At 51.9% G+C, this 57,671-nt stretch carries 49 protein-coding genes (2 of these 49 cut by a window edge); 28 read left to right on the top strand and 21 right to left on the bottom strand.

The annotated features are described in order from the left end of the window. Positions 1 to 739, top strand: the 3' portion of a protein-coding gene (locus tag DCW36_RS16255) for a DNA topoisomerase IB (protein ID WP_240676210.1). 350 nt of this gene lie to the left of the window's left edge; only the last 739 of its 1,089 coding nucleotides appear in the window; its start codon lies beyond the left edge, outside the window; its stop codon occupies positions 737 to 739. A gap of 217 nt (positions 740 to 956) precedes the next feature. Here DCW36_RS16255 and DCW36_RS16250 read toward each other — a convergent pair whose 3' ends face one another. After that, a complete protein-coding gene (locus DCW36_RS16250; protein WP_164891163.1) occupies positions 957 to 2,528 on the bottom strand; it encodes a hypothetical protein in 1,572 nt (523 codons plus the stop codon). A gap of 189 nt (positions 2,529 to 2,717) precedes the next feature. Then, positions 2,718 to 4,370, bottom strand: a complete 1,653-nt coding sequence (gene pgi, locus DCW36_RS16245; protein ID WP_114781322.1) for a glucose-6-phosphate isomerase — start codon at positions 4,368 to 4,370, stop codon at positions 2,718 to 2,720. A gap of 487 nt (positions 4,371 to 4,857) precedes the next feature. On the opposite strand from pgi, the gene DCW36_RS16240 reads away from it, so the two are divergent. The 6 genes from DCW36_RS16240 to DCW36_RS16225 all read left to right on the top strand — a co-directional run bounded on the left by DCW36_RS16240 (position 4,858) and on the right by DCW36_RS16225 (position 13,018). Next, complete coding sequence (locus DCW36_RS16240; RefSeq protein ID WP_128396985.1) at positions 4,858 to 5,040, top strand: hypothetical protein; 183 nt, start codon at positions 4,858 to 4,860, stop codon at positions 5,038 to 5,040. Between the two features lie 67 nt (positions 5,041 to 5,107). Next, a complete protein-coding gene (locus tag DCW36_RS16235) occupies positions 5,108 to 7,912 on the top strand; it encodes a cation-translocating P-type ATPase (RefSeq protein WP_164891162.1) in 2,805 nt (934 codons plus the stop codon). 35 nt (positions 7,913 to 7,947) lie between these two features. After that, positions 7,948 to 8,694, top strand: coding sequence for a beta-phosphoglucomutase family hydrolase (locus DCW36_RS22755; RefSeq protein ID WP_205702954.1), 747 nt, complete (start codon positions 7,948 to 7,950; stop codon positions 8,692 to 8,694). A gap of 3 nt (positions 8,695 to 8,697) precedes the next feature. Then, the gene (otsB, locus tag DCW36_RS22750; protein ID WP_205702953.1) at positions 8,698 to 9,519 is read left to right on the top strand and encodes a trehalose-phosphatase; all 822 of its coding nucleotides are present in this window, start codon (positions 8,698 to 8,700) and stop codon (positions 9,517 to 9,519) included. Between the two features lie 9 nt (positions 9,520 to 9,528). After that, positions 9,529 to 11,937: a glycoside hydrolase family 65 protein gene (locus DCW36_RS22745; RefSeq protein WP_205702952.1), complete on the top strand. Its 2,409-nt coding sequence runs from the start codon at positions 9,529 to 9,531 to the stop codon at positions 11,935 to 11,937. A 112-nt stretch (positions 11,938 to 12,049) separates the two neighbouring features. After that, a complete protein-coding gene (locus DCW36_RS16225; protein WP_114781320.1) occupies positions 12,050 to 13,018 on the top strand; it encodes a 1-phosphofructokinase family hexose kinase in 969 nt (322 codons plus the stop codon). Positions 13,019 to 13,185: 167 nt separating this feature from the next. Here DCW36_RS16225 and fbaA read toward each other — a convergent pair whose 3' ends face one another. The 3 genes from fbaA to DCW36_RS16210 form a co-directional block, all read right to left on the bottom strand. Beyond that, complete coding sequence (gene fbaA / locus DCW36_RS16220; protein WP_114781319.1) at positions 13,186 to 14,265, bottom strand: class II fructose-bisphosphate aldolase; 1,080 nt, start codon at positions 14,263 to 14,265, stop codon at positions 13,186 to 13,188. A 237-nt stretch (positions 14,266 to 14,502) separates the two neighbouring features. Further along, the gene (locus DCW36_RS16215; RefSeq protein ID WP_114781318.1) at positions 14,503 to 15,912 is read right to left on the bottom strand and encodes an exonuclease domain-containing protein; all 1,410 of its coding nucleotides are present in this window, start codon (positions 15,910 to 15,912) and stop codon (positions 14,503 to 14,505) included. 327 nt (positions 15,913 to 16,239) lie between these two features. Further along, complete coding sequence (locus tag DCW36_RS16210) at positions 16,240 to 17,382, bottom strand: AI-2E family transporter (protein ID WP_114781317.1); 1,143 nt, start codon at positions 17,380 to 17,382, stop codon at positions 16,240 to 16,242. A gap of 352 nt (positions 17,383 to 17,734) precedes the next feature. Here DCW36_RS16210 and DCW36_RS16205 point away from each other — a divergent pair, with 352 nt between their 5' ends. The 9 genes from DCW36_RS16205 to DCW36_RS16165 all read left to right on the top strand — a co-directional run bounded on the left by DCW36_RS16205 (position 17,735) and on the right by DCW36_RS16165 (position 28,191). Next, the gene (locus tag DCW36_RS16205; protein ID WP_114781316.1) at positions 17,735 to 19,597 is read left to right on the top strand and encodes a DNA topoisomerase IV subunit B; all 1,863 of its coding nucleotides are present in this window, start codon (positions 17,735 to 17,737) and stop codon (positions 19,595 to 19,597) included. Next, complete coding sequence (locus DCW36_RS16200; protein WP_114781315.1) at positions 19,590 to 22,343, top strand: DNA gyrase/topoisomerase IV subunit A; 2,754 nt, start codon at positions 19,590 to 19,592, stop codon at positions 22,341 to 22,343. The genes DCW36_RS16205 and DCW36_RS16200 overlap by 8 nt, the downstream gene beginning before the upstream one ends. 86 nt (positions 22,344 to 22,429) lie before the next feature. Next, a complete protein-coding gene (locus DCW36_RS16195; protein ID WP_240676209.1) occupies positions 22,430 to 23,185 on the top strand; it encodes a tetratricopeptide repeat protein in 756 nt (251 codons plus the stop codon). A gap of 202 nt (positions 23,186 to 23,387) precedes the next feature. Then, positions 23,388 to 24,491, top strand: a complete 1,104-nt coding sequence (locus tag DCW36_RS16190) for a tetratricopeptide repeat protein (RefSeq protein ID WP_114781313.1) — start codon at positions 23,388 to 23,390, stop codon at positions 24,489 to 24,491. 6 nt (positions 24,492 to 24,497) lie between these two features. Further along, entirely contained in the window at positions 24,498 to 26,435 is a 1,938-nt protein-coding gene (gene thrS / locus DCW36_RS16185) for a threonine--tRNA ligase (RefSeq protein ID WP_114781312.1), read from the top strand. Between the two features lie 121 nt (positions 26,436 to 26,556). After that, entirely contained in the window at positions 26,557 to 27,078 is a 522-nt protein-coding gene (infC, locus tag DCW36_RS16180) for a translation initiation factor IF-3 (RefSeq protein ID WP_114781311.1), read from the top strand. A gap of 23 nt (positions 27,079 to 27,101) precedes the next feature. Continuing rightward, a complete protein-coding gene (rpmI, locus tag DCW36_RS16175; RefSeq protein ID WP_114781310.1) occupies positions 27,102 to 27,296 on the top strand; it encodes a 50S ribosomal protein L35 in 195 nt (64 codons plus the stop codon). A gap of 95 nt (positions 27,297 to 27,391) precedes the next feature. Further along, a complete protein-coding gene (rplT, locus tag DCW36_RS16170) occupies positions 27,392 to 27,736 on the top strand; it encodes a 50S ribosomal protein L20 (protein WP_114781309.1) in 345 nt (114 codons plus the stop codon). 248 nt (positions 27,737 to 27,984) lie between these two features. Then, positions 27,985 to 28,191: a hypothetical protein gene (locus DCW36_RS16165; RefSeq protein ID WP_114781308.1), complete on the top strand. Its 207-nt coding sequence runs from the start codon at positions 27,985 to 27,987 to the stop codon at positions 28,189 to 28,191. 164 nt (positions 28,192 to 28,355) lie between these two features. Here DCW36_RS16165 and DCW36_RS16160 read toward each other — a convergent pair whose 3' ends face one another. After that, positions 28,356 to 29,012 carry a CoA transferase subunit B gene (locus DCW36_RS16160; RefSeq protein WP_114781307.1) on the bottom strand — a complete coding sequence of 219 codons (657 nt, stop codon included), beginning with the start codon at positions 29,010 to 29,012 and terminating at the stop codon, positions 28,356 to 28,358. 140 nt (positions 29,013 to 29,152) lie between these two features. After that, complete coding sequence (locus DCW36_RS16155) at positions 29,153 to 29,851, bottom strand: CoA transferase subunit A (protein WP_114781306.1); 699 nt, start codon at positions 29,849 to 29,851, stop codon at positions 29,153 to 29,155. A 345-nt stretch (positions 29,852 to 30,196) separates the two neighbouring features. On the opposite strand from DCW36_RS16155, the gene DCW36_RS16150 reads away from it, so the two are divergent. Next, complete coding sequence (locus DCW36_RS16150) at positions 30,197 to 31,477, top strand: hypothetical protein (protein WP_114781305.1); 1,281 nt, start codon at positions 30,197 to 30,199, stop codon at positions 31,475 to 31,477. Between the two features lie 6 nt (positions 31,478 to 31,483). On the opposite strand, the gene DCW36_RS16145 is transcribed toward DCW36_RS16150, so the two are convergent. From DCW36_RS16145 to DCW36_RS16115, 7 genes are all read right to left on the bottom strand, one after another. Next, the gene (locus DCW36_RS16145) at positions 31,484 to 31,861 is read right to left on the bottom strand and encodes a DUF423 domain-containing protein (RefSeq protein WP_114781304.1); all 378 of its coding nucleotides are present in this window, start codon (positions 31,859 to 31,861) and stop codon (positions 31,484 to 31,486) included. Between the two features lie 82 nt (positions 31,862 to 31,943). Beyond that, positions 31,944 to 32,765: a glycerophosphodiester phosphodiesterase family protein gene (locus DCW36_RS16140; RefSeq protein ID WP_240676208.1), complete on the bottom strand. Its 822-nt coding sequence runs from the start codon at positions 32,763 to 32,765 to the stop codon at positions 31,944 to 31,946. A 115-nt stretch (positions 32,766 to 32,880) separates the two neighbouring features. Continuing rightward, positions 32,881 to 33,330, bottom strand: a complete 450-nt coding sequence (locus DCW36_RS16135; RefSeq protein WP_114781302.1) for a DUF2750 domain-containing protein — start codon at positions 33,328 to 33,330, stop codon at positions 32,881 to 32,883. Positions 33,331 to 33,378: 48 nt separating this feature from the next. Next, complete coding sequence (locus tag DCW36_RS16130) at positions 33,379 to 34,065, bottom strand: YggS family pyridoxal phosphate-dependent enzyme (RefSeq protein WP_114781301.1); 687 nt, start codon at positions 34,063 to 34,065, stop codon at positions 33,379 to 33,381. Between the two features lie 112 nt (positions 34,066 to 34,177). Continuing rightward, entirely contained in the window at positions 34,178 to 35,230 is a 1,053-nt protein-coding gene (locus DCW36_RS16125) for a VWA domain-containing protein (protein WP_114781300.1), read from the bottom strand. Beyond that, positions 35,178 to 36,125 (bottom strand): hypothetical protein, encoded by a 948-nt coding sequence (locus DCW36_RS16120; RefSeq protein WP_125185323.1) that lies wholly within the window; start codon positions 36,123 to 36,125, stop codon positions 35,178 to 35,180. Before DCW36_RS16120 ends, DCW36_RS16125 begins: the two co-directional genes overlap by 53 nt. Then, positions 36,118 to 37,002: a DUF58 domain-containing protein gene (locus DCW36_RS16115; protein ID WP_114781298.1), complete on the bottom strand. Its 885-nt coding sequence runs from the start codon at positions 37,000 to 37,002 to the stop codon at positions 36,118 to 36,120. The genes DCW36_RS16120 and DCW36_RS16115 overlap by 8 nt, the downstream gene beginning before the upstream one ends. Positions 37,003 to 37,058: 56 nt before the next feature. Here DCW36_RS16115 and DCW36_RS16110 point away from each other — a divergent pair, with 56 nt between their 5' ends. Then, entirely contained in the window at positions 37,059 to 37,532 is a 474-nt protein-coding gene (locus DCW36_RS16110; protein ID WP_240676207.1) for a DUF4296 domain-containing protein, read from the top strand. Between the two features lie 193 nt (positions 37,533 to 37,725). On the opposite strand, the gene DCW36_RS16105 is transcribed toward DCW36_RS16110, so the two are convergent. After that, positions 37,726 to 38,082 (bottom strand): tRNA-binding protein, encoded by a 357-nt coding sequence (locus tag DCW36_RS16105; RefSeq protein WP_114781297.1) that lies wholly within the window; start codon positions 38,080 to 38,082, stop codon positions 37,726 to 37,728. A 223-nt stretch (positions 38,083 to 38,305) separates the two neighbouring features. On the opposite strand from DCW36_RS16105, the gene DCW36_RS16100 reads away from it, so the two are divergent. Continuing rightward, a complete protein-coding gene (locus DCW36_RS16100) occupies positions 38,306 to 39,841 on the top strand; it encodes an FAD-dependent oxidoreductase (RefSeq protein WP_114781296.1) in 1,536 nt (511 codons plus the stop codon). 128 nt (positions 39,842 to 39,969) lie between these two features. On the opposite strand, the gene DCW36_RS16095 is transcribed toward DCW36_RS16100, so the two are convergent. The 3 genes from DCW36_RS16095 to DCW36_RS16085 all read right to left on the bottom strand — a co-directional run bounded on the left by DCW36_RS16095 (position 39,970) and on the right by DCW36_RS16085 (position 43,128). Beyond that, positions 39,970 to 40,455: a DUF922 domain-containing protein gene (locus tag DCW36_RS16095; protein WP_240676206.1), complete on the bottom strand. Its 486-nt coding sequence runs from the start codon at positions 40,453 to 40,455 to the stop codon at positions 39,970 to 39,972. Positions 40,456 to 40,627: 172 nt separating this feature from the next. Beyond that, positions 40,628 to 41,974: an MATE family efflux transporter gene (locus DCW36_RS16090; RefSeq protein WP_114781294.1), complete on the bottom strand. Its 1,347-nt coding sequence runs from the start codon at positions 41,972 to 41,974 to the stop codon at positions 40,628 to 40,630. 44 nt (positions 41,975 to 42,018) lie between these two features. After that, entirely contained in the window at positions 42,019 to 43,128 is a 1,110-nt protein-coding gene (locus DCW36_RS16085; RefSeq protein ID WP_114781293.1) for a pyridoxal phosphate-dependent aminotransferase, read from the bottom strand. Between the two features lie 80 nt (positions 43,129 to 43,208). Here DCW36_RS16085 and DCW36_RS16080 point away from each other — a divergent pair, with 80 nt between their 5' ends. Beyond that, positions 43,209 to 43,868, top strand: a complete 660-nt coding sequence (locus tag DCW36_RS16080; protein ID WP_114781292.1) for a transposase — start codon at positions 43,209 to 43,211, stop codon at positions 43,866 to 43,868. Positions 43,869 to 43,876: 8 nt separating this feature from the next. Here DCW36_RS16080 and egtD read toward each other — a convergent pair whose 3' ends face one another. Both egtD and egtB read right to left on the bottom strand, forming a co-directional pair. Further along, positions 43,877 to 44,878, bottom strand: coding sequence for an L-histidine N(alpha)-methyltransferase (egtD, locus tag DCW36_RS16075; protein ID WP_240676205.1), 1,002 nt, complete (start codon positions 44,876 to 44,878; stop codon positions 43,877 to 43,879). Positions 44,879 to 44,893: 15 nt separating this feature from the next. After that, positions 44,894 to 46,165 (bottom strand): ergothioneine biosynthesis protein EgtB, encoded by a 1,272-nt coding sequence (gene egtB / locus DCW36_RS16070; RefSeq protein ID WP_114781290.1) that lies wholly within the window; start codon positions 46,163 to 46,165, stop codon positions 44,894 to 44,896. Positions 46,166 to 46,383: 218 nt separating this feature from the next. Between egtB and DCW36_RS16065 the strand changes: the two genes are divergently transcribed. The 6 genes from DCW36_RS16065 to ureG all read left to right on the top strand — a co-directional run bounded on the left by DCW36_RS16065 (position 46,384) and on the right by ureG (position 52,779). Beyond that, positions 46,384 to 47,475 (top strand): o-succinylbenzoate synthase, encoded by a 1,092-nt coding sequence (locus tag DCW36_RS16065; protein WP_114781289.1) that lies wholly within the window; start codon positions 46,384 to 46,386, stop codon positions 47,473 to 47,475. A gap of 180 nt (positions 47,476 to 47,655) precedes the next feature. Beyond that, the gene (locus DCW36_RS16060) at positions 47,656 to 48,261 is read left to right on the top strand and encodes an urease accessory protein (RefSeq protein ID WP_125185322.1); all 606 of its coding nucleotides are present in this window, start codon (positions 47,656 to 47,658) and stop codon (positions 48,259 to 48,261) included. A gap of 17 nt (positions 48,262 to 48,278) precedes the next feature. Next, positions 48,279 to 49,034, top strand: coding sequence for an urease subunit beta (locus DCW36_RS16055; protein ID WP_114781287.1), 756 nt, complete (start codon positions 48,279 to 48,281; stop codon positions 49,032 to 49,034). A gap of 179 nt (positions 49,035 to 49,213) precedes the next feature. Beyond that, positions 49,214 to 50,935, top strand: a complete 1,722-nt coding sequence (gene ureC, locus DCW36_RS16050) for an urease subunit alpha (protein ID WP_114781286.1) — start codon at positions 49,214 to 49,216, stop codon at positions 50,933 to 50,935. Between the two features lie 285 nt (positions 50,936 to 51,220). Then, positions 51,221 to 51,898 (top strand): urease accessory protein UreF, encoded by a 678-nt coding sequence (locus tag DCW36_RS16045; RefSeq protein ID WP_114781285.1) that lies wholly within the window; start codon positions 51,221 to 51,223, stop codon positions 51,896 to 51,898. Between the two features lie 128 nt (positions 51,899 to 52,026). Then, positions 52,027 to 52,779: an urease accessory protein UreG gene (gene ureG / locus DCW36_RS16040; RefSeq protein WP_114781284.1), complete on the top strand. Its 753-nt coding sequence runs from the start codon at positions 52,027 to 52,029 to the stop codon at positions 52,777 to 52,779. Between the two features lie 264 nt (positions 52,780 to 53,043). Here ureG and DCW36_RS16035 read toward each other — a convergent pair whose 3' ends face one another. Next, positions 53,044 to 53,901: an urease accessory protein UreD gene (locus DCW36_RS16035; protein WP_164891161.1), complete on the bottom strand. Its 858-nt coding sequence runs from the start codon at positions 53,899 to 53,901 to the stop codon at positions 53,044 to 53,046. A 269-nt stretch (positions 53,902 to 54,170) separates the two neighbouring features. Between DCW36_RS16035 and thrA the strand changes: the two genes are divergently transcribed. Both thrA and DCW36_RS16025 read left to right on the top strand, forming a co-directional pair. Then, entirely contained in the window at positions 54,171 to 56,624 is a 2,454-nt protein-coding gene (thrA, locus tag DCW36_RS16030) for a bifunctional aspartate kinase/homoserine dehydrogenase I (protein WP_114781282.1), read from the top strand. Between the two features lie 305 nt (positions 56,625 to 56,929). Next, positions 56,930 to 57,671 carry the 5' portion of a prephenate dehydrogenase gene (locus DCW36_RS16025; protein ID WP_114781281.1) on the top strand. Its footprint extends 113 nt past the window's final position, so only the first 742 of its 855 coding nucleotides appear in the window; its start codon is at positions 56,930 to 56,932; the stop codon falls past the right edge of the window.

Raw genomic sequence — 57,671 nt, 5'->3', positions numbered from 1 at the left:
CCTGTTTGGCAAGTCGCTGCCCAGGCTGCGCGAGCACATTGAGGCGGACCTGCGCGCGGGGCAACTGAGCAAAAAGAAAGTCACCGCGCTCGTCCTGAAGCTGCTCGACAACGCCCTGATCCGCATCGGGAACCGCCACTATGCCAAATCAAACCAGTCCTACGGCCTCACCACCCTGCGCGACCGCCATGTGCAGATTGAGGGTAGCCAGCTGCAATTTTCGTTCAGGGGCAAGAAAGGAGTGGAGCACGTGATCGGGCTAAAAGACCGGCGGCTGGCAAGGCTGGTGAAGAAGTGCCGCGACATTCCGGGCTACGACCTTTTCCAGTATTTCGATGAAAGCGGCCACAGGCACACGCTGGAGTCGGGCGATGTGAACGATTATCTGCGGGAGGCCACCGAGTACGATTTCACGGCAAAAGACTTCCGCACCTGGGGCGGCAGCGTACGCATGGTGGAATGCCTGGAGCAGGTAATCGACGAGCATCCCGAATTGGAAAAAGAGAAAAGCATAAAGGAAGCAGTTAAACTGGTCGCCAAAGGCTTGGGCAACACCCCCAGCGTCTGCAGCAAATATTACATCCACCCCGAAGTGGTAAACCTGTTCCGCGAAGACAAGCTGTTGCGGTACCTGAAAACCCACGATGCCACAGCACCTAAAACAGAGCACTTATCCGGAACCGAAGAACTGGTGCTGAAAATGCTGCAGCGGGTTGCGAAGGAGAAGCAGGCGGCTTAATTTTTTCATTTATAAAGAGGAGCAGAAGGAGTGGAGGCAGGAGCAGAGAAGTTTTTGTATCCTTCATTACCTTAATTCCTTTTCTAGGTGTAGTTTGTAACTACACCTAACTATTATTCATCCGCCGCAACCCTTAGCAGAGCAGGAGTTGTGACTTAAATAGGCAAAGTTTCTTTTCTGCACCTGCCACCACTCCCACTGCACAGCTAAAACTATCTCAATTCCCCTCCTGGTCGTAAGCGTGCACCCGAACATCGCGGGTGGTGCGGTCACGGGCTTCGGTGCCGAAATCGATCTTATTGCCGCGTTCGGTGTCGAAGATGTGCGTCATTTTTTTCCAGTTACTCACTGCTGAACGGTCCGTGATTTTGTCTTCGCCCATGCCGCCGTACAGCTCCACCAGGATGCCTTTGTCAGTTTTGCCTTCCACCACAAATGCATCGTTGCCCCGCAGGCCGCGCAGGGTGAGGCGTTCTGTTTCGTTGTGGTTAAAAGTCCGGTTGTAAAGCAACTGGTTGGTTCCAATTCTTCGCATTTGTACCTGAGTCTGCTTGTCGTTCAGTCGCTTTACCAGGAATAGCTCGTCTGCATCCGTACCCGGAATGGTGACTTCTTTGGCAAGGATTTCATACATTTTGGCTGCAGCTGCGGGCAACTGGCTCCGCCTGTTCTTCAGCTGCTGGATCATCTTGTCGCCCTGAATTTTGTATATTGCTTCTGGCAGCTGCTTTACCGCCTGTTCCAGAACGTCGTCGGTCAGTTTGTGCTGCATATCACGGGCTATCGCCTGCCAGTCTTCTGCTTCTAGTTCGTTTAGTAGCCGTGCATCCAGGAAACGGGCATTTAGCATCAGGGCTTTCACGTCGTCAATGTCTTCTCCAAAGGAGTGGAGTTTCCGGGCCATAATTTTGCTCGTAGCAATTGCAGGAATAAGGCCGTCTTGTATCCGGATAAAAACCTGGTCGCGGTCTTTGGGGATGGGTTGAAAAACAGTGTCCCTGTTTTGTGGTACCACCGCCCAGTCCCACTGCCCTTTGTGGCGGTCCCAGTCACCTATGAGCAGGTCCAGCAGGCGTGCGCGGGCAAACGCTTTCTGGTCGAAGCGGTACCTGTTGGAAGCAAAGCGCAGGCGGAGCGCTTCGTCGGAATCTAAAAATCCCGTGGCTTTTTCAAAAGCGGGCGTAAGATCATGTACACTTTTAAAACGCTCCTCCAGCATGAACAGCCGCCCCTGCACCCTGTCTGAATAAACGCCGAAGGAGGTGTCGTTTTCGCTGACATAATACAACTTCGGATTCGTGTGGTGCACCCCGACAGCCTCTGCTAAAACTGGCACTACCAGCATGCCGTAGGGGTGGGAGGCGGAGGTCTGGTCGCGCACAATGTTGGTAACAAATGTTTTCTGCCAGAAATCCGACAGCACGTGCACCGGGTTTTTGTCGATTGACCGGAAGGCGTATTCTTTGCCGGTACTGTCTACGAGCTGGAAACTTGTGGTCTGGTAGCCGCCGCCGATTTCATCCAACTTCAGGCCGCCGGCTATTTTTTCCATGTCAAACACTTTTGCTTTTACCGGTGTGGTCCAGAGTTCCCGGTGATGATCGCCCCAGAAAAAGCGGAAAAAGCCGCTCCGGTCGTAATGCCTGCCTGCCACCACCCAAACACTGTCAGGCGCCACGCCAGCCGCAGCAGGTTGTTGGTACAGCGCATTCTGCTGATAAAAATCATCATCAGCACAGCTTGTGATAAAAAGAAATATAAACAATAATCGCGTTAAGTTCCGGTGCATCCGCCTGTGGTTTGGAAACAGTACTTAAACGCAAATGATGCAGAAGGTTTGTTTATTGTTGGCTGTTGTGAGCCTTCTATCCAATATTTTTCCAAAAAAAATCTGCCTTCAGCTCCTTCCGGGAAAACCCTGAAAAAGTCTGAAGGCAGAAATTCGTGTGAGCAGACTGCAGCTCAGATTTGCAGAATGTTAGCTTTTGTTCTGGTTATAATAGCTGATCAGTCCAGCCGTAGAGCTGTCGTGTTCCGCTTGCTTGCCGCTCAGCAGTTCGTCTTCGATGGTGCCGGCCAGTTGCTTGCCCAGTTCCACACCCCACTGGTCGAAACTGTACACGTTCCAGATAACGCCCTGCGCAAACACTTTGTGCTCGTACATGGCAATCAGGCTGCCGAGCACGCGTGGCGTGAGCAGCTTGAACATAATGGACGTAGACGGCTTGTTGCCTTCAAATACCTTATGCGGTACCAGTTCTTCCACCTCTTCGGCGCTCATGTTGCCTTTTTTCTGCAGTTCGGCACGCACTTCCTCTGCCGTTTTGCCTTTCATAAGCGCTTCGGTCTGGGCAAAGAAGTTCGACAGCAGCATGGGGTGGTGGTTGCCTACCTTGTTGTGGCTGTTTACTGGCGCAATAAAATCAGACGGAATCAGGAAGGTGCCCTGGTGGATGAGCTGGTAGAACGAGTGCTGCCCGTTGGTACCGGCTGCACCCCAGATAACGGGCTGCGTTTCGTAGTTTACATACTCGCCGTTGCGGGTAGCTGTTTTGCCGTTGCTTTCCATCTGCAGCTGCTGCAGGTAGTCGGGCAGCAGGCGCAGGTACTGGTCGTACGGCAGCACGGCGTGGGTCTGGGCCTCGAAGAAGTTGGTGTACCAGATGCTCAGCAGCGCCATCAGCGCCGGGATATTTTGCCGGATTGGCGTTTCACGGAAATGCTTGTCCATGTCTTCGGCGCCACGCAGCAGCTCCTCAAACTTGTCGTAGCCCAGGGCGCAGGCAATGGAGAGGCCAATGGCCGACCACAGCGAGAAGCGTCCGCCTACCCAGTCCCAGAAGCGGAAGGTGTTTTCGGGCGCGATGCCAAATTCTTCTACGGCAGCGGTGTTGGTGGATAGTGCAACAAAGTGTTTTTTGATGTTTTCTTTGTCCGCAGCCGCTTTCAGGAACCAATCGCGGGCGGTGTGGGCGTTGGCGATGGTTTCTTTGGTAGTGAAGGTTTTGGAGGCAATGATAAAGAGCGTCGTTTCCGGGTCGAGTCTGCGCAGTACTTCGGCGGCATCGGTGCCGTCTACGTTGGAGATGAAGTACATTTCGATGTCCGGCTTCTGGTACTTCTTCAGCGCCTCGCACACCATCTTCGGACCCAGGTCTGAGCCACCAATACCGATGTTGACAACGTTGCTGATTTTTTTACCGGTATAACCGAGCCATTGGCCGGAGTGGAGCTTTTCGCAGAAAGCTTTCATCTGCTGCTGCACATCGCGCACCTCTGCCAGCACGTCTTCGCCGTCTACTTCCAGCCTGGCGTCGGTGAAGTTGCGCAGGGCCGTGTGCAGCACTGCTCTGCCTTCGGTGGCATTTATTTTTTCGCCGCTGAACATGCTTTCGATGCCCTGCGTCAGCTTCATCTCTTCTGCCAGTGCAGCCAGCAGGTCCAACGTTTCTTCCGTTACACGGTTTTTGGAAAGGTCGTACAGCGTGTCGCCAAGGGTGAATGAAAGTTTATCGAAGCGTTTCGGATCTTCTTTAAACAGCTCACGCAGGTGCTTTGGCCGGATGGCAGCAGCATGTGTTTCCAGGTTTTTCCAGGCTTGCGTAGTGGCCGGGTTGTGGTTGTTCAGCATAAGTAAAGTATTGATAAGGTTCTAAAATTACGATGTAGTGATATGGTTGTCAGACTTGTCAGACGTTGAGTAAAAATGATGGTGTTAAATTACTGGAAAAAATGATATAGTGTTTTTAATATTCTAAAATTTACCTGTTTATTAACCGTGTGGTGCACTGCACAGAAAGCAGCCTGGCAGGAGTTACTTTCCGTTTAGCGGCCATAAAACTGCACTGCTCCAGCCACCATTCCTTCTGCTGCTGCATAGCGGGGTTTCGGGCACCAACATCTAAGCTAAAAAAGCATCATTTAAGCCCTGTCTGCGTAACAAAGCTAGTCAGGCGTTTAGGTTTCTTTTAGCGTCTAAAAGTAGCTTTGCCGCTGGTTGCAGCCCGTTTTTGTTGGATGAACTGCCGTTAAAAAAGAGCAGGCCCCTGACCTGATTACGCGGCTCGTGCCGGTGCATACGCTGCGAAAGTAACAACTCATTTATTAATAGCTACAGTATGGGCATCAAAAAATCGGAACCGGAAGAAAAGCCATCGCTACATCGTGACCAGGAAGAGGCCGGAAAAGCACCGGTACAGGCAGTGCCGGAACAGCAGCCGCCTTTCCCGGAAGCCCCGCCCGAAAGACCGGAACAGGAGCCGCATGTTCCGCCGGAGGAGCGGACGAAGGGGATTCCTTAAAGGTCCGGACAAACGGGCTTGTGCCTGCAGCAGCAGGTTTAGCATGCAACATGTAAAAGAGCGATCTATGGCAATAGACCAGAAACACCCTTACTACCACCTGCCGGTTGAGGAAACCCTGAAAAAACTGGAAACCAGCCGGGAAGGGTTGTCCGATGAAGAAGCCGGAAAAAGACTGCAGGAGTACGGGCCTAATGAACTCACCGGAACGGAAGGCACCAATCCCTTCCTGCTTTTCCTCAAGCAGTTCAAGGATTTCCTCATCTTTATCCTCTTTATCGCGGCAGGGGTGGCCTGGTATGCCGACCAGATGGTGGATGTGTACGTGATCCTGGGGGTGATCATGTTCAATGCCGTGCTCGGTTTTATGCAGGAGTACCGGGCCGAAAAAGCCATCCTGGCCCTCAAAAGCATGGTGAAACAGAAAGCCAATGTAAAGCGGCAGGGCAAGGTAAAAACAGTGGATTCGGGCGAACTGGTACCCGGCGATGTGATTGTGCTGGAAGAAGGAGATGGCGTTCCTGCAGATGCCCGTGTCATCAACCAGAAAAACCTGCAGGCGGAAGAGGCTGCCCTGACGGGGGAATCGCTACCTGTCGAGAAACAGGAAGCGGAGCTGGAAGGCGACGTAAACCTGGGCGACCGTGTCAACATGCTCTGGAAAGGCACGCACGTAGCACGCGGCTCTGCAAAGGCAGTGGTGACAGCTACAGGACAGCACACCGAAATCGGAAAAATTTCCGAATCGCTGGGCAGCATCAAAACCGAAGCCACCAACTTTAAAAAGAAAACGGCCCGCCTCGGAAAACAGATGGCGATCATTTCCATTGCAACCTCCGTTACGGTGTTCGTGCTGGGCTACTTTATCCGCGACTACCGGTTCAACGAAATCCTGCTGCTCACGGTGGCCACCCTGGTTTCGTCCATTCCCGAAGGCCTGCCTGTTGTCATTTCCATCGTGCTGGCCATCGGGGCAAAGCGCATGGCCAAACAAAATGCCATCATACGCGAGTTTACGGCAACCGAAATGCTGGGCTCCGTTACCGTGATCATGACCGATAAAACCGGCACCATCACCCAGAATATTCTCACGGTTAAAAAAGTGTTCCTGGGCGATGGCACCGAGATGGCAGTGGAAGGCAACGGCTACGCCGTAAAAGGCGGCTTTAAACAGGATGAACAGGAAATCAACCCGACCGGTAACAGTGTGCTGCGGCAACTGGTGCTGATCGCCAGCGAGTGCAACAACGCGCAGCTGGGGAAGGAGGCTGCACCACAGGACAATGATAAAGACAAGCCGCAGGAGAAGGAGAAGCAGGAAAAGGAACAGGAAAATGCAGGGGATGAAAATGGTGAAACAGAAACAGGGGCGGAAGCCGGCGTAATTGGTGACCCGACAGAAGTTGCTTTGCTGGTGCTTTCGGAAAAAGCGCGGCTGGCTGCCAAAGACCAGCCGCAGGAGGTAAAACGCCTCGATGACCTGCCTTTCAACTCTGAACAGAAGTTCAGGGCTACGCTGGTAGAGCGGGAGGAGGGAAAGAAGGAGCTGCTGGTAGTGGGGGCACCGGAAAAGATCCTGAAGCTCAGTACACAAATCCTGACGCCGGAGGGGCCCCGGGAACTGACGGAAGAAAAGCGCAGGGAGATTGAAGACAAAATGGAAGAGTGGGCGGGGGAGGCCATGCGGGTGCTGGCACTCGCCTACAAGGAAGCTGCACCTGCCACCACAACCACTGCTACTGACGATGTGCAGGAACTTACCTGGACAGGCATGACGGGCATCGTTGACCCGCCGCGCCAGGAGGTGCAGGAAGCCATCGAGTCGTGCAAATCGGCAGGCATCCGGGTGATCATGGTAACCGGCGACCACAAAAAAACAGGGGCAGCCATTGCACGGGAAGTGGGCATCATCAGCAGCGACGGGCAGCAGGGCAAGTACCCGGACGCTATGCAGGAAGACGAACTGGACGTAGACGAAGCTGAATTTGACAAGCTCGTGCAGGAGGTTTCGGTCTTTACCCGCGTTAGTCCCAACACCAAACTGCGCATAGCAGAACATCTCCAGGACAAAGGCCACCTGATCGCCATGACAGGCGACGGCGTAAACGATGCACCTGCCCTCAAACGGGCCGATGTGGGCATCGCCATGGGCCAGCGCGGCACCGACGTGGCCAAAGATGCCTCGCAGATCGTACTGTCCGATGACAACTTCTCGACCATTGTAAAGGCGGTACGGGAGGGGCGCATCGTGTTTCAGAATGTGCGGCAAACGAGCTTCTTCCTGCTTACCACCAATTTCGCCTTTGTGCTGGTGTTCATCACGGCGATGGTGCTGGGCCTGCCGTTCCCGCTTACCGCCACCCAGATTCTGTGGGTGAACCTGGTAACGGACGGCATCATGGAACTGGGGCTGGCCGCAGAGCGGGGCCACGGCGACATCATGAAAGAAAAACCGGTTGCGCGCGATGTAAACATCCTCGATCGGAGCGTAATTCCGTACTTAGTTATAATGTCGGTTACCATGCTGGCCGTAACGCTGGCGGTTTTTAACTATTTTTTACCACAGGACGAGGAACTGGCACGTACAGCAGTATTCCTGGTTATCTCGATGTTGCAGGTTTTTAATACGTTTAATATGCGGTCGCTGAAAAAGTCAGTTTTCAGTATTGGGATTTTCGGTAATAAATACATTAACATTACCTTCCTTGTGTCGCTTTTACTGCAGCTGCTGGTTATTTACACGCCTTTCCTGAGTGGCTTATTCAGGTTCGAACCGCTGGCGGTTACCGATGTTTTAATTTTAATCTCGCTCTCAACAAGTGTAATTTGGGTTGCAGAAGCCTATAAATTTCTTAGATTTGGTCGTAAATAGAAAAACACAGATATTAAAGCAAACAAACACAGTATATGAGCAACCTGAACCAACTCATTGAAGAGAAAAATATCAAGGCACTTATTTTTGACATGGACGGTGTGATTACCAAAACCGCTGTAGTACATGCCGAAGCCTGGAAAAGAATGTGCGATGCTTACCTGAAACAACGTGGCGAACGGGATGGCAAAAAGTACGAATTATTCGACGTGCAGGAAGATTACCGCAAATTTGTTGACGGCATGCCGCGTCTGGATGGTGTGCGCAATTTTCTGAAGTCACGGGACATTACCATTCCGGAAGGCAATCCGGGCGATGAACCGGGAACCGAAACGGTCGTAGGACTGGGCGAACTTAAAAACCTGTATTTCCAGGAAATGCTGCGGCAGAACGGAGTAGTGGTTTTTGAAGATACCATGGACTTCCTGCAGGAGTACAAGCGAAAAGGTTTTCCGGTAGCCGTTATTTCGTCCAGCAAAAACAGCTACGATATCCTGCGCTCTGCCAGAATAGACAAAATATTCGATACCCGCGTAGACGGAGTAGTGTCGGCGGAGTTAAAGCTCGAAGGTAAACCCGCACCGGACATTTTCCTGGAGGCTGCCAAACGTTTAAATGTATCGCCGCAGGAAACCGCCATTTTTGAAGATGCACAGGCCGGTATAGAAGCCGGAAAGGCTGCAGGTTTTGCCCTGGTAGTAGGCGTAGACCGTGGCACTAACAAAGAGTCGCTGGAAGCCAGCGGGGCTGATGTCGTAATTAATCGTTTCCCAAACCCCTAACTGATGAATCAAACAGAAAATAAAAACATCACGAAACAAAATGCGCACGATTTGCCGTCAGCGCTGGCAAAAAAAGACGAGCTGCTGGAAAAGCTGAAAGGCAAAGAACCAGCCGTTTTCCTGGATTACGACGGTTGCCTGAGCCCGATTGTGAAAGACCCGGACAAGGCCCTGCTTTCCGATGAGATGCGTAAGGCGCTGCAGAACCTGGCCAAAGTGCATCCTGTGGCCGTAGTCAGTGGCCGCGACCGTGCCAATGTGGCCAGGCTGGTGCAGATGGATGAGCTCTATTTTGCCGGTTCGCACGGCTTCGATATTACGGGGCCGGGTGGCATGGCTTCGGAGCCGGGAGGCGCCAGGGAGGCCGTTCCGGCCCTGGACAAAGCCGAGCTAAGCCTGAAAGAGCGCCTGAAAGATGTACCGGGCTCCCAGGTGGAGCGAAAGCGCTATGCCATTGCCGTGCATTACCGCAATGTGGCCGATGAGCAGGTAGACCTGGTGAAGAAGGCGGTTGATGAAGAACTGGAAGGACATCCTGAATTAAAAAAAGGGCTGGGTAAAAAGGTGCTCGAACTTAAGCCTAACCTGGACTGGCACAAAGGCAAAGCCGTACTGTGGCTGATGGAGGAACTGGGGCTGGACCAGGAGAAGACGATGCCCATCTACATTGGCGACGACATAACCGACGAAGATGCATTTGCTACCTTGCAGGGCAGGGGAATCAGCATTCTGGTTGGCGAGCACGACGAGCAGACAGCAGCAGCATACAGGCTGGAAGATGTAGACGAAGTGCGCCGGTTTCTGGAAGATCTCAGCAGGCTCTAAGTAATTCTGATGGCCGAATGGAAGATAACATACGACACCTGGAAGCCTGAAGAGCAGCCGCTGCGCGAAGCGCTCTGTACCCTGGGCAACGGCTACTTCGCAACCCGCGGGGCAGCCGAGGAAGCCGTTGCCGACGCTGCCATACATTACCCGGGCACCTACCTGGCAGGCGGCTACAACCGCCTTACCTCCACGGTAGCCGGAAAAGAAATCGAGAACGAAGACCTCGTCAACTGGCCCAACTGGCTGCCTCTTACTTTCCGGCATCCCGGCGAAGACTGGTTCAGCCTGGACAAGGTGCAGGTTATTAATTTCCGGCAGGAGCTGGACATGCAGCAGGGGCTGCTGGTCCGGCACCTGCATGTAAAGGATGCTAGTGGCCGTGAGACCTCCCTGGTCAGCCGCCGTTTTGCAAGCATGGCCAATGCGCATGTGGCGGCGCTGGTGTGGGAGCTTATCCCCCTTAACTGGTCCGGCGAAATAGAAATCTGTTCGGCCCTGGATGGCCGTGTGGCCAACTGTGGCGTGGCCCGCTACAGGCAGCTGGAAAGCCGGCATTTGCACCCCCTGGAAGCCGGCCGCCACAACGACGAAACCATCTACCTGCTGGTAGAAACAAAGCAGTCCAACATCAGGATGGCGCAGGTGGCGCGCACGCAGGTGTTTGTGCAACCGGAACAGCAGGCTTTTCACCGCGAAATCAAAACAGAAGGCAGCGCTTTTGTGGCGCAGCACCTGGTGCTGCAAGTCGTGCAGCAACAAGCTGTACGCATCGAAAAAGTAGTCATGCTTTACACCTCCCGCGATTTTGCCATATCGGAGGTATTGCTGGAGGCACGAACCAACATCGGGCGCCAGCGCAGTTTTGCCCAACTGCTGGAAGAGCATAGCAGCGCCTGGCGCCACCTCTGGGACAGATGCGACCTGGAACTGGCGAGCAGCAACAAAGCACAGGGAGTGCTCCGTCTGCACATCTTCCACCTGCTGCAAACCGTTTCCGGCAATTCCGTTGACCTGGATGTGGGCGTTCCGGCCCGGGGGCTGCATGGCGAAGCTTACCGGGGCCATATTTTCTGGGACGAACTGTTTATTTTTCCATTCCTGAACCTGCGCCTGCCCGAAATTACCCGCGAACTGCTCATGTACCGTTACCGCCGCCTGCCCGAAGCCAGGCAGATGGCCCAGGTTGCCGGCTATCGGGGAGCCATGTTCCCCTGGCAAAGCGGAAGCAACGGGCGCGAAGAAAGCCAGGTCATTCACCTGAACCCCAAATCCGGCAACTGGCTGCCGGACAACACCTACCTGCAGCGCCACATCAATGCGGCCATTGGTTACAACGTGTGGCAGTATTACCAGGCAACAGCCGACAAGGAGTTCCTGAATTTTTATGGCGCTGAACTCATCTTCGATATTGCCCAGTTCTGGTCTACCATCGCCACGTTTAACCCGGAACGGAACCGGTACGAGATCTGCCATATTGTGGGGCCGGACGAATACCATACCGGCTATCCCGATTCAGCAGACATCGGGCTCAACAACAATGCCTACACCAACGTAATGGCGGTTTGGGTAATTCAGTGCGCCCTGAATATTTTTCAGGTACTGGATGCCGACCGTTTAAATGAACTGTACGAGAAACTGCACATCACCCAGGAGGACCTGGAACGCTGGCACGACATCAGCAGGCGCATGTACGTTCCCTTTATCGGCGAGAGCTGCATTATCGCGCAGTTCGACCGCTACGAGGAGCTGCAGGAGTTTGCCTGGGAAAAATACAGGCAGCAACACGGCGAATCGATGCGCCTGGACCGCATCCTGGAAAGCGAAGGCGATAACGTAAACAAGTACAAAGCCAGCAAGCAGGCCGATGTGATTATGCTCTTCTACTTGTTTTCTTCGGAAGAACTGCTGGCTTTGTTCGAGCGGCTGGGCTATGCGTTTAAAGCAGCCGACATACCCGCTAACATCGACTACTACGAAAGCCGCACCTCGAACGGCTCTACCCTGAGCAAGATTGTGCACTCCTGGGTGCTGGCCCGTTCGGACCGGAAACGTTCCTGGTCTAACTTTAAAGTTGCGTTGCTGAGCGATATAGAAGATGTACAGGGCGGCACCACGCAGGAAGGTATTCACCTGGGTGCCATGGCCGGTACGATAGACCTGGTGCAGCGCGGTTACATTGGCCTGGAAATCCGTGACGACGTATTATGGCTAAACCCGGTGCTGCCCGAAGAAATTAGCTTTATCAAGCTGAACCTCCGCTACCGGGGCCACTGGCTGTCGCTGCGGCTTACGCACCATAACCTTATCCTCAGCCTCGACAGAGGCTTTTCGACGGAGGTCCAGATTGGTGTGAAAGGCGAAGTGTACACCTTCCGGACGGGAGATCAGCGCGAATTTGATATCACAAAAAAATAATACCTGCCGGTACGGCCGTTTTTAAATTTACTTTTTGAGCGGCAGGCAAAGAGCAAATAACCTTGTTTACACCGGTAGTTTCTGAACATAAACCTTGTAACCCTGCGAACAGATGCAAAAAATTGTAACCATCACCTTGAACCCCGCCCTGGATAAAAGCACAAGCATATTTCAGGTGCAGCCCGAAAAAAAGCTGCGTTGTGATGTGCCGAAATTCGAACCCGGCGGCGGCGGCATTAACGTATCAAGAGCCATTCATAAGTTAGGCGGACACTCCTGTGCCTGGTTTTTATCCGGCGGGCCATCCGGGGAGCGGCTGGAAGAGCTGCTGCGGGATGAAGGCGTTGAATTCTGGGCTGCAAAAGCAAAAAACTGGACACGCGAAAACCTGATGATCTTCGAAACATCCACCACCAACCAGTACCGCTTTGGAATGCCCGGTCCCCAGACTTCAGAAGCTGAATGGAAGCAGTTTCTGACCAAACTCGAGCAGGCCGAGGAACTGCCGGAGTATGTGGTGGCCAGTGGCAGCTTACCGCCCGGCGTACCCGACGATTTTTATTACCAGCTGGCCGTAATTGCGCATAAGCGTGGCTTTAAGCTGGTGGTAGATACCTCGGGCGATGCCCTGATGAAAGCAGCCGGTGAAGGCGTTTACCTGCTCAAGCCCAACCTGGGCGAACTTGCCGCGCTTGCCGGGAAGGAGGAGATTACGGCGATGGAGCAGGAGAAGATTGCCCGAAAGGTATTGGACGAAGGCAAATGCGAAGTACTGGTCGTGTCGCTGGGGCCGCGTGGCGCCATGCTGGCCACCAAAGAAGGAATTCACTACGTGGTATCGCCAACCGTAAAAATGCAAAGTGCAGTTGGCGCTGGCGACAGTATGGTAGCCGGTATGGTGCTTAGCCTGATCAAAGGCTGCAGCCTGTTGGATGTGGTGCGCTATGGCGTGGCGGCAGGTACCGCCTGCACCATGACACCCGGTTCGGAGCTCTGTACCAAAGAAGATACCGAAGATATCTTTAAGTGGCTCAAGGAGCACAACGGTTTTGCCCAGACAACTTACGCAAAACAAAGTTAAGGAACCTGGTGTAGCAGGAAAGGCAATGGTGGCAGCAGCAGTAACGTGTAGTAAAGTCCAAAAAAGTCTGCTGCACCAGCCACCACAGCCGCTGCTCCGGAAGAGGACCAACAACAAAAAAGGTGAAGCGCAAACTTCACCTTTTTTGTTGTTTATCTGAAACGGAATTAAGCATTTCTATTGATCGCATTCAGATCTTTGAAAGCTTCCTTCAGACGCTCGATGAACGTTTTTTCACCTTCACGCAGCCACACCCGCGGATCGTAATGTTTCTTGTTCGGAACATCTTCGCCTTCGGGGTTGCCAATCTGTGCCTGCAGGTAATCTTTTTTATTTGTCATGTAATCCCGGATGCCCTCGGTAAAGGCCCACTGCATATCGGTATCGATGTTCATTTTGATGGCGCCATACTCGATCGCCTCCGTGATCTGGTGCTTCTCAGAACCGGATCCGCCATGGAACACGAAATGAACAGGGTTAGGGCCTGTGCCATATTTCTGCTGAATGAAGTCCTGCGAGTTTTTCAGGATGTCGGGGCGAAGCTCTACGTTACCTGGCTTATACACGCCGTGCACGTTGCCAAAGGCAGCAGCAATGGTGAAGCGGCTGCTCACTTTGTTCAGTTCTTCGTAAGCAAAAGCAACTTCTTCAGGTTGGGTATACAAACGGGAGCTGTCGACACCGGTGTTATCCACGCCATCTTCTTCGCCGCCTGTTACGCCAAGCTCGATCTCCACGGTCATGCCCAGCTTATCCATACGCTTGAGGTAGCTGGCGCAGGTTTCCACGTTCTCATGAATCTGCTCTTCCGATAAATCGAGCATGTGCGAGCTGAAAAGCGGCTTGCCGTTTTGCTCAAAATACTTCTCACCGGCATCCAGTAAACCGTCGATCCATGGGAGCAGTTTTTTAGCGGCATGGTCGGTATGCAGGATAACCGGTACGCCATAGGCCTCTGCCATAATGTGTACGTGGTGTGCACCGGCAATAGCACCGGCAATGGCAGACTTCTGCGCATCGTTTGCTAAGCCTTTACCGGCATAAAACTGGGCGCCGCTGTGCGAGAACTGGATGATAACCGGGGAATTAACAGCTTTGGCTGTTTCTAAAACTGCATTCACAGAGTTGGTTCCGATAACATTTACAGCCGGAAGCGCAAAGTTATTTTCGTTTGCGTACTTGAATAGCTCTGTTACTTCATCGCCGAAAAGTACACCAGGTCTGAATTTGGTTGTTGTTTCGCTCACTGTTTTTAAATAATTAAAGTTTAAATTAAGTAGTCAGGTTGGTATATTATTCAATACTACCCCGAATTAACGTAATTTAAAAGTACTTACCGGAAAATTTATCTCATTTTTTATGTTGTGATTTTTACAGTTAAACGGGAAATCGATTGCACAATTTCAATTTTTACTGCCTGTCAACAGGCAATTTTTCAGGGGAAATCAGCAGTGGCTATGGTGGCAGGGGCAGAAGGCTGTTCCCTACTCAAAAACCAGCACCTTATCCTTGTGCTTGCCGCGCATGTAGCCCCGGATGATCTGCTGAATGTCTTTGTTGTCGTTGTAGCGCTTAACGGCTCCAATAAAATCGCCGATACCCTGTGCTGCGAAGGTTTCGTCTACAAAACCAAACCCCTGGTACATGCCATTCTGCACCACCACCACCGATCGCTCGTTCTGATGTCGTCCTTCGCCCACAATCACGAAGCTGTCGTGCTCGTAAGCAAACGATTCGAGGGCTTCGTTTACACGGGCATTATAGGTTTCGGGGTCTTCTTTGCCAATGCAGGCGCCGTTGCACTGGTGAACCTGGTAATCGAAGCAGGCCCCGTTGGTTTTGTACAGGTCGCAGAGCTTCTGGCAGAGGTTGTATTTGGCCACTTTATGAAACAGGAAACCCTTGGCTTTGTAGTGATTGGTAAGTGCTATGACCGGTGTTAAGTTGGCATTATCGGCTTTGTTGATGCTGCCAAACGTCAGCCGCTTGTAGCCGTTGCCGTCTTCGTACACATAAATGCCGGTATTGAACACGCTGCGGCGCTGCTGCCGGTTGTAGTGGGGCTTCAGGCGTTTGATTTCCGCCGATTCGAACAGCAGCGCCACCAGCTCGTTGCCCATCAGCTCATAGGTAATATCGGCAATGCTGTTTTTAAACTCCAGCGATTTGCGGCTCTTGTAGTCGATGTTGAAGTGCTGCACAATGCGCTTGCGGATGTTGATGCTCTTGCCCACATAAATAACCTCGCCCGCCTCGTTATGAAAGTAGTACACCCCCGGCTGCGTAGGCAGCGACTCAACCAGCTCTTTGCTGATGCTGGGCGGCAGCAGCGACGTTTTAATTTCCTTCTTCAGCTCCGGCGTTGGCTCTGCCGCGTGCAGGGCGCCATCTATCACAGGCCGGTTTATTTTGATCAGCTTGTCGAAGAGTTTTGCGGTTGCTTCGGCATCGCCAATGGCGCGGTGGCGTTGTTGCAGGTCGATGTTGATGCTTTTACAGAGCTTGCCCAGGCTGTAGGAGGGAAGGCCCGGAATAAGGGAACGGCTCAGGCGCACGGTGCAGAGGGTCTTGCGCTGGTAGGTAAAACCGAGGTCGGCAAATTCTTTTTTCAGGAAGGAATAGTCGAAACGTACGTTATGGGCTACAAATATTTTCCCTTCGGTAAACTGCACAATCTCTTTGGCCACCTCGTAAAATTTGGGCGCATCCTGCACCATTTCGTCGGAGATGCCGGTGAGTTGCGTGATAAAATAAGGGATAGGCCGCTGCGGGTTGATGAGCGTGGAATACTGGTCCACGATCTGCTGCCCGTCATGGATAAATATAGCGATCTCTGTTATTCTATCCTGGGCTGGCTGGCTGCCGGTGGTCTCGATATCTACTATAGCGTACAAAGCTTCTTTTGTTATTGGTTACTCGTTTTTAGTTATTGGGGAGGTCAATTAAGTTTAGGAGTTTGGGAGTTTTGGAGTTAGAGAGTTATAGAGTTTAGGGGTTTAACCGTTTCACTACACCTGTCACCAAAGCCACTGCTCTTGCCTGAACTGTCATTTTTGTGGTTTTTGATACCTATGATTTTTACTTAATAACTCTCAAACTCCTAAACTCTCAAACTCCTAAACTTCCTGTGCCAATAACTAAACTATAAACCAAAAATTTTAGTAATATGTTTCAAATGTGTAACTCCAGCAGCTTGTTTTGCAAACAAAATTAGCAGACAATCACTTTTCCTCCCGTTCCTCCTTTCCTTTCCGGATAGCCTTTTCTCTTATCTTATCGAACATACGGTTAAAACGGCCACTCTTTTTGGGTTTGGTATCTTCTATATCGCTGATCAGGAAACCGAAGGGGTTCAGGGGCGGATAGGCATCAAACAATACTTTAAGTGTGGCGATGATGGGAATGGAAAGAATCATGCCGGCCGGTCCCCACACTTCTCCGCCAATTAACAGGGCTACGATGGCAGCAAAAGGATTGATACTTACTTTTGAACCTACTACAAAAGGAGTAATAAAATTTCCTTCCAGGAACTGCACCACCATCAGGGCCACCACCACCAGTGCCGCATCGAGCAGACTGCCGGTTGTTGCCAGCGTAAACAGGGCGGGCAGCGTGGCGCCGATCAGAATACCGATGTAAGGAATAATGGTCAGGATAGAAGCGAAGACACCAAAAAAGATAGCGTACTTTACATCCAGCAGGAGCAAGCCCGCCGAGTTCAGCAGGGCCACAATCATGATCACGATCATCAGCCCGGAAATATAACTCTGTATCACGCCCTGGATGTTGGTGATGGTCTGATTCATGTTGCCGCGCCTGTCACGGGTTACGAACTTGAACATGAACTGCTCCAGGTGGTCGCGGTAGTAGAGCAGGCAGAAAACGAAGATGGGCACCAGCGTCAGGGCGGCAATGGCACCTGTTGTCATGGAGATGGTGCTGCCCAGGAAGGTGGTGGAAATGTCCTGCAGGCTGCCAATGATATTCCGGATCAGGTCGGTGTTATTGACCGGCTGTATTCCTGTTTTCTGGTACAGGTATTCCTGGAACCGCATGATCAGGGCATTAATGTTTTCGCCGATCTTGTCCAGTTCCGAGGTGAGGCTCATCAGCTGCACCGACAGAAACCAGACCACCAGTCCCAGGATCACCACCACAAAGATGATGCTGATAAAGATGGCAATAGCCCGCGGCAGCCTCCTGTTTTCCAGGTCGCGGGTAAGGGGGAGCAGCAGCATGGCAAACAGCAACCCGAAAGCCATCGGCATCAGCGTTGACTTGAACGTCTGCAGTATCCACAGTAACAAGATGAGCCCCAGCAGTATGATGGTATACTTTAAGTACTTGGGCAGTTTGATTTCCATTGAGAGTTGTTTGATAAATTGTTGAAACCGCAAATTCAGCAATTTCAGGTACATTCAGTAAAAAAAAATCAGCAGCAAATATATTTGTTTTTGAATATAAAAATGCTAAATAATTTAGCTTTCTTTCCTGCAGAATTCTCCTGCTCCTGTGAACCAGTAGCGCTGTATTATTGTTATTTAGGACGCAGAAATGGTAAAGGCTGAAATATGGCAGCAGGAGACTAAAATATTTAGCAAAAAAATATTTACCTTGCAATTTAGTACAGGCACCTGGAGCTTTCATTATGGCAGATGCCTTTTATTTTTTAATTTTCCGGTTGATTTTACCTAAACACAACAATACGCTTAAAGAATGGCAGAGTTAGAGCATTTTTACGACGAAGACAGTATCCGGTCGCTGGAGCCGCGCGAGCACATCAGGTTGCGCCCCGGCATGTACATTGGTAAACTGGGTGACGGGTCTTCGCCGGACGACGGGATTTACATTCTGGTAAAAGAGGTGATTGACAACTCCATCGATGAGCACGTGATGGGGAACGGCAAAACCATCGAGATTAAAATATCGGACCACAAGGTGCAGGTGCGCGACTATGGCCGCGGCATTCCGCTGGGCAAAGTAATCGACTGCGTGAGCAAGATCAACACCGGTGGTAAGTACGACAGCAAAGCCTTCCAGAAATCGGTTGGTCTGAACGGGGTGGGTACCAAAGCGGTAAATGCCCTGTCGAGCTACTTTAAAGTGCAGTCGGTGCGTGAAGGGCAGATGAAGACCGCCGAGTTTGAGCGCGGGGTGCTGACGACCGACCATAAGCTGGAGGAGACCAGCCAGCGCAACGGTACGCTCACCATCTTCACGCCGGACGATACCATCTTCAAAAACTTCCGGTTTAACCCCGATTACCTCGAAAACCAGATATGGAACTACGCTTACCTGAATGCCGGTTTGACGATTAACTTCAACGGCAAGAAGTTCTATTCCGAAAAAGGTTTGCTCGACCTGCTCTCGCACAAGACCGACGCCGAAAGCCTGCGCTACCCGATCATCCACCTGAAAGGCGAGGATATCGAGCTGGCCCTGACACACGGCAATGAGTACGGAGAAGAATACTATAGCTTCGTGAACGGCCAGTACACCACCATGGGCGGTACCCACCTGGCGGCTTTCCGCGAGGCAGTGGTGAAGACGGTGCGTGATTTTTATAAGAAAGACTATGACGCCGCCGATATCCGTGGCTCCATTATTGGCGCCATTTCGCTGCGCGTACAGGAGCCGGTGTTCGAGTCGCAGACCAAAACCAAGCTGGGTTCTATCGAAATGGGACCGGACGGGCCTGCCGTGCGTGCTTACATCAACGACTTTGTAAAAGAGCACCTCGACAACTACCTGCACAAGCATCCCGACACCGCTAACGAACTGAAGCGCCGCATCGAGCAAAGCGAGCGCGAGCGGAAGGATATGGCAGGCGTGAAGAAGCTGGCCAACCAGCGCGCCAAAAAAGCCAACCTGCACAACCGCAAGCTCCGTGACTGCCGCCTGCACTTCAACGAAGACAAAGACGAGCGCAACCTGCTCTCCACGCTGTTCATCACCGAGGGTGACTCCGCTAGTGGCTCCATCACCAAATCGCGCAACGTGGATATCGAGGCGGTATTCTCCTTAAGAGGTAAGCCACTCAACTGCTTTGGCATGAAGAAAAAGGTGGTGTACGAAAACGAAGAGCTGAACCTGCTGCAGCACGCCCTAAACATAGAGGAAGGGCTGGAAGGCCTGCGCTACAACCGCGTGGTCATCGCCACCGATGCCGACGTGGACGGCATGCACATCCGCTTGCTGCTGCTTACGTTCTTCCTGCAGTTCTTCCCCGACCTGGTGCGCAACGGGCACGTGTACATCCTGGAGACGCCGCTCTTTAGGGTGCGCAACAAAAAGGAAACCATCTACTGCTACAACGAAACCGAAAAGCAGGAAGCTATCAACAAACTGGGCAAGAAGCCGGAGATCACCCGCTTTAAAGGATTGGGAGAAATCTCGCCGGATGAGTTCGGCAAGTTTATCGGCGATAACATCAAGCTCAAGCCGGTGATCCTGCAGAAGGACACCACCATCCAGAAACTGCTGACTTACTACATGGGCAAAAACACCCCGGACCGGCAGCAGTTTATTATCGAGAACCTAAGAATAGAGAAAGACATAGTAGAGGAAGTATATGCATAACGACGAGTTGAACAACGAAGAATTACACCAACACGAAGAAATGGAGCAGGAAGTGCACTTTACGGATGGCGAAGACGAAGTCATTCATAACGTAACCCCGGTCTCCGGCTTGTACGAAAACTGGTTCCTCGACTATGCTTCTTATGTAATCCTGGAACGCGCGGTGCCAGCTATCGAAGACGGCCTCAAGCCGGTGCAGCGCCGTATCCTGCACGCCATGAAAGAGATGGACGATGGTCGCTTTAACAAGGTAGCCAACGTGATCGGGCAAACCATGCAGTACCATCCGCACGGCGATGCTTCGATTGGCGATGCCATGGTGGGCCTGGGGCAGAAAGACCTGCTGATCGAGACGCAGGGTAACTGGGGCGACGTGCGCACCGGCGACAGTGCAGCTGCATCGCGTTACATCGAGGCGCGCCTTTCCAAGTTTGCGCTCGATGTGGTGTTTAACCCGCAGACCACGCTGTGGCAGCTGTCCTACGACGGCCGTAAAAACGAGCCGGTTACGCTGCCGGTAAAATTCCCGCTGCTGCTGGCGCAGGGCGTGGAAGGTATTGCCGTAGGTCTGTCTACGAAGATTATGCCGCACAACTTCAAGGAGCTGATTAAGGCTTCAATCGATGTGCTCAAAGGCAAAAAGACGCAGCTGCTGCCCGACTTCCTGACGGGCGGACAAGTTGACGTGACCAACTACAACGGCGGTATGCGCGGCGGCAAGATCCGGGTGAGGGCCACGATCGAGAAGATCGACAAAACGCTGCTCATCATCCGCGATGTGCCTTATGGCATTACCACTACCGGTCTGATGGAATCGATCGTGAAGGCGAGCGAGAACAACAAGATCAAGATCAAAAAGGTAGTGGACAACACGGCAGCCGAAGTGGAAATACATGTGCAGCTGCCGCCGGGAGTGTCACCGGACCTGACCATCGATGCCCTCTATGCCTTCACCGACTGCGAGGTTTCTATTTCGCCCAACACCTGCGTGATTATCGAAGACAAGCCGCACTTTATGAGTGTGGACGAGCTGCTGCGCATTTCTACTTTCAAAACGGTAGACCTGCTCAAACGCGAGCTCGAGATTCGCAAAGGAGAACTGGAAGACAAGTGGCACCATTCGTCGCTGGAGAAAATCTTTATCGAAAACCGCATTTACCGCGACATCGAAGAGTGCGAAACCTGGGAAGCTGTAATCGAGGCGATCGACAAAGGCCTGGAGCCGTTCAAGCCCCTGCTGCGCCGCGAGGTGACGGAAGAGGACATCGTGCGCCTGACCGAAATCAGGATCAAGCGCATCTCCAAATACGACTCCTTCAAAGCCGACGAATATATCAGGAAGCTGGAGGAAGAGATGGCCGAGGTGGACGATAACCTGGCACATCTTATCCGTTACGCCATTTCTTACTTCGAAGGCCTCCTCAAGAAATACGGCCAGGGTAAAGACCGCCGCACCCAGGTGAAGACCTTCGATGTGATTACGGCACAGAAAGTGGCTATTGCCAACCAGAAGCTGTACATGAATGCCAAAGACGGCTTTATCGGAACCAGCCTTCGCAAAGACGAATTTGTGTGCGAGTGCTCCGATATGGACGACATCATTGTGTTCCGTAAAGACGGCAAGTTTACAGTGACGAAGGTGGCCGATAAAACCTTTGTGGGCAAAGACATCATCATGGCGCACGTCTACAACAAAAACGACGAGCACATGGTCTACAACATGATTTATGTAGATGGCAAGTCGGGTGTTTCGTATGCCAAGCGATTCGCCGTGAAGTCGATTACCCGCGACAAAGAATACGACCTGACCAAAGGTGAGAAAAATTCCAAAGTGCATTACCTCACCGCCAACCCGAACTCCGAATCGGAAGTGGTTACGGTAACGCTGGCGCCTGCTGCCTCAGCACGCAACAAAGTCTTTGAATTCGACTTTGCCGAACTTCTTATCAAAGGAAAAGGTTCTAACGGTAACATCGTTACCAAGTACCCGATCAAGAAAGTGGTGCAGAAAAGCCTGGGCGAGTCGACACTGGGCGGACGCGAGATTTATTACGACGAAGTGATCGGGCGTTTGAATACCGAAGGCCGCGGCCGCTACCTGGGCTCCTTCAACACCGACGATACCATCCTGGTGGTGTACGACGATGGCAGCTACGAACTGACTTCGTTTGACCTGGCCAACCATTACGCGGTGGAGCGCATTAAGGTGCTGCAGAAGTATTACCCGGAGCTGGTTATTTCGGCGATCTACTACGAAGGCGAAAGCAAGACCTATTATGTGAAGCGTTTCAAAATCGAAACTTCCACCATTGCCAAGCGCTTTACTTTTATCCCGGAAACCAAAGGTTCCAGGCTCGAAGCCGTGTCTACACATCCGGAACCGCTGGCCGATATCAAGTTCAAGCGCGACCGAAGGAGCGACAAAGAAGGGGAGAAGCTGCTGCTGAGCGAGTTCATCGACGTGAAAGGTTGGAAAGCATTGGGTAATAAATTAAATTATTACAAGATTCTGGATGTGGATGTGCCGAAGCAGGAACTGGTGCAGCAGGAAGAAAAGGCAAAACCAAAGAAACCTGTTGCTAAAAGAGAGGCCGCAGCCGTGCCATCCGAACTGCTTGAACTGGCAGAAGAAGCAGCGCGCGCAAGCGGAAGCCAACCAGAATCCGGTGCCGACGTAGAACCTAGTATAGATGATAATAGTGCAAAAGAAGCAGTCAAGAAAAAGAAGCAGCTAAACTTGTTCTAAATAAAATCCTTTTATAGGTAATGTTGTCATCTGTCTTATGAGTGGGAAAATGAGTTATGAAAAGATATTTGATACATGTACTATATATGCTGATTTTAATGGGGGGCGTGCTGCCTGTGCAGCAGGCCTTTGCCGTTTCTTCAGACCATAAGCAACTGCTGCAACGGGCAGACTCTTTGCTGAGTCATTATAAAGATACCGAGGCACTGCGTGTTTACGAGGAGGTGTTGTCGCTCTCCTCCGACAATTACGAAGCCTTGTGCAAAGCCAGTCTGCTGCACAACCGCATCGGGGACCGGTATGCAGACGATACCCGCAAACTGCAGCACTTTAACAAAGCAAAGGACTATGCGCTTCGGGCCTATGTGCTGAATGCAGCCGATGCCGAATCGAATTACATGATGGCACTTACCTTAGCACACATCGCGCTTATGTCCGGTCCGAAGCAACGGCTGACCCTGACCCGGGAGATAAAGAGTTACCTGGATGCTGCTTTAGCCTGCGATGCCTTTCATGCCGGCGCCTGGCATTTACTGGGACGCTGGCAGTATAAAATGGCCAACCTCAATTTTGCCGAGGTGGCGGCCTCCAAGTTATTCCTGGGCGATGCACCCGCAGATGTAAGCACCAAAGAGGCTGTTACATCCATGCAGAAAGCAATCGAATATAACCCGCAGAATATCCGGTATTACTTTGACCTGGCTTCTATTTACCGCGAAATAAAAGACCGCGATAACTGCATTTCTGTACTGGAGCGCGCCTTAACGCTTAACCTGGAAACAAAAGAGGAGCTGGAACTAAGCAGGCGCTGCAAGATTATGTTGGATGAGCAGTTACGGTAGTTTTTCCTGATAAAAAAATGCCTGCTCCGTTTCCGGATGCAGGCATTTTTCTTATCTGCACCTGCCACCACAGCCTCTGCACCTATAAAATGAATGGCGAACGGTAAAAAGGAGATAGCAGAAGAATCTCGTTATTTAAGTAAAATATATATAATTTAGCGCAGGCAAAAACTGCCGTTGCGTAGAACGTGTTAACCGGGGAATGAGAATACAGGCGTTTTCTTTGCTGTTAGGTTTGTGGCTGCTTGGCCTGGGGACCTCCTGTACCTCCAGCGAAGTGGAGGGGGAGCAGATGGTAAACCTGGAAGAGATGGCCGACAGGCCGGAGGCGCAGCTCTCCAATCTGACCAATGCCATTGCGCGCACTGGCGGCGACGGAAGTTTGTATGCCCGGCGGGCCATTGTGCTGTTGCGGCAGGGAGAATTAACCAAAGCGCTGGCAGATGCCAACGAAGCCGTACGCTTGTCTAAACGCGACCCGGCTACCTGGTTTGTGAAAGCGCAGGTACTGCGGGCACTGGGCAGGCAGGACGAGGCGCTGGCGCTGGCGCTGCAGGCCGAACGGAACTCCTACCAGAGTTCCTCGCTCTTTGTGCTCCTCGGCGACCTGTACCTGCAGCGCCACGATTACCGGCAGGCCAGAGCCTACATTAACCAGGCATTGGACATATCGCCGGCCGACGAATACGCTTTCTACTACCGCGGGCGCATTCAGGCGGAGACGGGAGATACAGCAAGAGCTGTCCGCAGCTATAAAAAGGCGCTGGAACAGGCGCCTGATTTTATGGAGCCGCAACGCGAACTGGCAGGAATTTATCTTGCCCGGAAAGAATTTGAAACGGCAGGCGGACTCGTGCAGTCTGCCATGGCGTTAGCCAGCGACAACGGCCAGTTGTGGCTCTACAAAGGGCTGCTCCACCAGGTCCGGCAGCAACCCGACAGTGCGCTGGTAAGCTTTGAAAAAGCCCTCGCCCTGAACGATACCCTGCAGGGGGCGCATTTCTGGCTGGGGCTGGAGTTGCACCAGCAGGGAGACAACGTTGGCGCCATCGAGCACCTGGAGAAAGCCGCCAGTACGTACGGCAACAACCTGAAGTTCATGGCGACGCTTGCCAACTGCTATGAGCGGATAGGGCAGTACCAGAAGTCACTGGAACAGTACCAGCGATTGCTGGCAGCCGAACCCCGGTATACCTATGTACACCAGAGCATCAGCCGCCTGAAAAGTAAAATACAGGGTCCCCGGGTAATCACGGCCGATACCTCGCGTATCGAATTAAAGTCTATAGACATTAAAAGTAATTAAACATACATGATCAATATTACACTGCCGGATGGCTCCGTGCGCCAGTATCAGGAAGGCGTAACAAGCTTTGAGATTGCACAGAGTATCAGCGAAGGCCTGGCCCGTAATGTGCTGGCTGCCAAAGTTAACGATACTGTTTGGGACATTAACCGCCCGATTAACGAAGATGCCGCCGTGCAGCTGCTCACCTGGAACGACGACCTGGGCAAAAATACGTTCTGGCACTCGTCCGCACACTTGCTGGCAGAAGCCCTGGAAGAGCTTTATCCGGGCATTAAATTCGGTATCGGTCCGCCGATCGAAAACGGGTTCTATTATGATGTGGACCTGGGCGACCGCCAGTTTTCGCAGGATGATTTTGCAGCGGTAGAAAAGAAGATGCTGGAACTGGCCCGTAACAAAAGCGAGTTCACGCGCCGCGAAGTTTCCAAGGCAGAAGCAACAGATTTTTTCACCGAGAAAGGCGATGAATACAAGCTCGACCTGATCAAGGACCTGGCTGACGGTACCATCACCTTTTATACCCAAGGCAACTTTGTAGACCTGTGTCGCGGGCCGCACCTGCCCAATACCAGCTTCATCAAAGCGGCCAAGCTCATGAACGTGGCCGGCGCCTACTGGCGCGGAGATGAAAAGCGTAAGCAGCTTACCCGCATCTACGGCATCACCTTCCCCAAGCAAAAGGAGCTGACAGAGTACCTGGAGCGCCTGGAAGAAGCCAAAAAACGCGACCACCGCAAACTGGGAAAAGAACTGGAGCTATTCACCTTCTCCGAAAAAGTGGGCATGGGCCTGCCGTTGTGGCTGCCGAAAGGCACGCTGCTGCGCGAGCGCCTGGAGCAGTTCCTGCGCAAGGCGCAGACACGGGCAGGATACCAGCCGGTGGTAACGCCGCACATCGCCAGCAAAGAGCTGTATGTAACGTCCGGTCACTACGAAAAATACGGCGCCGATTCGTTCCAGCCCATCAAAACGCCGAACGAGGGCGAAGAGTTCTTCCTCAAGCCCATGAACTGCCCGCACCACTGCGAAATTTACAAAACCCGTCCGCGTTCTTACAAAGAGCTGCCGGTGCGCCTGGCGGAGTTTGGCACCGTTTACCGTTACGAGCAAAGCGGTGAGTTACACGGCCTGACCAGGGTGCGTGGCTTTACCCAGGACGATGCCCACATCTTCTGCCGCCCCGACCAGGTAAAGGAAGAATTCACCAAAGTTATCGACCTGGTGCTGTACGTGTTCAAAGCCTTGGGCTTCAATGATTATACAGCCCAGATCTCATTGCGCGATCCGGAGAACAAGCAGAAATATATAGGAGCCGACGAGGCCTGGGAAAAGGCAGAAGCTGCTATTATCGAAGCGGCGCAGGAAAAAGAGCTGCGTACTGTAACCGAGTTGGGAGAGGCTGCGTTTTACGGACCAAAGCTCGACTTTATGGTGAAGGATGCGCTGGGAAGAAAGTGGCAGCTGGGAACTATTCAGGTCGATTATAACTTACCAGAAAGGTTCCAGTTGGAGTACATCGGCGCTGACAACCAGAAACATCGGCCTGTGATGCTGCACCGGGCGCCGTTTGGTTCGCTGGAGCGCTTCGTGGCGGTACTGATAGAGCACTGCGGCGGTAATTTCCCGATCTGGCTGAGCCCGGACCAGTTTGCCATTTTGCCGATTTCTGAAAAGTACCAGGAGTATGCGCAGCAGGTAAAGGAAAGCCTGGAGCAGGAAGACATCCGCGGGTACATCGACAGCCGCGACGAGAAAATTGGCCGTAAAATACGCGATGCCGAAGTAAGCAAAGTGCCTTACATGCTGATTGTGGGAGAGAAAGAGCAGGAAAACAATGCGATCTCGGTCCGCAAGCACGGCGAAGGCGACCTGGGCAGCATCTCGGTTGGTGAATTTATCGGTATGTTTAAGTCTAAAATAGCCGAGCTTTTAAACAATTAAGCGATTTGCTTTTTTATTGATACATTATTTGCGATATTCGCAGCCTTATTGTCAAAACTAAATTTAAGGAGGTACAACTATAGCTACTCAGCAAAATAAACGCTACATCCCACGAGGTAAGGTGGAAGAGCCGTACAAAGTCAATGATAAAATAACTGCCAGAGAAGTAAGGGTAGTCGGAGACAATGTAGAGCAGGGTGTCTATCCAACGCGCACGGCCCAGCAAATGGCCAACGAGCAAAATCTGGACTTAGTGGAAATTTCGCCAACGGCCAACCCGCCGGTTTGCCGCATCATCGACTACTCGAAATTTAAGTACGAGCAGAAGAAGAAAACGCGCGAAATGAAAGCGAAAGCGCAGAAAGTGGTTATCAAGGAGATCCGTTTCGGTCCGAATACCGATGACCACGATTTCGAGTTCAAGCTTAAACATGCCAAGGGCTTCCTGGAAAGTGGCTTTAAGATTAAAGCCTATGTACACTTTGTGGGCAGAACCATCGTGTTTAAAGAGCGCGGCGAAATCCTGTTGCTTAAATTTGCTCAGGCGCTGGAAGAAATAGCAAAAGTTGAGCAGCTGCCAAAACTGGAAGGAAAAAGAATGTTTTTGATTCTTTCGCCGAAAGTGGTCGCACCTAAAAAGTAATTTGTTTCATTAATTATATACACATGCCAAAAGTTAAAACAAAATCTGGTGCAAAGAAGCGTTTTTCTTTGACAGGTACTGGCAAAATCAAGCGTAAGCACGCTTACAAAAGCCACATCCTGACCAAGAAAACCACAAAGCAAAAGCGTAATTTAACGCACATCGGCTTGGTTAGCTCTGCTGACGAGGCGAACGTTAAGTTCATGCTGAAAATCTGATTTTCGGAATCAGAAGGTTAATTATTTAGTACGAACCCGGTGCCTGGTTTAAAAAGATTCCCAAATGGATCACCAGTCGCTAAAACTTTTTAGAAATGCCTAGATCGGTAAACGTCGTAGCAGCACGACACAGAAGAAAAAAAATGATGAAAATGGCCAAAGGTTACTTTGGCCGTCGCAAGAATGTCTGGACAGTTGCGAAAAACGCAATTGAAAAAGGTTTGGTTTATGCTTACCGCGACAGAAAAGCGAAAAAGAGAGACTTCAGAGCGCTGTGGATTCAGCGTATCAATGCCGGTGCCCGCGAGCACGGTATGTCTTACTCTGCCCTGATGGGTGCCCTTAAAAAGGCCAACATCGACCTGAACCGCAAAGTACTTGCCGACCTGGCGATGAACCATCCGGAAGCTTTCAAAAGCATCGTTGATAAAGTAAAGTAATTTACTTCAGTAATATAAGAAAAAGGCCTGGCGTTCGTCAGGCCTTTTTTGGTTTATCAGCCTCCGGAACTCAAAAATGTTCTGCTGCAGCTGTCACCACAGCCACTGCTCCTCCAGATTTTGACTAGTTGCCTTCCCGTTCTGCCAGCCATCCGATAACCCACCTACCCCTGTAGGCGTATCATTAAGAGAAGATACCAGCAACAAGTGTCGGTATACATTTCAATCATATATTAAATTTTAAAGCTATGGCAGAAGAGAAAGATAAAAATAAAAACCAGAAAGGGAAACCAGCCTCAAATGCAAATGCAACGCCTGTTCCTGGCAATGCATCCAATAAAGCGAATTTTAAAGGGGCAACAGACTTGGGAACAAAAGGAACCAAAGCAACCGCAAGCCAGCAGCAGGGACAGGGTGCCTGGAATGCCAAAGACAAAGAAGGTAAATCCTGCTGATGCGTACAACCTGACCTGGCTGTACAACGGTAGTAAAATTTTGATAGGCACTAACGCCACAAGTAACAAAACAGGAGTTCCAATACAAGGGCTCCTGTTTTGTTTTAAAGCAATTACCTAGTTCTGAAATAGTGCCCCGTGAAGCTCCCGCTTCGAAACAAAAACTACTCTTCAATTTCTGGGATTTCGCCTTCAATCACCAAAGCGCCCGCGGTTGCCTGCTTTATTTCCTCCACCGTTACCCCCGGTGCCCGTTCCAGGAGCTTAAATCCCTGGCCGGTAACCTCCAGCACCGCCAGGTCGGTAACAATGCGTTTGATGCACCTGACGCCGGTAATCGGGAGGCTACACTCTTTGAGCAATTTAGAAGTGCCGTCGCGGGAAGTGTGCTGCATGGCCACGATGATGTTTTTGGCAGAAGCGACCAGGTCCATGGCGCCGCCCATGCCTTTCACCATTTTACCCGGAATCTTCCAGTTGGCAATGTCGCCATTTTCTGATACTTCCATAGCCCCCAGGATGGTCAGGTCTACGTGCCCGCCTCGTATCATAGCAAAGCTTTCGGATGAGTTGAAGAGGGCAGAGCCGGGGAGGGTGGTAATCGTCTGCTTGCCGGCATTAATCAGGTCGGCATCCACTTCGGCTTCGGTAGGGAAAGGGCCCATGCCCAACAGCCCGTTCTCCGACTGCAGGATCACCTCAATCCCGGCTGGAATGTAGTTGGCTACCAGCGTCGGAATGCCAATGCCCAGGTTCACATACATCCCGTTCTTAATTTCTTTCGCAATGCGTTTTGCTATTCCGTGTTTATCTAAGGCCATGTTTTTTAGTTTAGGAGTTAGAAAGTTTAGGAGTTTAAGAGTTTAAGAGTTATAGAAAATAATGTGTATTGTAGAGACGCGATGCTCGCGTCTCCTGCACGGACCACACTAACTCATTAGCACATTAACTCATAAGCACATTAATCCGGACGTACCGTCCGTTGCTCAATCCGTTTTTCATAGTTTACTCCCTGGAAAATGCGCTGCACGTAAATGCCGGGGGTGTGAATCATGTTTGGGTCCAGTTCGCCTGCGGGTACAAGTTCTTCTACTTCGGCTATTGTAATGTTGCCTGCCGCCGCCATCATAGGGTTGAAGTTGCGGGCGGTCCCTTTGTAAATGAGATTACCGGCTGTGTCGCCTTTCCAGGCTTTTACGAAGGCATAATCAGCTTTCAGCCACGTTTCCAGCAGGTACATTTTACCGTGAAATTCGCGGCTTTCTTTGCCTTCGCCTATTTCGGTGCCGTAGCCGGCCGGGGTAAAAAAGGCGGGTATTCCTGCGCCTCCTGCACGAATGCGCTCTGCCAGCGTACCCTGCGGAATCAGTTCTACTTCCAGCTCCCCGGTCAGCAGCTGCCGCTCGAACTCGGCATTCTCGCCCACGTAACTCGAAATCATTTTCTTTACCTGCCGGTTCTGCAGCAGCAGGCCAATGCCAAAATCGTCTACGCCGGCATTGTTCGAGATACAGGTCAGGTTGCTGACGCCTTTGTGCAGCAGCTCCTGTATGCAGTTTTCAGGGATACCGCAAAGACCGAAACCACCCAGCATCAGCACAGCCCCGTCTTCTACATCGTACAGGGCTTCTTCGGCATTTCTACGGGTCTTGTTTATCATGGTGCTTGTTCAGGTTAGGAGAAGAAATGTACCAGGAAAAGGTTAAATAGTGATATAGCTATTTAAACGTGAATGTTTACAAAAGGTGATGCTGCTGTTTCAAAAACCGGTTTTTAGGGCAGCAAAGCGCATTGGAAACAAAAATTTTCGGGCTCTACAGCAGCAGCGGGAGTGGTGGCTGTGGGTGCAGATTTTTTTACGGCCTGTGAGGCTGTTTTATTCTGCTGCTCCTGCCACCATTGCCTCTGCTGCTGCGTGTGAAGGAAATATTTTGTGAGATTTTTAACTATAGAAATAAAAAATAGTATAACACACTAAGTTTTCCCTCACTTTACCTGTACAGCTATGAACGAAAAGCAGGGGCCGGAGGGCCTGAAAGATGTGCTGGAATTTCCGCTGCTGGCGGCGCTCCTGGGCCGCAGAGCCCGCCGGTTCTCATGCGGCGCTTCTATTCCCGACGGACCACTTGCCTACTCGTCCAGGCAGGAGCCATTGCCGCTGTCGGAACTGGAAAAGATGCTGGTGCTAACAGCAACCGCAGGCAATACCGGCTGGAACTACCTGATAACCCGCAACGCCCGCTACGCACCTCATTTTCCGAATTATTCGGGAGCAGCAGGCGGACGGACCTTTCCTTCTGCCGCCGGGTTTCACACCAGCCAGCTCTTCTTTACCGACGACACCGGCACCTACTTTTTTGATACCCGCGATGCGCCTGCTTTGCGCGGACCAGACCAAACCGGGAAAGAAGACCTGGAGAAGTTGCTGGACATGCACCGCCCCCGCATTCGCAAACTGGCCGATACCCGCCTGCACATTCCGACTGAAGAACCGTATATGGAAGGCCACAACACCTGGTGCGCCAACAGGCCCGGCAGCCTGTTACTCATGCCGGTGGCCGACCTGGCGCAGCACATGCTCCTGATCATCTGTTTCCTGGTGCAGAATGGCTACTGCCTCTACGATGATGTAAACAAAAAAGAAATTCCGGGGATAGAACAGTATAAGCACCTGCTGGAGCCCGACAAGGTAATGCCACTAACCTATGGCGAGCAGTACGCCATGACCGAAGCTACCGCCGAAATTGCTTGCAGCTGTTATGCCGGCATGCTGCTACTACAGGCCATGGGCTTGGGAGGCTGGATGTTCGATGGCATCGACCGCCATACCACGCTGGGTGCAACCGGCAACCCGGAAGTGCCGGGCTTCGGCTTCCGCTACGATACCGACGACCGCTGGGCGGTACCGAATGTAACGGGACTGCCGGGGGGGTTTGAAGGGTTCTGTCCGCCCCACTACCCCGACATGCGCGCAGCCGTGGATGCCCTGGTAGAAAGGAAGTTTGGCAAAGGAGGCCCTTTTCATGCCGATACACCCGGTCCCTTTAAGGAAAGCCGCAACGTACGCAGCAGTGCACAGGTACATTCCGAGGAGTTTAAAGCCTGCGTAGCGCTGCAGGCCCAGTACATCTTCGACAGCTTCGGTAAATTTCCGGGCACCGTACCCAGCATTTTCAGCCTGATGTACCTGCAGGCGCATCACCTGGACCTCGACTTTTACGATCAGCATTTCAGCCCGGGCGCTTACCTGTCTACGCACGCACACCACATGGAGCGCTGGCACTAAACTTTGCTACAGCGCCTTCAGGATGGCATAAAACAAAGCGCCCCAGCCCACAATCATCAGGGTACCGCCAATTGGCGTAATAGCGCCCAGCCAGGTAATGCCGGTGATGCAGAGGGTATAGAGGGAGCCGGAGAACACCAGGATGCCCAGCAGGAAACACCAGGCCGCAACCTGTAAGGCAGGATGTTCTACACGGAACAGCAGCAAACCCACAGCCAGCAGGGCCAGCGTGTGGTACATCTGGTATTTCACAGCTGTTTCGAAAGTGGCGGTTCGGTTAGTAGCCTGCAGCATCGGGCCCAGGGCATGAGCGCCAAATGCACCGATGATTACGGTAAGTGCACCCAGGGCAGTGGCAAGAAGAAGTATCGCTTTTTGTGTCATGTTATATTTGCTTGTGAGAAACGTGGTTGTTCACAAGGCAAATGTACGACAGCCACGGCAGAAATCAGCTTTTGATATGGGTTTATAGCTGCCGGAACAGGTTGGGGTAATCCGAGATGATACCGTCCACGCCCATTTGTTTCAGGTGCCGCATCTCCTCCAGCGTATTCACAGTCCAGGTAATCAGCTTCATACCGCGTTGGTGGCAGTCGGCGACCAAAGCAGGCGTTACTAACTTATACCAGGGATTATAGCTGACAGGGGAGTAGCCCAACCGCTGGAGATTCGTTTCAAAACTATCGGAATTTTCAACGAGCAAAGCTGTTTTTATATGGGGATATTTGGGGTGGACAGCCTGCATGATCCGCACATCAAACGACTGGATGATCACCTGCTCCTGTACCTGTTTCTCGTGTACAACATCCATTACAAGCTGCGCAAACACTTCCGGGCGCGGATGAAATTTTCCGTCCGTCTCAGGTTCGGATTTCAGCTCGATGTTGAACAAAACCGGCTTCCGTTTTCTTTCTTTCACGTGCGCCTGTACGGCATCTATCACCTCGGAAAGCAAGGGTTTGTGCACCTGCAGTTTTTGCTGTTCCGGGAACTCTTCGTAATACCTGGAACCCACGTCAAACTTCCGGATATCGCTGTAGTTCAGGTCATACCAGGTATAGGTGTTGTTAGCTGCTGCTACAGCTTCACCGGCAGGCAGAAATTCATAGGCAGGGTTCAGTTGCGGATCATGGGAGAGGATTACCTGCTCATCCTTTGTTATAAGCACATCCAGTTCAAGCGTTGTCACCCCCAGGTCCAGGGCCAGCAGCATCGAGGGGATGGTGTTTTCTGGCAGCAGGCCGCGGGCGCCTCTGTGCCCTTCCATATCAAAAGCAGGTAGTTCCATGGGCTTGGAAAGGTTTGATTTATAACATGATCAGTACCTTAAAAACCCAAAAGCCACTGCATTTAGGGTAGCAATGGCTTTCGGTAAACTTTATCTTTGGAAGTTGCCGGTTGATTTAATCTTCTGTTGCAAGGGCTTCCAGGATCTGGTTTTCGAAGTCCTTTTCATTGTCGTACTGCGTCAGGTGGATCGGTTTGTTTTTCTGCTTCAGCTCCTGAACCACATGCAGCGCCAGTTCCAGGGGCTCCACCTCGTCACCGAGCAAATCTTCGCTCCAGTTGGGCCCGGCCAGCAGGTGATCGTCGTACATCCCAACACACCAGTTCTCCAGGAATTCTTCAATGGATACGGCTTCCGGGTTATAATTCTGCCAATCGTCGGTGGCGCAGGCGGCAGCTGATGCTTCGTCGGACCAGAAGAGAATAACATCTGCATCTTCGTACTCGGCAGAAGAGGAAGTAGCCCATGCTTCGCCCTGTGAGAGTCCCCAGACAGAGCCGGTTGCAACAACCTGCTCTATAAATTGCTGGTACTTTACATCATTGGTGGTAGAATGCTGTGTCATGGTATTGTAAGTTTTTATGAACGAATGGTTGTTTTCCTGCAGCTGTTATTATTTCCGGTAGTTACGCTGACCAAATATACCACTTCCAACCCGAATCATGGTACTTCCTTCAGCAATTGCCAGCTCATAATCTGATGTCATCCCCATGGAAATTTCGGTAAAATCGGGGTTTGCAAAAAAGAACGTTTCTTTCAGCCTGTTAAAGCAATCGCGCAGGTGGCGGAACTCCTGGCGTAGCTTTTCTTCGTTGTCTGTGTTGGTTGCTATGCCCATCACTCCTGTTATACGGATATAGTTCATGGAACGGTATTCCTCCGACTGAAGTATTTCTTCTACTTCGTCGCAGCTCATGCCATATTTGGTGTCTTCGTCTGCAATCGCGATCTGGAACATACAGTTAATGGGTTTGGAGCGGTTCCAGGCCTCGGCACGCATGTTAATCTCCTTCAGCAGTTTCAGGCTGTCTACCGACTGTATGGTGTTGATGAAGCTGGCGATTTGCTTTACCTTGTTTGTCTGCAGGTGCCCGATCAGGTGCCATTCAATGTCGTGCGGCAGTTGTTCGTGCTTTTCGAGCAGCTCCTGTACCCTGTTCTCCCCGAACAAGCGGTGGCCGGCATGATAAGCTTCCATAATGGCCTCCATAGGCTGTGTTTTGGTAACGGCTACCAGGCGGCAGGGCGTGTTCTTCAGCTTGTCGTCAAAAAACAGGATATTCTCAGCAATTGTTGGCATATCTTAGTTATTGGTTAATTGTTGTCTTGAACAGGATTAAATGATTTAAAAATTAACAGGATTTTTGCCTCTCTACCTCCCAAACTCCCCAACTCTCTAACTCTCAAACTCTCTAATCCTCCAGTACGTTGGTTACAAAAGTGTTTTTCAGGAGCATCCAGAAGAGGAGCAGTACCAGGGCCCACCGCAGGTAAATCTGGTAATAGTCGCGGGTGTCGTGAAAGCGTTTTTCGATAACTTCGGTTTTCTCATACCGGTTAATGTTCCTGAAAATCTGTTGCAGGGCATCTTTCGTGTCGGCCCTGAAAAACTGTCCTTCGCCTATCGTGGCAATTTCCCGAAGGCTGCTCTCGTCGAGCTGCGCCTCTACAAAAATGGTTTTGCCGCTTTTGTCTACGTCATAGGGTACCAGTCCATCCTTACCGATTCCGATGGTATAAAGTTTTATGTTATGGGCATACGCCAGGCGTGCCGCCATTACCGGGTCCAGGTTGCCGGCCGTGTTTTCGCCATCGCTGATGAGAATGGCTACTTTACTTTTCGCTTCGGAATCCTGCATGCGGTTCACGGCTATCGCCAGTGCACTGCCAATGGCCGTACCATCGTTTGGTATCATTTTAAAGCCAATGGATTTAATGCTTTCGCGCAGCAGCTGGTAGTCGGTAGTGAGGGGGGCCAGGGAGTAGGCATCGCCGGCAAAAACCACTAAGCCGATACGGTCCTGCACGCGCCCGTTTATAAAGTCGATGGCTACTTCTTTGGCTGCTGCCAGGCGGTTTGGTTTAATATCCTGCAGCTCCATCGACCCCGACACATCCATCAGCAGGACAATATCGATGCCTTCGGCGGTTTGCTCTATCTGTTCGTACACACGCTGCGGCCTGGCCAGGGCCACCAGCACCAGCATGATAAACAAAATAAACGTAACATCGGGCAGGAACCGGAGCAGGCTGGTCCACTGCCACTGCACGCTGCCCTCGAACATCGCCATGTTCAGCTTGTTCTGCGATTTGAGCCGGAGCAGGCCTTTTACCAGGAACAGCAAGGGCACAACCGGCAGGGCATAAAGTACAATCGGGTACACCCAGTCAAAAGAGGCCAGGGTACTGTAGCTAAACCACTCTGGATTCAGCCAATCGAGCAGATCGTCGGTTTTTCTTAGCATTTGCTGTTATCTCGCGCTGAAACTTATAACGCCGCTTGGCAAAGCGCCGGAGCAGGCTTAACGCTTTTCGTGTTTCTTCATCGGCTTCTGCGGCTATGTTGCCGTAGATGGCCTTGTCGCACAGGCGCAGCGCATTGTTAATTTCTTCGTTGTCGTTATAAAACACCACAATTTCTTTGGTGGTAAAGGAGTTGATGGCGCTTCGTTCGAGCTTGGTAAGGTAGTTTTTCCAGAGAGTTACTGCCTTCTCGATGCTTTGCGAATAGCCTGCTTTTACCAGCCGGTCTACGTGCGTGTTGTAACGCGACGAGAAGTAGACGTAGTCTTTGCGCAGCCGGTACAGCGTATATTTTATCTTGATCGTCTCGCCAAAAATCAGCCAGATCAGGCACAGCAGCAGGATACCGGCAGAGGTCCACAGCACCAGGTTTGGCCAATTAAAGCGCTCCTCCACAAAGGCCAGTCCCGTTACCGATTTAATTACCAGCGGCTCTTTTACTTCTGTCACAAGCTGGTGCAGCAGGACTGTGTCCGGCACCGAAGCCAGTTGAACGGTGTCTTGTCCTGTTAACACAAACACGGGTAAAGCCAGCTGCTGTATGGAGTTTGTTTCGAAGGTGCGGAGGGTGTAGACGGCGCTGTCGGTACTAATGCCATTCCGGGTCTGGGTAGGGAAATACCGTTTCTGCACCAGCTCGAATGGGGCGAAGGAATAACCGGAGTCAGGCAGGATTACTTCCTGTGCCGGATGATGCCGGTGCACCAGCGCATACTCCACCAGTGCGCCCAGTTTTATGCTGTCGCGGCTGAAGCTGCCGGTAGGTTTCCGGAGTTGCTGGCCCCATGCCAGGCAGGGGCACAGGAGTAAAAAGATAACTGCAGGTAAACTACGCACTCTTTTTCTTAGATGATCTGTTTCGTAACCTGAACAAATTAACCAACTGCGGCACATAGTCTTCGTTTGTTCTGATGGCCAGGTAATTGGCCTGGTACTTCTGGCAAATCCGCATTACTTTCGTCTGGTTTTCGGCATACTGCGCAAAATATTTTTTCCGGAATTCTTTGCCCGACGTGTTGAGCCAGATTGTTTTCCCGGTTTCTGTGTCGAGTACGGGCACAATGCCTAAACTTGGCAGCGTTTGCTCGCGCATGTCCAGCAGCTGTATCACGATCAGGTCGTGCCGCCGGGCCAGCATACCCAGCTCTTTTTCATAGTTGATATCGATAAAATCGGAGATGAGCAGGATGATGCTGCGCCGTTTGATAATGTCGAGCGTAAGCTTGATGCCGTTGGCCAGGTTTGTTTTGGCCGACTGCGGCTGCAATTCCTGCAGTGCTTTGATGATGGCATAACTCTGCTCGATTCCTTTGGCCGGCTTGATGTATTTTTCTTTTTTGTCGCTGATGCAGATCATGCCGATCTGGCTCTGCTGTTTAGCTGCTGACAAAGCCAGCACACCGCAGACTTCCTTGCCCACGTCGAGCTTCTGTTGTTTGCCCGAGCCAATGGTTTGCGAAGCGCTCACATCGAGCATCAGGAAAACCGACTGCTCTTTTTCTTCCCTGTACGTTTTAACGAAGGTACCATGCCCTTTGGCCGACACGTTCCAGTCTATAGAACGCACATCGTCGCCGTACTGGTACGCCCGCACATCGTCGAACTCCACACCGGTGCCTTTAAACACGGAATGAAAATTGCCCTGCATCTGGGTAGTGATGGCTTTCCGGATGCGTATCTCATACTTTCGCAGCTTCTGAACAAGCTCTCTCATAGCATCTGCCTCGCGTCTGATTTTAAAATTAGGACTTTATATCGTAATTTTCATCCGTGAAAAAACTTTTCTACATTCTTTTTTGCTTCAGTCTGGCTGGCTGCAGCGATCCCGAACCGCAAAAACCTGCCAATCTGCTCCGCCAGGAGAAGATGGTGCAGATCCTGGCCGACATTCATACCGTTGAGGCCCAGGTAGAACGGGCCATCCTGTACCCGGATACGGCCCTGATGACCTTTAACCATTACCAGGAAGAGGTGCTGGAAAAGCATGATGTTACCAACGAGGAGTTTCGCACGACCTACCGTTATTACCTGCGCAACCTGGATGAGATGAACAAACTCTACGAAGTGGTGATAGATACACTGAGCCTGCGGGAGATAAAGGCAGCCCGGCAGGCAAATGCAGATCTGAATCAACTGGAAACAAATATTGATGCGCCAGCTGTTACGCCCGACACAGTAGCGGTCCCTGATTCTGCTGCAGTAGCCGATACGCTTGAAGAAGCGCATGAGCAAACGCCGGAGTAAACACTTGTGCAGTGGCTGTGGTGACAGCAGCAGCAAATAAATTTACCTCCTTTTTCACGTTGTTGCTTCTTTTATCCCGGTACATGCTTCTTCTAAACTTTGCTGCTCCTGCCACCATACCTTCACCACATTAAGTAACCTTTAAAAACGCTGCTGCTCCTGCCACCACAGCCACTGCAGCACCTCGTCAGCCTTACATGAGCTTACTGCCGTTGGGCACCCGGGCGGCAGGCTGCGCCAGCACGATATTTCCCTCCTCATCTTCAAAACCCGTCACCAGTACTTCCGACACGTAGGGGCCTATCTGCTTTTTCCCAAGGTTGGTCACACACAACACCTGCCGCCCTCTAAGTTCTTCCCTGGTATAAAGCTTTGTTACCTGTGCACTCGATTTTTTGATGCCCAGCGGGCCCAGGTCTATCACCAGTTTATAGGCAGGCTTCCTGGCTTCCGGGAAATCCGTTGCTTCCAGGATGGTACCAACCCGGATGTCGGTCTGCTCAAACTGCTGCCAGGAAATGGGGGCCAGGGGTTCGGAAGGTGCGTACATGGCAAGATTGTGATTGGTTAATGATGCGGCAAAATAAAAAATAATACCTGGTTTACGGAATGGTTGCTCCAGCAAATTTATACTAGTCCCGGCAATGCGCCTGCAATATAGGCATAGCAACATAAGTATTTTAGCAGCCGTACTCCTATACAACTGATGCTCCTTTTGCTGTTTAAGCATTGCATTTGTTTATAACCTGACGCATCAAATAACAGAACATACTATGAAAAAAGAATCCGGAGCCAGCCTGCCTGTGTGGGTAGAGGAGGTGCACATGCCAGCAACCAGCCCCCTGACTGAAAACCTGAAATGCGATGTTTGCGTGGTAGGCGCAGGTCTGGCTGGTATAACCACAGCCTACCTGCTGGCAAAAGAAGGAAAACGCGTGATCGTGGTGGAAGCCAAAACCATAGGCGGTGGCGAGACAGGTCGCACAACCGCGCACCTTTCCAATGCCCTCGACGATCGCTTTACGGAACTGATCCGGTTGTTTGGAGTGGATGGGGCACGGCTCGCAGCCCAAAGCCATGGCACCGCCATCGACAAAATAGAAGAGATTGCAAATGAACTGAGCATCGACTGTGACTTCAGGCGCGTGGATGGCTACCTGTTTGCCAACGACCGCAAAGAAGAGGAGGAACTGATGAAAGAGCTGGAGGCCCTGCAGCAGATTGGCTGGCTGGACGTGATCCTCCGCAAACAAAGTCCTGTGGCAACCTTAACAGCGCTGCCCTGCCTGCATTTCCCGAACCAGGCGCACTTCCACCCGCTCAAGTACCTGGCAGGCGTGGCCGCCGCTTTCCTGGATAAAGGCGGAAAAATTTTTACCGATACCAAAATTGAGCGATTTGAATCAGGACCTGTGGTAGCTGCCGTGTCGGACAAAGGATTTTCGGTGGCAGCCAACCATCTGGTTGTTGCAACCAATTCCCCTGTAAACGACTTTGTAACGATGCACACCAAACAGGCGCCATACCGCAGCTACGTGGTTGCAGCTGCCGTAAAAAGCGGCGAGGTTCCTGATGCACTCTACTGGGATATGCAGGACCCTTACCACTACATCCGCCTGATGAAAGGCAAAGCAGCAGGAGGCGAAGATGTTGATTTGCTGCTGGTAGGAGGGGCCGACCATAAAACCGGGCAGGATGACAAGCCGCAGGTGCACTACGACGAGCTGGAGCGCTGGATGCGGCTCAGATTTCCAATGGCGGGCGAGGTGGTGTACCGCTGGTCGGGGCAGGTACTGGAGCCGGTCGACAGCCTGGCCTTTATCGGCAGAAACCCGGGCGACACCGAAAATGTTTTCATCGTAACCGGCGACTCCGGGCACGGCATGACACACGGCACCATCGCCGGCATGCTGCTCACCGACCTGATTATGGAACGGCCCAATCCGTGGGAAAAACTGTATGATCCGGCGCGTGTGAGCCTGAAATCGTCGGGTGAGTTCCTGAAGGAAAACCTGAATGTTGCAGCGCAGTTTAAAGATTACATGACCTCGGGCGAGGTGGAGTATCCCGCAGAAGTAATGCCCGGAACAGGCCGCATCATGCGACAGGGTATGAAAAAAATTGCTGTTTACTGTGACCAGGAGGGCGTCCGCCACGAGTGTTCAGCTGTTTGTACCCACCTGGGCTGCGTGGTGCACTGGAACAGCGCCGAACATTCCTGGGACTGCCCCTGCCACGGCTCCCGCTTCGACCCGTTCGGGCGCGTAATCACCGGTCCGGCTATAAAAGACCTTGAAAAATTAGATTGAGTGAGAGCTTCAACGAAGCCCTGCAAAAGCAAGCGCGGCTGCCCCGTTCAGAGGCAGCCGCGCTTGTTTTTTTTAAGTATGTATTACTTTTGATTAACCTGCTTTTGCTGAGCAAATTTGTATGTTACTTACTGATAGGCTTCCAATTCCTGCAGGCGCTGCGAAATGTCGGCAGCCCAGGCCTGTTGTACTTCCGAATCTAAGCCGTGGTTTGAGAGCATATCAAATTTATCCTGTTCTGCTTTCCAGGCGGCAAAGGCCGCTTTAACAGTCGGATTCAGGTTCTTTTGCACGTCCTCGCAGGAGGTGCCAATTTTCTCCAGTTTCTTTCGCAGCAAACGCGCATGTACTTCCGTCAGGTCGAAGTGTAGTTGCTCGTGGTATAGCAGTTGTGCTGATTTTTTATTTTTAGACCAGGACTGGTCCGCCAGGAACACGCAGCTCACTTCGTACACAAACTGGTTGTTTTTGCATTTTGCATCGAGGGCAAGGTTGGCGGTGGTTAAGGCATGATGCGGATCGCCGGCATCCGGAGCACCTTTAAAATCTTCCCAAGTTAATTTTCGGTCGGGTGTCCAGGCAAGTTTATCGGTACTGGTGTTACTTTCTGCCACGGTGGCTATAGGAGTTTTCGATGTAACTGATAGCGTAGCGGGTGCGAAAAAACCTGCCAGAAAAGATAAAATGTAGGCAATAAATAACATTTGGTTTGATTAGAAGTAGAACATGCACAGTTATTTTCTTAACAGGAAACTTTTTGAAATGGTGCCCGTAATTTGGATTTTTTTATTTATTGTAGTTGTAACGCAGACTGAGCCTGCGAAACCGCCTGTAAATCAGGATGGCAGCTACCGTAAGTCCAATCAGTAAACCTGTCCAGATGCCGTTCACGCCAAAGCCAGCCTTGAAACAGAGAAAATAACCAGCCGGCAACCCGATAACCCAGTAGGCGACCAATGAAATCAGTCCCGGTATGCGCACATCTTCCAGGCCGCGCAAGGCCCCAAGCCCCACCACCTGCACGCCATCCGAAATCTGAAAAAGCGCCGCAATCAGCAGCAGGTCCGAAGCAATGGCAATCACTTCCGGGTTGTCGATGTAAAGCATGGGGATCAGACTCTTGCCGAGCACCATCAGCAGCCCGCTGCCGGTCATGAACAGGGCCGCCATTACAAAGCTGCTGTTGCCTGCCAGGCGCATGGCCCGGTAGTTGCCCAGTCCTTTCTGGTTGCCAACCCGGATGGTGGCTGCCGCCGCAAAGCCACTGGCCATCATATAAGTAACCGACGCCACGTTGATGGCAATCTGGTGCGCCGCCAGTTCTTTTGCTCCCAGCCAGCCAATCATCACAGCCGAAAAGCTGAAGGCCCCCATCTCAAAAATCATCTGCACGGAAATAGGCAGGCCCAGCCGGAAAATGTGGTACATGTGCACAAACGAAAGGTGCCGGTAATTCAAGAATTTTCTGAAAATAACAAAGCGCCTGCTGTAGAGCACATAACCCGCCATCATGCCGGCCATTACCACCCGCGAAATCAGCGTAGCCCATCCGGCGCCAATCAGACCCAAAGCTGGAGCGCCCAGTTTGCCATAAATCAGAATGTAGTTTAGCATGATGTTCAGGGCATTGGCAATAACCGAAATCCACATGGCCTGCCTGGTAAGCGCCAGCCCCTCCGCAAATTGCCGGAAAGCCTGGAATACCATCAGCGGCACCAGCGAAAGGAAGAGGATATTGAGATAAGGAACGGCCAGTGAAACCACAGGCGCCGGTTGACCAAGCACCGAAATGAAAGGCGACAGAAAGTAGCCGCTCACAAACAGCAAGATACCCACCAGCAGGTTTGAAAGCAGGCCGTTGAGCAGGAGCAGCGAAATACGGGTATAGTTTTTTCGTCCGTCGGCACCGGCAATCAGCGGGGTGATGCTCATGGATACGCCCAACCCGAACACAAGGGTAATGGTGAAGATGCTGTTTCCCAGCGATGCGGCTGCCAGCGGCAGCGTGCCGATCTGCCCCACCATGAGGCTATCAAATACACTCACGAGAATGTGCCCCAGCTGGCTCAGGATGACCGGGTACGCCAGCCTGAAATTTTTTGAAAAGTGCTCCCTGTATTCTTCTGATCTCATACCCACGGCTGTTAAAAGGGCCGCAAAGGTACGGTTTTTTTTAGTTAATTCTGCAGCTGATGCAAGGCATGGATCAGCCGCTGCATTGCCTCCTCCAGTACCTCCTGCTCGACTGCAAACGACATACGGGCATGACCCGGCGCCCGGAATTTATCGCCGGGAGCCAGTTCCAGGGCAACAGTTTCTTTCAGGTAGCGGCAAAGGTCGGTGCTGGTAGCTATTTTTTCACCGGTGGGGGTGCTGCTGTTGATGTAGTAGCTGAAGTCGGGGAAGAAGTAGTAGGCGCCCTGTGGCAGAACGTATCTAACCTGCGGTATCAGCCCGAGCTTTTCCTTTACCAGTTGCCTGTTCTGGTCGAGCGCCTGCAGCATGGGCGGGAGTATAGCAGCACGCGCTTCGATAGCAGCCAGGGCAGCATGCTGCAGCAACGGACTGATACCGCCCTCGGTACTCGCCTGGAAGTCGAGAAAACGGCTAATCAGATCCGGGGTGCCCACAATGTAGCCCACCCGCCAGCCGGCCATGGCAAAGGTTTTGGAAATACCGCCGACTACGACTGTTCTTTCCGTCGTCCCTTCGCAGGAAAGGATACTAGTAAAAGGGCTGCCGTAAGTAACAAAGTCATAAATCTCATCGCTCAATACATAAAGGTTCGGGAAGTCGGCTGCCACGTCAAGAATAGCTTCGAGTTCCGGTTTAGTATACACCCGTCCGGTCGGGTTGCCCGGGTTGGTTAGTAACAGTATACGGCTGCGGTCGCTTAAGGTACTGCGGAGAGCTTCGGGCGTTAACGTATAATTGCTTTCCAGTGTCGTCGGCAGCGGCACCAGTTTTCCTTTGCTGTACTTCATCAGTTCCTCAAAGCCAAACCAGAAAGGTGTGGGTACCACCACTTCGTCGCCGTGCCGCAGGAGCACCGAAAACAGGTTGAACAGCGCCATTTTGCTGCCGGGCGTGATTAAAATCTGTGCTGCACCTGTCACCACACCTTCTGCTGTATACCTCTCGGCGATCGCAGTTCTTAGTTCCGTAATTCCCTCCATAGGGCCGTATTTTCCGTTCACATCAGCTGCTAAGGCAATGGTGGCAGCAGCAGTGGCCTTTTCGGGGGTAGGAAAGTAGGAGAGGCCGGAGGCGAGGTTGATGAGGTGCATGGCTGTAGGGGTTACAATTAGGTGACAAGGTAAGTATTGTTTCCGTATGGTTTGACTATAAGCTTAGAGTTGAATTACGTATGAACTACAACCCACTGATTCACCATCGCCGGTCCATCCGCCTCAAAGGTTACGATTATACGCAAGCAGGTGCGTATTTTATAACCATCTGTGTCCAAAACAAATCGTGCCTGTTTGGTGACATCAGAAACAGCCAGCTGTTCCTAAATGAAGCCGGTCGTATCATTGAGAAATGGTGGCAGAAGATACCTGAAAAGTTTCCGGATATCGAACTGGATGAATATATCGTCATGCCCAATCATTTTCACGCCATTGTGGTAAACGTAGGGGCGAACCCACGTGTTCGCCCTAATCATGACCCAGACAATGCCCCAGATTTTGCCCCCAATCATGACCCCAATCATGCTGCTCCCAATCAAGCCGATCCAACAATGCGCCCTTATTCGGCAGCTTCTGATTCAGGCTCCGGTTCTCCTGTTTTGGGCGAACACGTGGGTTCGCCCCTACATCGGGTGGTGCAATGGTTTAAAACGATGACGACGAATGAATATATCCGGGGGGTGAAACAGCTGGGGTGGCTTCCTTTTAATGGGAAACTGTGGCAACGCAATTACTACGAACATATCATCCGGCATGAAAGAGGGTACCAAAATATTGCCGACTATATCCGGCATAATCCCGCAAAATGGAAGGAGGATATGTTTTTTGCAACCTCATGAAGCTGCTGTCATTCCACGGCAAACAATACGTCGGCAAAACAGCCCTGTTGGTCCTGGAAAACAGTTTCGGTACGGAAGCCGCAGGCCTTTCCCATTTCCTGTGCCTGTTCCAGCGTGTATTTATGAGAATTCTCAGTGTGGATGGCTTCCCAGGCATCGAATGTGAAGGTTTGATCTGCGGCGGCAAGGTGTACTTGCTGTTTTACTTTGCTGATGAGGAAGCTGCGCATCACGCCTTCCAGCGGGTTGTAGGTGGCGAAGTGCCGGAAATTTTCCAGTACAAAGTTTCCGCCGAGTTCACGGTTGATGCGCTCCAGCAGGTTCAGGTTAAAGGCTGCCGTAACACCGGTGGGGTCGTTGTAGGCCTGCAGAATGGTGTCCGGATCTTTGCGCAGGTCGAGGCCCATCAGCAACTTGTCGCCGGCTTTTAGGTAGCTCCGGATCACTTTCAGGAAGGCCAGGCTTTCGTCTTTGTTGAAATTGCCGATGTTGGAACCCAGGAACAGGACCACCTTCCGTTCGTGCTTGTGCTCCTGCAGCCACTCCAGGGCTCTGAAATATTCGCCTACTACAGCCTGTACCTTTACCTTTGGGAGTTCCGCCTGCAGGGCATGCGTCAGGTGGAGCATGGCATCGCCCGAAATATCGACGGGTACATAATCGAATTCCTGCTGTTGCTGGTACAACTCCCGCAGCAATATCTTGGTTTTCAGGGCATCGCCGGCACCGAGGTCTATCAAATGGAAGAAACCATCGGATCCAAACCGTGCGGAGATGGCTTGTTTCTGCTCTGTCAGCACATCGAATTCACAGCGGGTGAGGTAGTACTCGGGCAGCGCCATGATCTGCTGGAACAGTTTGCTGCCGGTAGCATCGTAAAAGTAGCGGGAGGAGAGTGTTTTCTGCTTTTTGCTTAAGCCTGCTACTACGTCGCGGGCAAAAAGGGCCGTATCGGTACTGCCGTCAGCTTTCAGGCTCAGGTCTATGATCGGGCGGATGGGTGCTTTCACGTGCATAAATAAGGGTTAGTGGGCCAGGCGGATACCGTTGTACTGCCAGCGTTTGTCCGGGTGAAAAAAATTACGGTAGGTTGTGCGGATGTGGCTTTCGGGGGTGGCACAGGAGCCGCCCCGCAACACCATCTGGTTCACCATAAACTTGCCATTGTATTCCCCCAGCGCGCCAGGCGCCTTTGAAAAGCCGGGATAAGGATGGTAGGCGCTGTAAGTCCATTCCCACACATCGCCAAAAAGTTGTTGCACGCCTGCTGTACCGGCGTTGGCGGCGGCAGGTTCCAGCAGTTCCGACTCCACGAAATTGCCTTTGTCCGGCGGATAAACCTGCGCGGCTGCTTCCCATTCAAATTCGGTGAGCAGGCGCTTTCCGGCCCAGCTGGCGTAGGCGTTGGCTTCGTAAAAACTGAGGTGGCAGACAGGCTGGTGCGGGTTCAGTTTCTCGAGTCCGTGCATGCTGAAGCGGTGCCACTCGCCCTCCTGCTGCACCCAATTCAGCGGGGCTTTTATGTTTGCAGCACGTACAAAGGCCAGTCCTTCGTCGAGCCAGTGCCTGAAATCTTCGTAGCCGCCATCGTTCATAAACTCCAGGTATTCGCCGTTGGTTACCAGGCGGTTCATGATGTTGAATTCGGGCAGCAGGACCTCGTGCACCCCCAGCTCGTTATCGAAGCTAAAGCCGTCGCCCTGGTAGCCGATGTGGTAAACACCGCCCGGAACTTCCAGGAAGGTTGCCGGAACAGGAGCAGCGGCTGTGGTGGCAGCTGCAGCAGACTTTTTATATGCCGGCAGGAGCGGATTGGTGCTCAGGATGTACTTGATATCGGTGATAAGCAGCTCCTGGTGCTGTTGTTCATGTTGCAGGCCCAGCTCCAGCACGGGCAGAATTTCTGTAGCTTTCGCATCGTCCAGGTTTTGCAGGAGCTGTTCCAGGTGCTCGTCCACGTGCTGCCGGTACGCGTAAATGTCGCGGAGGGGCGGACGGGTGAGGGTGCTTCGTTCGCCGCGTTGTACGCGGTTGCCTACACTGTTGTAGTAGGAGTTGAAAAGGTAACCGTAGTTCGGATGAAAGTGCTTGTACCCGGGCAGGTGGGGCGCCAGCACAAACGTTTCGAAAAACCAGGTGGTGTGCGCCATGTGCCATTTCGGCGGACTGACATCGATAATGGGTTGCACCACCGTGTCTTCGGCTTCCAGGGGTTGGCAAATCTGTTCTGTACGGGCCCGGATGTTCCGGTACCGTTCCAGCGTTGTCTGAGGTATAGTGGCTGTCAGCGTGCTCATTCAGTTTTTTTGATCAGGATGTAAATACTGGCGCTTCGCCGCAGCCGTGTAACCTGACACCTGCACCAGTAGCTCTTTTCACTAGTATACGTATGGTTGAAGTGCTATGTACTCACGAAGTCCGGATTTGGTTTTAACTTAACCGGAAGAAGCTGTAGTTTTAAGCGCTGCACTGCAAGTAGTAGTTAATTGTCAACTGAATCCCAAAATCTGAAAACATGACCTACCAGGCCCGCTTCACCTCCCATACGCTCCGCTTCAAGTTCGATGCCCGCACCTCCCGCGGGGCTATTACTGAGCACACCGTCTATTATGTTTCGCTGTGGCAGCAGGAGAAGCCCGATGTGATCGGGGTTGGCGAGTGCGCGCCGCTGTCCGGCTTGAGCATCGACTACCGGGCAGACCTGTCGCAGCAACTGGCGGCGGTGTGTGAAAAAATTAATGCTGGCACAGCACTTACCGAAGATGGTACGATGCTGGACGCAGAACTGGAGCTGGAAGCCTGGCCATCTGTAAAGTTTGCCCTCGAAACGGCGCTGCTGGATTTGCGCAACGGCGGCAAACGGAAAATTTATGACAATGCCTTTAGCCGCGGCGAGGCCGGAATCCCGATCAATGGCCTGGTGTGGATGGGGGAGAAGGAGTTTATGCAGGAGCAGATCCAAAAGAAGCTGGAGGAGGGCTATACCTGTCTTAAATTGAAAATAGGCAGCCTGCATTTTGCCACGGAGCTGGAGCTGCTGGAAACCATCCGGAGCACAGCAGGAGCCGACAAACTGACCATACGCGTAGATGCCAACGGCGCCTTTACGCCAGAAGAAGCTTTTCGGAAGCTCGAACGACTGGCCCGCTACGAACTGCACTCCATCGAGCAGCCCATCAAACACGGGCAGCCCGACCTGATGGCCCAACTCTGCGCCTACACCCCCGTGCCCATCGCCCTCGACGAAGAACTGATCGGCGTGCAGCAGTTGCCCGAAAAAATAAAACTGCTCGACCAGATCAAGCCGCAGTACATTATCCTGAAGCCAACGCTGGTAGGCGGACTGGCAGCCAGTGCCGAATGGATACAGCTGACGGAGGAGCGGAAAATAGGCTGGTGGATGACCTCTGCGCTTGAATCGAACATCGGCCTGAATGCCATCAGCCAGTTCACGGCCAACTACGACATTACCCTGCAGCAGGGCCTCGGTACCGGACAGCTCTACCACAACAATATCCCCTCGCCGCTGCAGATTGAGCGGGGCGAACTCTGGTACAAGCCTGGGCAGGAATGGGGCGATGTAAAAAGGCCGGGAGAAGTGGGCTGAAGGAGGTTGCCTGACAAAAGCATTGCTGTTTTGTTTCAAAATGTCTGCTACACCAGCCACCACAGCCGCTGCTCCTGTTTAAATCAGAAAATGGAAAAGGAATGTCCAGATTTTCAGCAGGAACAGGTGGTTATTTAAGCAAGTTTTCCTATATTTAGTTTTAACCCAAAGACACGAAAAGTGGAAGCTCTGTTACCGGTTCTGTTTGCTGCAATGGTAGGCGTAGGGCATGCGTTTGAGGCAGATCACCTGATTGCGGTCAGCAACATCGTATCCAGGCGCGACAGCCTGCTGCTGGCTGCCAGAGACGGCGTGTACTGGGGCCTGGGCCATACGACGACCATCGTCCTCCTGGGCTCCATAATTATTCTCACAAACCTCACCTTTGCCGGTTCCGGTTACTTCGAAGCCTTTGTGGGGATTATGCTGATTTTGATGGGCATCAGCCGCCTGACGAACAAAAACAATTTTGCACGAACGCCGGTGGTCCGCTATCAGAAAAGCTTTGCGTATACGGTTGGCTTAGTGCATGGCCTGGCCGGGAGTGGTATACTGGTGGGGTCGGTGATGAGCCGCATCAGCAATCCGTTTTTGGGAATCAGTTACCTGCTGGTGTTTGGCATTGGCTCAATTGCCGGGATGTTTCTCGCAGCAAGTCTGCTCGGTATCCCGTTTACCAGGCGCATGAAAATCAGCCGCAACCTGCGGGCAGGAGTGGTCATCCTTTCGTCGCTGATCTGCATCGGGTACGGCAGCTGGATGGTATACGAGCATCTTCTTCTCTAATTAAAAAAAATCAACCCATGCATCTCTCACCCAAAGATATTGACAAACTGGTGCTGCACAACGCCGGCTTCCTGGCACAGAAACGGTATGCGCGGGGCCTGCGGTTAAACTACCCGGAAGCGGTAGCGCTGATTGCCACGCAGCTGCTCGAATTTATCCGGGACGGCGAAAGTGTGGCGACGCTCATGGACAAAGGCAAAAAAATACTGGGGCTGCAGGATGTGATGGAAGGCGTGGCCGACATGATAGCCGAAGTGCAGGTGGAAGGTACTTTCCCGGACGGCACCAAACTCGTTACGGTGCACCAGCCGGTGTGCCGGGAGCAGGGAAACTCGAACCTGGCGCTTTACGGTTCCGGCCTTAACAAAATAAAATTAACAGATTCTCCTGATAACCTGATCTGTCCGAACCCAGGGGAGTACCTGCTGCAACCCGATGACATCGTCCTGAACGAAGGGCGGGAAACCGTAACGCTCGACGTCACCAACATGGGCGACCGCCCGGTGCAGGTAGGGTCGCACTACCCGTTTTTCGAGACAAACGCCGCACTCCAGTTCGACCGCGAAAAAGCTTTCGGCTTCCGGCTGAACATTCCGGCTGGCACTGCGGTACGCTTTGAGCCGGGTGAACGCAAACGGGTAGAGCTAGTGGCGCTGGCAGGGGAACGGAAAGTGTATGGTGGTAACAACCTGACGAATGGTGCACTGGATGAAGGAGGAAAACAGGCGGCTGTTGAAAGAATGAAACAGCAGGGATTTCGTCATGACCTTTGATTTCCAGTGATTTGATTGATTAAGTTGATTTCTCTAGAGCCTAGATAATCGAATTAAGAAAATCACTACAGTTCATTAAAGTCATTAAAGTCATCATTTTTGATTTAAAGGGTAAATAAAAAAATCAATTTAATCAATCAAATCACCGTAAATCAAAGGTTTAGACAAGTAAAAAAACTATGAGCTTTAAGATAGACCGGCAGGCGTATGCCGAAATGTACGGCCCCACCACCGGCGACAAAGTGCGCCTGGGCGATACGGACCTGGTGGTGGAGGTGGAGAAAGACTACTGCACCTATGGCGAAGAGTGCAAGTTCGGCGGCGGCAAAGTGCTGCGCGACGGCATGGGACAGGCTGCAGGCATCCCTCAGGCAGCAGCACTCGACCTGCTCATCACCAACGCGCTCGTGCTGGACTACACCGGAATCTACAAAGCAGACATTGGCATAAAAGACGGACGCATCACCGGGATAGGAAAAGCCGGTAATCCGCACATCATGCCTGGTGTTACGCCCGGCATGGTAGTAGGCGTTACCACCGAAGTGGTGGCCGGTGAAGGCCAGATCCTGACAGCCGGTGCTATCGACAGCCATATTCATTTTATTTGTCCGCAGCAGATTCCGGAAGCGCTTGCCTCGGGAATTACCACCATGCTGGGTGGCGGTACGGGACCGGCGGCAGGTACTACAGCCACCACGTGTACGCCCGGAGCTTTTTATATTGAAATGATGCTGAAGGCAACGGAGGCTTACCCGCTTAACTTCGGTTTCCTGGGCAAAGGAAACACCTCTAAACCCGAAGGACTGGCTGAACAGGTCGAAGCCGGCGCGCTAGGTTTTAAGTTGCACGAAGACTGGGGCACCACCCCCGCCACCATCGACACCTGCTTGTGCATTGCCGAACAGTACGATGTGCAGGTCTGCATCCACACCGACACCCTGAACGAAAGCGGCTTTGTAGAAACTTCTACGAATGCTTTTAAAGGCAGAACCATCCATACCTACCACACCGAAGGCGCAGGCGGCGGGCACGCACCCGATATTATCAAAATCTGCGGCGAGCCAAACGTGATTCCTTCTTCCACCAATCCCACCCGTCCTTTCACGGTGAACACCATTGACGAGCACCTCGACATGCTCATGGTGTGCCACCACCTCGACCGGAATATCCCGGAAGACGTTGCCTTTGCCGAAAGTCGCATTCGCGGCGAAACCATTGCGGCCGAAGACATCCTGCACGACATGGGCGCCCTCTCCATTATGGCTTCCGACTCGCAGGCCATGGGTAGGGTAGGCGAGGTGGTGGCACGTACCTGGCAGACGGCGCATAAAATGAAAGTTCAGCGTGGTCCGTTGCCCGAAGACTCCGGTGCAGCCGGCAAAGCAGACAATTTCAGGGCGAGGCGGTATGTGGCTAAATACACGATCAACCCGGCCCGGGCACATGGGTTTTCCGACGAAATCGGCTCGGTAGAAACAGGAAAGCTGGCAGACCTGGTGCTCTGGAAACCAGCCTTTTTTGGCTCCAGGCCTGAGATGGTGATAAAAGGCGGCATTATCGTGCAGTCGCAGATGGGCGATGCCAATGCTTCTATTCCCACACCACAACCCTTTTATTCCCGTCCCATGTTCGGCTCCTTTGGGCCGGCAATCGGCAAATCGTCCATGGTGTTTGTGTCGCAGGCATCGGTGGAGCACGTTAAGCAAAACTACGGACTGAAGAAACAGGTGGTCGGGGTGAAGAACTGCCGCAGCGTTACGAAAAAAGACATGGCCCTGAACGATTACCTGCCCAACATCCAGGTAGACCCGGAAACCTACAAAGTAACCGTAGACGGCGTCCACCTCACCTGCGAACCCGCAGAAAAGCTACCACTGGCGCAGTTGTATAATCTGTTTTAGGAGTTAGAGAGTTAGAGAGTTAGAGAGTTAGAGAGTTAGAGAGTTTGAGAGTTTGAGAGTTTGAGAGTTTGAGAGTTTAGGAGGTAGAAAGGTAGAGAGGTAGAGAGGTAGAGAGGTAGATATTTTTGTAGGGGTTCAAAATTTTGAACCCCATTATAGTGACGCTGAAAGATAGAGAGTTGAAAAGGTTAAGAAACAATGTTCTCGAAAACCCTTTAGCATTTTAATCCTTTACCCCATTACCCCATTACCACATTAGCACATTAAAAATCAGTACATTAAAAAATGAAATTCACCCGTTTGCTGCACTTGGTTGATTCCGCTATCCCGACGGGGGCATTTGCCTATTCGTATGGGTTGGAAAGCAGCATCACGTTTGGGTTGATTAAGAACCAGTTTGGGTTGCGGAACTACCTGTATGCATTTTTACAGCAGGCGGTGAGTATGGAGGTGCCGTTTATTAATTCTGTTTTCAAGCTGGAACAGGAGGACCTGAACGAACAACTGGCGCAAATTGCGGAAGCATACGATGCGATGATGCTGGTGCCGGTGCTGCACAAGGCAAGCCTGGTGCAGGCGAAAAACTGGCTCAGACTGCTGGCTACTTTTTACCCGGAGGCAGGATTAACAGAAATAGGAGCGTGGTTCAGAGAGCAGGAGTTGGCTATGCATTTTGTGCCGGTGTTCGCGCTTTGCCTGAAGCGTACAGGTTTTTCGGTGCAGGACGCCCAGGGCATGTACCTGCACATGGCGCTGCGCGACCAGGTCAGCGCTGCTATCCGGCTCGGCTTTATTGGCCCCATGGAAGGCCACAAACTACAACACGATTTCTATAGTATCTTTGAAAACCTGCTGGAGAAACATGCAGATAAAGAATACCACGAAGCCTGTCGGTCTGCGTTTCTGCTCGACACAGCACAGGCTTTGCACGAAGACATTTATTCAAAATTATTCCAGAATTAAGAATCATGTATAACAGTTTCTGCAACGCTCAAATTTCTGTGCCACCCAGGAAAAGGTTGAAAATCTTCAACCCCTACAAATTATACCTTTCTAACTCCTAAACTTTCTAACTCTCTAACTCCCAAACTATGGCTTTTGTAGATAAATTAGCCCTATTGCTCCACGGGCACGCGCATGAATTTTACGAATCGCCGGGTGATTTTAAGGAGCGGGAAACCCGGAAGCTGCCGTCGTACCGCAACTTCCGGAAGCGGGCTTTTACCGTGGGTATAGGCGGACCGGTGGGAACGGGTAAAACAGCCCTGCTGAAAGCGCTATGCGAACGTCTTCGCAACACGCACCAGTTAGGCGTTGTAACAAACGATATTTTCACGCGCGAAGATGCCGAATTTCTTATCCGGAACAGCGCCCTGAGCGAAGACCGGATAGTCGGCGTAGAAACCGGTGGCTGTCCGCATGCGGCTATCCGAGAAGACATTTCCCTGAACATGGATGCGCTGGAGGGACTGATGTCTAAATTTGACTACAACATTGATTTCCTGTTTGTAGAGAGCGGCGGCGATAACCTGGCAGCTCATTTCAGTCGGGAGTTGGTGGATTATTCCATTTATGTAATCGATGTGTCGGGCGGCGATAAAATTCCACGGAAAGGCGGACCGGGCATTACGCAGTCAGACCTGCTGGTGATCAACAAAATTGATCTGGCTGAACTGGTGCGGGCCGACCTGGGGGTGATGGAGCGGGATTCGTTGAAGATGCGGGGCGAAGGTCCTTTTGTATTTGCCCGGGCGCTGGATGGCTACAACCTCGATACCATCATCGATCATATTTTCAAAGCCAAAGAAAAAGCGCTGGCGTCGGTGCGGGAGGACCGGCGGTAGAAAAAGGAATACCCGTAGGGACAGGTCGCGATCCAATGCCGTCAACTTAAGGATATTTGTCATTTCGACCGAAGGGAGAAATCTGGCATGTACCTCTATTAACACCAGATTTCTCCCTTCGGTCGAAATGACACGATGTGTAATTTTTTCTTAAGTTGACGGCATTGGGTCGCGACCTGTCCTAATCGTGCACCGGCAATCGTACAGAACCAGCCATTGTAGGAGCAGCGGCTGTGGTGGCTGCAGCAGCAAACTTCTCAGTACTCAATATTTCCGCCTGACCGGGTTGTAACCCAGCAACTCTGGTTTTGAAAGCTCCTCCAGCAGCGTATCGCAGAGCGGTTGCAGGTCCAGCCTGCTTTTGGCCATGGCCCGCAGAATGAATACTCCTTCCTTTACTTTCGTTACCGAGACCACAACATCTTTAGCGGTCAAGTCAAAATGAAGCGACTCGGTTTCTGTCATTTTTAGCTGCAGCAGTGTTTGAGCGAGTAGCTGAAACCGCGCATCGGCAGGCGAGCCGACCAGGTAAACCGACAGCATGGTCTGGTACTGGTCGAAGTTGGCCGGAGAGGTGGCGATGTGCTCTTCCGGTTGAAAGGAGAAACGATCGAGCAAAACCAGTTTCCCGTTTACGCGCACCTGCAGTTCCGACAGGAACGAGTGGAACAGGTAGCGCTCGCCTGCATCCATTCGGCCCGAATGAAACCAGTCAGCCACCAGCAGCAGCGAATTTGGCTGCAGCTCCCAGTGTTGCACCTGCTTATACCGGCTTGCCTCCTGCAACACCACCGGGTCCGGGAACACGACCGCCAGGCTATGCTCCGCCAGTTCGCCCGCCACATGCTGCGCTGCCACAGCACCATCTTCCGATTTAAAAATTTTGGTGTTGGCCTGTGTACTGAGGAAAAGCGTAGAAGCGGTGCCGCACGAAACCCGCAGCCTGATGGTATCGCCGGCTACCATGCCGCCGCCATAGCTCGACAGCACCACATGGCAACCGGTGCCCTGTGCCTTTGGGTTCAGCAACTTGAGCGGTTGTATGCTTCTGGCCGTGATGACGTTTGACTTTTGCTGTACCAGCGCTACCTCCAGTTCGCTCCAGCCTGTTTGCTTGTTCATGCTTCCTTCTTTCCGACGTTGGCAAATTACAGTTTTGTTTGTTCCGGGGCAGACTTTTTTCAAAAAAATCAGGAAAAGCCGCTGCGAATAAAAGATTTTGCCTATATTAGCGTCACATTTATGAACAGAACGCAAATAATCCATATTATCACCAACACCATCATTCGAAAAATGCATGGGGAAGGAGATTATTTGGTTTAAAATAACAGAATCAAAACCGAAAAGCGCCTTCCTCCATCAGGAAGGCGCTTTTTTTTAAAACCTAAAGCATGAAAGTATTAAAGTTCGGAGGTACTTCAGTCGGGTCAACTGAAGGGATCATCAATATGTTGGATATCATCAAAGCCGAGGCAAGTGCGGGCGAGTATCCGATAATTGTTCTTTCGGCAATGAATGGCGTTACGACCATGCTCTCCAAAATGGCCGACGAGGCCGCGCTGGGCGGAAATGTTACAGAGGACCTGCAGCAACTGGAAGAAAAGCATTTTGAGGTAGTGCGGGCCATGCTGCCGGAACAAAGCCAGGCGCCGGTTTTTGAGCAGCTGGCACAATACTTTAAAGAAGTGGAAGGACTGCTGACCTCTATCAGCAACCTGAAAGAGTGCACGCCGAAATCGCGGGACATGGTGATCAGCTATGGCGAAAGAAGTGCTGCTTTTATGGTAAGCAAAATTGCGGAACAGCAATTCCCGGCAGCCAAGTTTGTTGATTCCGGCACCATCGTGAAAACCGACAGCAACTTCGGAAATGCCAAAGTAGATACCAACACCACGGACCATCTGATCCAGGGCTATTACCAGGAGCATAAAGACAAGCTGCTTTTTGTAACCGGCTTCATCGGGAGCGACCATTACCACCAAGTGACCACCATGGGCAGAGGCGGCAGCTACACCGCCGCCATCATTGGCGCTGCGCTAAACTGCAGCGAAGTACAGATCTGGACGAGCGCCAACGGCATCATGACGGCCGATCCGCAGATGGTGCGCAAAGCATTTTCGCTGGAAGAGCTTTCGTACACCGAGGCCATGGAAATGTCGTACTTTGGCACCAAAGTAATTTACCCGCCAACCATGATGCCGGTTTTCCTGAAAAGGATCCCGATCGTCCTGAAAAATACATTTAACCCGGATTTCCCGGGCACCCGCATCACCCATACCAGCAGCACGTCCACACTGCCGATTAAAGGGATTTCGTCCATTAACGAGATCAACGTGATCAACCTGCATGGCAGTGGCATGGTGGGCAAAGCCGGTTTCAGCGGCAGACTTTTTTCGCTGCTGGCTCGTGAGCAGATCAATGTCATCCTGATCACGCAAAGCTCTTCGGAGCACAGCATTACCTCCGCTATCAAGCCGGAAGAGGCCGTGCGGGCGCAGCTGCTGATCGAGCAGGAGTTCGAAAAAGAACTGAATGCCCGCATCCTGGAGAAGGTTGTGGTGGAGGAGAACCTCTCGATCATGGCGATTGTGGGCGAGAACATGAAAAAGACACCGGGCATTTCCGGCAAGCTTTTCTCTGCTCTTGGCCGCAACGGTGTAAACGTGCGTGCCATAGCCCAGGGATCGTCGGAGCACAATATCTCGGTTGTCATCCTGCACCAGGACCTGGCGAAGGCGCTGAATGCCGTGCACGATGCCTTCTTTACCGAGCTGAAAAAAACGCTCAACGTGTTCTGCGTAGGCACCGGCAACATCAGCAAAACCTTACTGCGCCAGCTCAACGAGCACGCCGAATTCCTGCAGAAGCACAATGGCATTGTAGTGAAGGTGGTCGGCATCGCCAATACCCGCAAAATGTATTTCGATGCGGATGGCATTCCGTTGGACAACTGGCAGCAGAAGCTCGAGGAACTTGGCGGAACTTCGTCGCTGGCGGAGTTTGTGGACACGATGAAGCAGATGAACCTGCCAAACTGTGTGTTCGTGGACAATACGGCCAGCCCGCAGCCGGTAGCCTTTTACGAAGAAGTGTTCAACTCAAACGTGTCGGTGGTTACTTCGAACAAAATCGGTAATTCGTCGTCGTACAAGCAGTACAAAACATTTAAGGAAGCGGCGCACCAGCACGGCGTGGACTTCAACTACGAAACCAACGTGGGAGCGGGGCTGCCGATTGTGCGTACGCTCAAAGACCTGATGATGAGCGGCGACCGCGTGCTGAGCATCGAGGCTGTACTTTCGGGCACCATCTCTTTTATTTTCAACAACTTTAAAGGCGATGCCACTTTCCATGATGTCGTGAAGATGGCGCAGGAGAAAGGCTTTACCGAACCAGATCCGCGCGACGACCTGAACGGCACCGACTTCATGCGTAAAATGCTGATTTTGGCCCGTGACGCAGGTTACAAGCTGGAGGCGGAAGACGTACAGATCGAAAACATGCTGCCGGAGTCGTGCCTGAAAGCCAAGTCGGTTCCTGAGTTTTACGAAGAACTGAAGGCTTCGGAAGGTTACTTCAACGAGCTGAAGTTTAAAGCCGAGAGCAGCGGCAAAGCCCTGCGCTATATCGGTAAGCTGGAAAACGGCCAGGTAACCATCACCCTGCAGATGGTGGACGAAAGTCACCCGTTCTACGTACTTTCCGGAAGCGACAATATCATCTCCTTTACAACGGACCGCTACAAAGATCGTCCGATGGTGGTAAAAGGACCTGGTGCCGGCGCCGAAGTAACCGCAGCCGGTGTGTTCGCCGACATTGTAAACGTAGGCTCACACGAAGTTTAAGCAAAACTGAAAAATACAAGCGAAGGCAGGGTGGCTCACATCCTGCCTTTTCTTTTATCCAGCGTTAGCACCTACTATTAAAAGTTCACTGCTGCCACCACCACTCCCGCTGCTGCTGCGAAAGTTAATTTTCTGCGTCCGGTTGAAGCGCAAAGATAATTCTGTGTACTTTTGTACTTTAAATAACAGTGCTGCTACAATGCCAGGTGAAAAAGCTGGTTGAGATATTTTTCAATATCCTGCACGCTCTTCGGCACCGCCTGCATGTAAAAACAACAGGCGCACAGCAGCTGAAATAACAAACAATGAAAGTAGTAACAATAGTTGGTACAGGCCTGATTGGCGGATCTGTGGCAAAGGATCTGCGGAAGGCAGGCTTTGCCAGTACCATCATAGGAGTAGAACAAAATCCCGAAAATGCGGCAAAGGCCCTGGAGATAGGATTGGTAGATGCCGTGTTACCGCTTGAAAAAGCGATTGCACTTTCTGGCATTATTATTCTGGCCATACCGGTTTCGGCCATACAGAAAATTTTACCTGAAATTCTGGATGTCATCCGTCCGGAATCGGTCCTGATCGACCTGGGCTCTACCAAAAGCCTGTTGTGCGAGGCGGTGCGGGAGCACCAGAACCGGCAGCAGTTCGTTGCCGCCCACCCCATTGCCGGTACCGAATACTCCGGCCCTACGGCGGCACTCGAAGGGCTTTTCAAAGGGAAAATGAATATTATCTGCGAACGGGAGAAGTCGTCGGAGAAAGCAGTTGCTACCGCGCTCGAAATTTTTGACCTGCTGGGGATGAAAACTATTTTTATGCAGCCCGAGGAGCACGACAAGCATGTGGCCTACATTTCGCACCTCTCGCACGTGAGTTCATTCCTGCTGGGGCTGACGGTGCTGGATGTGGAGAAAGACGAGAAGAATATTTTTACACTGGCCGGCAGTGGCTTTGCCTCCACGGTTCGTTTAGCCAAAAGCTCCCCCGATATGTGGGCCCCCATTTTCGAGCAGAACGCCCATTTTCTGAGCCACGCCCTGGCCGAATACA

The sequence above is a fragment of the Botryobacter ruber genome, assembly GCF_003347595.2.
Lineage (GTDB): Bacteria > Bacteroidota > Bacteroidia > Cytophagales > Hymenobacteraceae > Pontibacter > Pontibacter ruber_A.
Note: the sequence above shows the minus strand (reverse complement) of the source record. Positions and strands in the feature narration are given on the sequence as shown.

What these genes read in the sequence shown, in the direction of transcription:
- DCW36_RS16190 (WP_114781313.1), top strand. Translation starts at nt 23,388, where the DNA reads ATGAGAATACAGGCGTTTTCTTTGCTGTTAGGTTTGTGGCTGCTTGGC.
- DCW36_RS16080 (WP_114781292.1), top strand. Translation starts at nt 43,209, where the DNA reads ATGAACTACAACCCACTGATTCACCATCGCCGGTCCATCCGCCTCAAA.
- DCW36_RS16035 (WP_164891161.1), bottom strand. Translation starts at nt 53,901, where the DNA reads ATGAACAAGCAAACAGGCTGGAGCGAACTGGAGGTAGCGCTGGTACAG.
- DCW36_RS16235 (WP_164891162.1), top strand. Translation starts at nt 5,108, where the DNA reads ATGGCAATAGACCAGAAACACCCTTACTACCACCTGCCGGTTGAGGAA.
- DCW36_RS16250 (WP_164891163.1), bottom strand. Translation starts at nt 2,528, where the DNA reads ATGCACCGGAACTTAACGCGATTATTGTTTATATTTCTTTTTATCACA.
- DCW36_RS16140 (WP_240676208.1), bottom strand. Translation starts at nt 32,765, where the DNA reads ATGGAACTACCTGCTTTTGATATGGAAGGGCACAGAGGCGCCCGCGGC.
- DCW36_RS16150 (WP_114781305.1), top strand. Translation starts at nt 30,197, where the DNA reads ATGAACGAAAAGCAGGGGCCGGAGGGCCTGAAAGATGTGCTGGAATTT.
- DCW36_RS16225 (WP_114781320.1), top strand. Translation starts at nt 12,050, where the DNA reads ATGCAAAAAATTGTAACCATCACCTTGAACCCCGCCCTGGATAAAAGC.
- DCW36_RS16085 (WP_114781293.1), bottom strand. Translation starts at nt 43,128, where the DNA reads ATGCACCTCATCAACCTCGCCTCCGGCCTCTCCTACTTTCCTACCCCC.
- DCW36_RS16195 (WP_240676209.1), top strand. Translation starts at nt 22,430, where the DNA reads ATGCTGATTTTAATGGGGGGCGTGCTGCCTGTGCAGCAGGCCTTTGCC.
- ureC (WP_114781286.1), top strand. Translation starts at nt 49,214, where the DNA reads ATGAGCTTTAAGATAGACCGGCAGGCGTATGCCGAAATGTACGGCCCC.
- pgi (WP_114781322.1), bottom strand. Translation starts at nt 4,370, where the DNA reads ATGCTGAACAACCACAACCCGGCCACTACGCAAGCCTGGAAAAACCTG.
- DCW36_RS16165 (WP_114781308.1), top strand. Translation starts at nt 27,985, where the DNA reads ATGGCAGAAGAGAAAGATAAAAATAAAAACCAGAAAGGGAAACCAGCC.
- DCW36_RS16100 (WP_114781296.1), top strand. Translation starts at nt 38,306, where the DNA reads ATGAAAAAAGAATCCGGAGCCAGCCTGCCTGTGTGGGTAGAGGAGGTG.
- DCW36_RS16090 (WP_114781294.1), bottom strand. Translation starts at nt 41,974, where the DNA reads ATGAGATCAGAAGAATACAGGGAGCACTTTTCAAAAAATTTCAGGCTG.
- DCW36_RS16160 (WP_114781307.1), bottom strand. Translation starts at nt 29,012, where the DNA reads ATGGCCTTAGATAAACACGGAATAGCAAAACGCATTGCGAAAGAAATT.
- DCW36_RS16055 (WP_114781287.1), top strand. Translation starts at nt 48,279, where the DNA reads ATGCATCTCTCACCCAAAGATATTGACAAACTGGTGCTGCACAACGCC.
- DCW36_RS22745 (WP_205702952.1), top strand. Translation starts at nt 9,529, where the DNA reads ATGGCCGAATGGAAGATAACATACGACACCTGGAAGCCTGAAGAGCAG.
- DCW36_RS16145 (WP_114781304.1), bottom strand. Translation starts at nt 31,861, where the DNA reads ATGACACAAAAAGCGATACTTCTTCTTGCCACTGCCCTGGGTGCACTT.
- otsB (WP_205702953.1), top strand. Translation starts at nt 8,698, where the DNA reads ATGAATCAAACAGAAAATAAAAACATCACGAAACAAAATGCGCACGAT.
- thrS (WP_114781312.1), top strand. Translation starts at nt 24,498, where the DNA reads ATGATCAATATTACACTGCCGGATGGCTCCGTGCGCCAGTATCAGGAA.
- DCW36_RS16200 (WP_114781315.1), top strand. Translation starts at nt 19,590, where the DNA reads ATGCATAACGACGAGTTGAACAACGAAGAATTACACCAACACGAAGAA.
- DCW36_RS16125 (WP_114781300.1), bottom strand. Translation starts at nt 35,230, where the DNA reads ATGCTAAGAAAAACCGACGATCTGCTCGATTGGCTGAATCCAGAGTGG.
- rpmI (WP_114781310.1), top strand. Translation starts at nt 27,102, where the DNA reads ATGCCAAAAGTTAAAACAAAATCTGGTGCAAAGAAGCGTTTTTCTTTG.
- DCW36_RS16105 (WP_114781297.1), bottom strand. Translation starts at nt 38,082, where the DNA reads ATGTACGCACCTTCCGAACCCCTGGCCCCCATTTCCTGGCAGCAGTTT.
- thrA (WP_114781282.1), top strand. Translation starts at nt 54,171, where the DNA reads ATGAAAGTATTAAAGTTCGGAGGTACTTCAGTCGGGTCAACTGAAGGG.
- DCW36_RS16240 (WP_128396985.1), top strand. Translation starts at nt 4,858, where the DNA reads ATGGGCATCAAAAAATCGGAACCGGAAGAAAAGCCATCGCTACATCGT.
- ureG (WP_114781284.1), top strand. Translation starts at nt 52,027, where the DNA reads ATGGCTTTTGTAGATAAATTAGCCCTATTGCTCCACGGGCACGCGCAT.
- DCW36_RS16210 (WP_114781317.1), bottom strand. Translation starts at nt 17,382, where the DNA reads ATGGAAATCAAACTGCCCAAGTACTTAAAGTATACCATCATACTGCTG.
- DCW36_RS16115 (WP_114781298.1), bottom strand. Translation starts at nt 37,002, where the DNA reads ATGAGAGAGCTTGTTCAGAAGCTGCGAAAGTATGAGATACGCATCCGG.
- DCW36_RS16205 (WP_114781316.1), top strand. Translation starts at nt 17,735, where the DNA reads ATGGCAGAGTTAGAGCATTTTTACGACGAAGACAGTATCCGGTCGCTG.
- DCW36_RS16135 (WP_114781302.1), bottom strand. Translation starts at nt 33,330, where the DNA reads ATGACACAGCATTCTACCACCAATGATGTAAAGTACCAGCAATTTATA.
- egtB (WP_114781290.1), bottom strand. Translation starts at nt 46,165, where the DNA reads ATGAGCACGCTGACAGCCACTATACCTCAGACAACGCTGGAACGGTAC.
- DCW36_RS16155 (WP_114781306.1), bottom strand. Translation starts at nt 29,851, where the DNA reads ATGATAAACAAGACCCGTAGAAATGCCGAAGAAGCCCTGTACGATGTA.
- DCW36_RS16045 (WP_114781285.1), top strand. Translation starts at nt 51,221, where the DNA reads ATGAAATTCACCCGTTTGCTGCACTTGGTTGATTCCGCTATCCCGACG.
- DCW36_RS22755 (WP_205702954.1), top strand. Translation starts at nt 7,948, where the DNA reads ATGAGCAACCTGAACCAACTCATTGAAGAGAAAAATATCAAGGCACTT.
- DCW36_RS16065 (WP_114781289.1), top strand. Translation starts at nt 46,384, where the DNA reads ATGACCTACCAGGCCCGCTTCACCTCCCATACGCTCCGCTTCAAGTTC.
- rplT (WP_114781309.1), top strand. Translation starts at nt 27,392, where the DNA reads ATGCCTAGATCGGTAAACGTCGTAGCAGCACGACACAGAAGAAAAAAA.
- DCW36_RS16130 (WP_114781301.1), bottom strand. Translation starts at nt 34,065, where the DNA reads ATGCCAACAATTGCTGAGAATATCCTGTTTTTTGACGACAAGCTGAAG.